A 54,230-nucleotide genomic window follows, 5' to 3' on the forward strand; every position below is an offset into this window, starting at 1 on the left:
GACATTCCGATCGTACCCGGTTGGCGTCGTCGAGACGCAGCTCGTCCACCTCCAGGTAGTGGTCGAGCGCCGGGTTCAAGGTGATGGTGTAGATCATAGGGAAGTGAGGGGCGCTGAGTGATGTGCCTTCAGCAGATCCGGGGCAACTGCTCGCCCGAAAGCATGTCCACGACCCGGGTGCCTCCGACACGCGTGGCCAGGACGACGGTGCCCGGATGCTCCGCCACGACTTCTCCGATGACCTCGGCGCGCGCGCCGAGCGGGTGCGCTCGCATCGCCGCCAACACCGCGTCGGCCGAGGCCCGCGGCACCACAGCAATGAGAAGTCCCTCGTTGGCCACGTACAAAGGATCGAGCCCGAGGATCTCGCACGCGCCTCTGACGTGGTCCTCGATCGGGATACGGGTCTCGGCGATCCGCATGCCCACCCCCGCGGCAGCGGCGATCTCGTTCAGCGCGCTGGCGAGCCCGCCTCGAGTCGGATCCCGCAGCACGTGGATTTCCGGGCAGGCGCCCAGCATCCGCCTCACCAGGTCGCCCAGGGGCGCCGTGTCGCTCTCCACGGGCGAGTCGAACTCCAGGCCCTCCCGGACCGACATAATGGCGATCCCGTGCCGGGCGATCGGCCCGCTCAGCAGAATGCGGTCGCCCGGCTGCGCCCGCTGCGGCGCGATCGCGACCCCCGACTCGATCACGCCCACGCCCGAGGTGTTGACGAAGATCCGGTCCGCCTTCCCCCGGTCCACCACCTTCGTGTCGCCGGTCACGAGCAGGACGCCCGCCGCCCGCGCCGCCTCGGTCATCGAGCGGAGCACCCGCTGCAGTTCTTCGATCGGGAACCCTTCCTCGATAATCAGCCCGGCCGACAGGTAGAGCGGCTGGGCCCCGCACATCGCCAGGTCGTTGACCGTCCCGTTGACGGCCAGACGCCCGATGTCTCCGCCGGGAAACACGATCGGGCTGACCACGTAAGAGTCCGTGGTGAAGGCCAGCCGGGTCCCGTTCACGGACAGGATCGCCCCGTCGTGCAGCGGCGCCAGCAGCTCGTTCCAGAACTCAGGCAGGATGAGCCGCTGGATCATCTGCTGGGTCAGCCGGCCCCCGCCCCCGTGCGCGAGCACGACGCGGTCGCCGCCCGAGAGGGGCACCGGACACTGCAGCGAATAGGGATCGCCGTCGGGCATCTCACCCCCCACCCCTCACCCTCCCATACTGATAGTAGGCGGCGCAGGCCCCTTCCGAGGACACCATCGGGGCCCCCAAGGGCCGCTCCGGCGTACAATCCTTGCCGAAGGCCGGACACTCGGGCGGCCGCTTCAGGCCCTGCAGGACCTGGCCGGCGATGCAGCGCGGCGACTCTGGCGCGCTGACCCCGGCTGTCTCGAAGAGCCGCTCCGCATCGAACGCCGCGAATTCCTCCCCCAGGCGGTACCCACTGCGCGGGATCAACCCGATCCCGCGCCAGGGCCGGTCAGCCGGCTCGAAGACCTCGGCAAGGAGCCGCCGCGCCGGGAGGTTCCCCTCCCGGCGGACGGAGCGGGCGTACTGGTTCTCCACGTCCGCGCGTCCCTCCTCGAGCTGGCCGACGGCCATCGCGATCCCCTGGAGGATGTCCACGGGCTCGAACCCAGTCACGACGATGGGCACGCGAAAGCGTTCGGCCAGGGGCACGTAGTCCTCATAGCCCATCACCGTGCAGACATGGCCGGCGGCCAGGAATCCCTCGATCCAGTTCGCCTCGGACGCGAGCAGCGCCTCGATCGCCGGCGGGACCAGCACGTGCGCGCACAGGAGCGAAAAATTCCGCAGCCCGAGCCGACGCGCCTGGAGAACCGCCATGGCGCTGGCCGGGGCCGTGGTCTCGAATCCGACCGCGAAGAACACCACGCGGCGGGCGGGGTGCCGTTGGGCGAGCTGCACGGCGTCCAGCGGCGAATACACGATCCGGACGTCGCCCCCCGCCGCCTTGACGGTCAGGAGATCCGTGGCCGAGCCGGGCACCCGGAGCATGTCCCCGAACGAGGTGAAGATCACCTCGGGCCGCGCCGCGATCGCCACGGCCTTGTCAATCATCTCCAGCGGCGTCACGCAGACCGGGCAGCCGGGGCCGTGCACCAGAGTGATCGCCTCCGGCAACAGCGCGTCGAGCCCGTACTTCACGATCGTATGGGTCTGCCCGCCGCAAATCTCCATGATCGTCCACGGGCGGGTGACTCGCCGCCGGATGATATCCGCCAGCACCGCCGCGGCCCGGCCGTCCCTGAATTCGTCAACATATTTCATGCAAGACGCCCTCAGCCGTCAGCCCTCAGCAAGGCCGTCACCCCGGACAGTTTCGGTCCGGGGTCCACCTGGATGCCGGCGTTCGCCGGAATGACGAAGCTGACGGCTGACGGTTGATAACTCTTCCAGCGTCCGCTCGGCCACGGCCTCGTCGAGCCGACTGATCGCGAAGCCCACGTGGACGATCACGTAGTCCCCGATCGCCGCCTCCGGGACCAGGGCCAGCGAGACCTGCTTCGTGACGCCGCCGAACGACACGGTCGCCGTCCGCAGCGCGTCGGACCCGATGTGCAGCACCTTTCCAGGAACCGCCAGACACATGACCTACCTCCGTGCGCGGGACAAATCAGGGCCGACGCCGCTCGTCCCCCGTCCCCCATCCTCCGTCACTCGTCACCATCCGGTGCGCCGCGACCACTGCCTGTCCCAGCGCTAGGCCGCTGTCGTTCGGGGGCACCCGCTGGTGCCAGTAGGGCTGGCAGCCAGCCGCCTCCAGGCAGGCGACGGCGCGCACGAGCAGGCAGCGGTTCTGAAAGCACCCCCCGGTCAGGACCACCCGCTCCCGGCCCAGCCGTGCGGCCACGCCGGCGATCGCCGCGGCGAGCGTGTTATGAATCCGCGCCGCCATCAGCGGGACAGGCACGCCGCTGCGAACATCGTCCAGCAGGCCCCTAACGGTCGGCTCCCAGTCCACGAGGCAGTCGGGCGTCCAGGGGCTCCCATCCGGCTCGCAACCGATGATCCGGACGGGATACCGTTCGTCGGTCGGGCAGCCCTCCGCCGCAAATTCCAGCTCCATCGCCGCCTGCCCCTCGAAGCCGGCCCGTTGCCGAAGGCCCACGAGCGAGGCGACCGCGTCGAACAGACGTCCCGCACTGGAGGTGACCGGCGCGTTCAGGCCCCGGGCGAGCATCCGCCGGAGGAGCCGACGCTCGGAGCGGTCGAAGGCGCGGACGGGCGCCAAGTCGTCCCGCTCGAACAGGGGGTCGCCGAGCAGCTCGTAGAGGAGCCCCAGCGCCGCGCGACGCGGCTCCCGGACCGCCGCGTCGGCGCCGGGAAGCCGGAAGCGCCGGAGCGAGGCCGCGCGCCGGAACGTCGTCGCGTCCGCCACGAGGAACTCGCCTCCCCAGATCGTCCCGTCCGGGCCGTAGCCCGTGCCGTCCCACGCCACCCCGAGCACCGGCCCCTCCACCTCGTTCTCCGCCATGCAGGCGACCACATGCGCGTGGTGGTGCTGGACCCGGTGGAGGGGCAGCGCCGAGTCTTCCGCGTAGCGCGTCGAGCGATAGCCCGGATGCAGATCGCACGCGACGCGCTCCGGCTTCGTCCTGTGGAGCGCCTGGAGCTGCCCGACGGCGGCGCGGAAGGCGTCCACCGTCTCCGGCCGGTCGAGGTCGCCGATAGGCTGGCTGATGACGACGTTTTCCCCTATGGACACCGCCACCGTGTTCTTCAGGTGCCCTCCCACGGCCAGGATCGGCGGCAGCGGGCGGCTCAGGCGGACCGGCAGCGGCGCGTAGCCGCGCGCCCGGCGCAGAACCAATTCTCGTCCCAGCACCACCCGGACCACCGAATCATCGGCGTGGCGCAGGATCGGGCGATCGTGCACGAGGAACAGGTCGGCCAGGCCGCCTAGCCGTCGCAGCGCTTCCCGCTCGTCCGTGCAGATCGGCTCGTCCGAGAGGTTCCCGCTCGTCGCCACCACAGGCGCCCCCAGGTCGGCGAGCAGCAGGTGGTGCAGGGGCGTGTACGGCAGCATGACGCCCAGGTACGGGTTGCCGGGCGCGACCGCGGCGGCCACGGCCGCGCCCGGAGCGTCCCCCCTCTGCCGGAGCAGGACGATGGGGGCCTCGGGCGAGCACAGGAGCCGGCGCTCCAGCGGGGAGACCTCGCACCAGGCCTCGACCCAGTCGAGCGACGGGGCCATCACGGCGAACGGCTTCTCTTGCCGTCGCTTCCGCGCCCGCAACCGCCTCACCACGCGGTCGCTGCCGGCGTCGGCCATCAGGTGGAACCCGCCGAGGCCCTTGACGGCGACCACCAGGCCGCCCCAGATAGCCTCGGCGCAGCGCCGCAGCGCCTCGTCGCGCGCGGCCAGGACCCTGCCGGCGCTGTCCCACAAAGCCAGGTGCGGGCCGCAGGCCGGACAGGCGTTCGGCTGCGCGTGGAAGCGCCGGTCCCGCGGGTCCTCGTACTCGGCGCGGCAGGCGGGGCACAGGCGGAACCCGCGCATCGTGGTGGCGGCCCGGTCGTAGGGCACCGTCTCGATAATCGTGAACCGGGGGCCGCAGTTCGTGCAGTTCGTGAAAGGATACCGGTAGCGCCGGTCGTGGGGATCGAAAATCTCGCGCCGGCACTCCGCGCACGTGGCGATGTCCGGGAGGACTGCCGTGTCCGCGGGGCCGGCATCCAGGCTGGCGCGGATCTCGAATCCCGCGTATCCGGCCGGATCGAGGAACGACCACTCCAGGCCGTGGATGCAGGCGCGAGGCGGGCGCTCGTCCTGGATTCGGAGCAGCAGCCCCTCGAGGGCGTCCTGCGCCCCCTCCGCCTCGATGCAGACGCCCTGCGGCCCGTTGGCGACCCAGCCCGCCAGCCCCAACTTCGTCGCCAGCCGAAAGACGAACGGCCGGAACCCGACGCCCTGCACCGCGCCGCGCACGACGAGGCGGATCCGCTTCGGCGACTCGCGCGTCATTCGTCTACCACGATCTCCTGCACCACCACCTCGAGCGCGGGCTCGACCGCCAGCGCCGCCGCGCCGCAAGCCGGACAGGGCCGCGCTGCGCCGTCCCACTCCGCGCGCAGCCCGCAGGCCCGACAGACCGCCGCCGTCGGCGCGGGCGTGATCTCCAGCCGCGCATCCGCCAGCGGGGTTCCCTGCGCCGCGAGCGCGAACGCGAGGCGGGCCGCCCCCTCCCCGCCCCCAGCCAGGTGCGAGTGCGCAGCGACCCGGAGGCGGACGATCCGCGCCTGGCTCCCCGACGCGTCGAGCCGCCCTTTCACCAAACGGACGATCTCCCGCATCAAGGCGAGCTCGTGCATGCGAGCCTCTCGACCTCCCGGCGGACCAGCCGGACCAGGCGGTCCAGCGCCCGCGCCACAGCCGGCCCGAGGGAGCACCCGGGCGTGGTCTCGCCGATCTCCACGCCGTACACGATCAGCCGCGGCGGGAGCTTCCCGAGCGCGCCGGCGAGCGCCAGCGCGTCACCGACGCCCCAGCCATGGCTCGACGTCCGGTTCCGCAGGGCCTCCAGAGGGGGCGCCCCGCGGCCCGCCCCCCATGCCCAGCGATACAGCGTGCCAGCCGGGCCGCCGCCCGCAACGGCGTCAATCACGATTACGGCGTCGGCCCCCGCTAGCCGATCCACGAGGACGTGGCCGGCCAAACCGGCTGCGATCACCTCGGCCCGTCCCTTCAGGAGCGGCCTCAACCGCTCCGCGGCCCGCACGCCCACGGCGTCGTCGCCCGCGAGGCCATTGCCGAAACCCAGGACCCGGATCATGTGCGCTCCACCTCCAGGCGCAGGAAATGCGTCGCGCAGGAGATGCAGGGATCGTAGCACCGGATCACCCGCTCGCACCCGAGGGCAGCCTCCCGGTCGGGCAGCGCGAGCACCCGCGGGACGAAGGCGCGCAGGTCCTCCTCGATCCGCCGCTGGTTCTGGGAGGTCGGCGGCACGATCTTCGCCGCGCGCACCGTCCCGTCCGTGCCGACCTCGTAGCGGTGGTATAGGAGGCCGCGCGGCGCCTCCGTGCAGGCGACGCCGACCCCGGCCCGCACCGTCACAGGAACCGACGGGGCCCCGGGCGGTTCGTAGACCGCGATCACGCGCAAGGCCTCCTCCACGGCGTACAGGATCTCGACCGCACGCGCCACGATCCCGTGGAAGGGATTGCGCAGCGGCAGCAAGAGCCCCGTCGCCGCCAGCGCTTCCCGGGCGAGGGGCGACAGCCGCTCGGCGTTGAGGTGCAGCCGGGCCGACGGCCCGGCCAGGTAGGCTCCGCCGTCCAGCGTGCAGTGCAGCGCCGTCGAGTGCGGCACCTGGTGCTCCGCGAAGCGGGCTTCGAACTCGTCCGCGGGGATCTCGAGCCCCCGGCTGGACGCGATCGGCCCCTCGTTGAACGGATACTCGTCCGGCGGCCGGAGGGCCACAAAGGTGTAGTCTTGGGTGAAGTCGGGAAAGTCGAAGCCCGCGACCCACCGGACGGTCTCGACGGCGGCGTCCCGGGCCCACAGCAACTCCTCGCGGAGCGCGGCTAGGTCCCGTCGCCCCGGCACGCGGGAAAACCCGCCCACCCGGACGGACACGGGGTGCACAGACCGCCCGCCCAGCACCTCCAGGATCCGGTTGCCGGCCTTCTTGAGCCGCAGCCCGCGTGCCACCGCCGGCCCGTGGTCCCGCGCCATCTCGACCGCGTTGTCGTAGCCGAGAAAGTCCGGCGCGTGCAGCAGGTACACGTGCAGGGCGTGGCTCTCGATCCACTCACCGCAGTAGAGGAGGCGACGCAGGTCCCGCAGCACGCCGTCCACGCGGACTCCGAAGAGCCGCTCAAGCGCGTGCACCGCACTCATCTGGTAGGCGACCGGGCAGATCCCGCAAATCCGTGCCACGAGGTCCGGCACCTCGTCGTAGTGCCGCCCGACGAGGAAGGCCTCGAAGAACCGTGGCGGCTCGAAGATCCGGAGCTGCACGTCCTCGACGCGATCGCCGCGGACGCGGACCCGGAGGGCCCCCTCGCCCTCGACCCGCGCGAGCAGCTCCACCGCGATCGTCCGGGTCTTCCCGCTCTTCCGGCCTTTCCCCTCTCCCCTCCCCATCATCCTTCACCCGTCACGCGTCCCCCGTCCGTTGCCAGGCGTCGCCTTCGCTCCGGAAGGCGGGGGCCTGGGCGTTGATTCCCCGGAATCGCCGCAGGACCTCGATCGGGATGAGCTGCAGCCCCCGCTGAAACTGCCCGGCCAGGGACGCCGTGTTCGGGGGCGAGCCCGGCCCCTTGGGTCCGCCCTCGGCGGGGCCGAAGCAGCCATAGCAATCCCGTCCCATCCCGGGGCAGATCGCGCCGCACCCGGTCCGCGTCACGGGCCCCAGGCACGGCAGGCCCTTGGCCACCATCACGCAGACGTAGCCCCGCCGTTTGCACTCGAGGCAGACGCTGTGGCTCGGGAGCCGGGGCTGCACTCCGGCGAGGAGATCCGCGAGGACGTGGAGCACCTGCTCTCGGCTGATCGGACAGCCCCACAGCTCGAAGTCCACCGGGACGTGCTCGGCGATCGGGGTCGAGGTGCCGAGGCTCGCGATGTACTCCGGGCTCGGATAGACGGCCCGCTTGAAGGCCTCCACGTGGCCCCAGTTTCGCAGGGCCTGGATGCCGCCGGCCGTCGCGCAGGCGCCGATCGTGACGAGTACCTTGGCCTGCTCGCGTACCTTCGCGATCCGCCGCGCGTCCTCCGGCGTCGTCACGGACCCTTCCACAAGCGCAAGATCGTAGGGTCCCCTTCCCATGCGGCTGGACGCCTCGGGAAAATAGGCGATGTCGAGCGCCTGCCCCAGCGCCAACAGCTCGTCCTCCAGGTTCAGGACGCTGAGCTGGCAACCGTCGCAGGAGGCGAACTTGAAGACCGCCAGCCTCGGCTTTCGCGCCCGGTTGGCGTCAGGTTTCCTTTGAGGTCCTCGAGTCATCATCAGTACATCGTGGCGCGGCCCGCCCTACACCCCCGGCCTGCCCAGGAACGTCGCCACCCGATCGAATCGCATGACCGGGCCGTCCAGGCAGACGAAGAACGGGCCGAGCTGGCAATGACCGCAGAGCCCGATCCCGCACTCCATGTGCCGCTCCAGCGACACATGGATCGCCGACGCAGGCAGCCCGCGCTGGATCAGGATGCCGCTCCCCACCCGCATCATGATTTCGGGCCCACACATCAGCACGATCGTCCGCGCCGGGTCCAGGGTCAGCCGCTCGAACAGCTCCGTGACGACCCCAACGTGGTAGCGCCACGTCCTGCCCGGCTGGTCGCTTGCGAGATAGACCTCGGTATCCGGCTGGCGGCGCCACGCGTCGAACCGCGCCCGGTAGAGCAGGTCGTGGGGCGACTTGACCCCGTGCAGGATCGTGACCGCCCCGTAGGCGGCGCGCCGCCGGAAGATGTACTCGATCGCCCCGACGACGGGGGCGCAACCGAGCCCGCCGGTCACGACGACCACGTCCTTCCCCCGCGCCGCCTCCAGCGGCCAGCCCCGGCCGAAGGGGCCGCGGACCCCGAGGGGATCGCCGCGCTCCAGCCGCCCGATGGCCCGCGTGACCCGGCCGACGATGCGGATCGTGTGCTCCAGCAGCTCAGGCTCGTCGGGATCCGAGACGATCGAGATCGCCACCTCGCCCACCCCGAAGGCGTAGAGCATGTTGAACTGCCCGCCGGCGAAGCGGTAGCGCCGGCGCGCCTCCGGATCGTCCAGCCGCAGACGGTAGGTGTAGATGTCCTGCGCCTCCTTGCGCTTGTCCACGATGGTCGCGGGCATGATCGCGTAGGGGTTCATCGCATTGGCCATCTTCCATCACCCATTCTTCCCGGAAAGCAGCGCGCGCAGCTCCTCGGTGAGATCAATCCCCACCGGGCACCAGGTCATGCAGCGCCCGCAACCGACGCAGCCCGACATGCCGAACTGGTCGATCCAGCTCGCGAGCTTGTGGGTGAGCCACATGCGGTAGCGGTCCTTCACGGTCGGCCGCAGGTTCTTGCCGTGGATGTAGCCGTGCTCCTCCGTGAAGCAGGAATCCCAGAGCCGCGCAGGCTCGGCCCGCCGTCCCTCCAGGTCCGGCACCGCTTCGACGCGGTGGCAAAAACAGGTCGGGCAGACCATCGTGCAGTTCGTACACGACAGGCAGCGCGTCGCGACGTCGTCCCAGCGGGGATGGTCGTGCGCGGCATACAGGGCCTGAGGCAAGCGAGCGCCGTCGAGCCGGCGCGTCTGGCTGCGGGCGCAGCGCTGGATCGCGGCCGCAGCCTCCGCCGCCCGTGCCGGTCCCGTCGCGGAGACGGGCAGCGCGCGGAGCACGTCCTCGCCAGCGGCGGTCCCGGCTTCGATCAGAAAGCCTTCCTCGTCCTCGGTCAGAACCAGGTCGAAGCCGGAGGTCGCGCGGGGGCCCGTGTCCATGGACGCGCAGAAGCAGGTCGGCAGCGCCCGCGTGCAGTTCACCGCGACCAGGAACAGCCCGGCCCGGCGTGCCTCGTAATAGGGATCCGCGAAGGCGCCCCGCAGGAAGATCCGGTCCTGGATCGCCAGTCCGGCCAGGTCGCAGGCCCGCACGCCCAGGAGCGCGGTGGGCGTCCTGGGCGGCGTGCTGGGACGGACGGTCACGCCGCGCCCGGCCCGCTCGATCGTCAGCAGCGGCTCGCGCGGGGCGAAGACGAAGCGCTTGAGCGACTCGGGGCCGTGGACGACGTCGAAATAGCGTGCCGAGCCGGTCCGCTCCAGCCGGTACCGGCCCGGCTCCTGGTGATCCCGCCAGCCGCGGGGGAGGTCGTCCGCCCGGCGCACGTCGTCCCACAGCACGGCCCCGTCGCGGACCACTGGTCCCAGGATGCGGTAGCCCGTGGCCCACAGGACGTCAATCAGGTGTTGCAGGGAGGCGGCGGGCAGGAACCCGGGCGAGGCAGAGGTGGGTCGAGCCGGATCCATGGCCGCATTCTACCCGTTTTCCTTGAGCGGCGCGCAACAGCTTTCTGCGGCCCGGTCAGAGCCCCACGTGGGCGCGCAGCCGGCCGTAGTCGTAGCCAGGCTGGCCGGTTCGGCGACGGCCCGGATCGTCCTGTTCCATCCGGTCAATCAACGCGGCCACGCGAGGGCGCAGGCGCGGGTCGGCCGCGGCATGTCGCGGGGTCAGGCCGTTCAACGCGGGGGAGGCCCGGTCGGCCCACTGGAGATAACAGGTCTCAAGGAAAGCCGCGATCAACCGGCGCGCCGCCTCCGCTGGCACGGTCACCGTGAGCACCGGATCCTCATCGGTGGAGAGGGTCACCTCCGGCAGGGGATGCAGGGGGGGAGTGGCAGCCTCGCCCTGGAAACGCAGCCGATAGCCGAAGGTCGCGGCCAGCTCGTGCTTGATCGCGTCGAGCCGCTCCTGCCCGTCGGCCTCCACCCACAGTTGGGTCGGCGTCACCGTGAGCCGCCCCACCGGCTCCAGCGAAGCGGCCCCGGTCGCACGGCTGAGGAGCACCCAGCTCCCCTCCGGCTCGGCCGTCCAGCCGTCCTGCGCGGACAGCTCCCGAGCCACCCTCTCCGGATCGGCATGCTCGTAGAGAGCCATCGCGTAGAGAATCGGCTCGCCCGCCTCGGTTCGGTACCGGATGCGCGCGGAGGCCTCGGCCAGCAGCTTCAGCCGAGCCTGCGCCACTTGCCAGAGCAGGACGTAGCCGAAGCGCTTGGCGAATTCTCTCCACTCGCCGAGCGCAAAGGTGCCGGTTTCCGTCTCGAGTTCGCGGCGCCACTCGTCGGCACCCTCCTTGATCGCCCTTGCCCGGCCGCTCGCCAGGACGACGGCCGGTCCGGGCAAGACCGCCCGCTGGCTCCCCCGGATGAGCCGCGTGAGGAGCACCTGGCCCGGACGCACCCGGTGGACGGGCGCGCCAGCGGCCGCGCATGCCGTGCGGCCATCACCCAGGGACCGCAGCGTCAGCGTCCCGGCCCCGTCCTCCCGGCTCGCCTCCACGACCTCCAGCAGGTCCATGTAAGAGTGCCGGAGCGGATCGAGCCAGGCTCGCTCCTTGGGCGACACATGGACTTCGACGAGGTCCCGGAGCTGCTCGATCAGGGACAGTTGCCCGTCCTCGGGAAAGAAGTCGACGTAGAGATACAGGAGGGCCAGCCCAACCTCCTCCGGCGTCGGCTCCAGGGGCGCCGCGTCCCCGTACTCCAGGTAGAGTCGCAACGCCCGGCTGAGCGCGATCCGACGCTGCGTGGCAAAGGTGGGGGCTTGGGCCAGGGCCTCCAGCCTGGCCAGGACAGCTCCCAGCTCCGGCTCGGGCACAGCCCACGCCTCCAGCAGGGTGTCACTCACGGGGTGCATGCAACTCCTGCATGACGAGGGCCTCGGCCTCCAGCCAGTCCTCGAGCGCCCGGCCGTCCCCCCGCCCGCGCCGCTCGTACAGCTCGTAGGCCTTCTTCGCGATCCGTGCCCACAGCTCGTCGGGGGTCAGGGCTCGCGCGGCGGCGCCGGCTGTGGCTGGCGCTCCCGCCCCCGTTGCCAGAGCGCCACCGCCCTTCCCACTCGATCGCGCGCCGCGGCCTGTGCCCGCCGGATTCCGCCGTGCCGCTTTCGCCATGGTTCAGTCCCTCCTAAGATCGCGCCCGCTCGCGCTCGAACTTTGGGCTCTTGACCGTCATCACCGGGCAGTCGGCCGCACGCAACACGGCCTCCGCGACGCTGCCGGCCACCAGATGCCGGAGGCCGCGCCGCCCGTGCGTGCCCATGACGATCAGGTCGCAGGCCCGGTCTCGAGCACGCGCCAAGATCGTATCGCCCGGAACCCCGCTGGCCAGCGCCCAGTCCGCGGCCAGGCCCTGCGCCGTGACGACCGCCGCAAGCTCCGCGAGCTTCGCTTCCCACCGCAGACGCAGCGCCTGGCCTTCGGCCGCGCCGCCGAGCGTGAAGTCCAGCCCATAGGCGACCGGCTCCACCACGTGCAGGATCGTCAGAGCGGCGTCGAACTGCTTGGCGGCCAGGATGGCCTGCTCCAGGGCTTCAAGCGAGCAATCGGAGAAGTCCACTGGCGTGAGGATCCGCCGGATCGCCAGGCGATCGGGCGCCGCCTCAGCGGCGGTCCGTCCGGGCTCCTGCCGCCCGCCGTGAGCCTGCGGCCTGCCGTGAGCTAGTCGAACGGTCAGAACCGGGCAGGGCGCCTGCGCGACGAGTCGCGCCGCGGTGCTTCCCACCAGGACTCGCCCCAGTCCTGTGCGGCCGTGGGTGCCCAGCACGATCAGGTCCGTCCCGGCTTCGCGCGCCCGCGCGAGGATCCGCTCGCTTGGATCGCCCACCAGCTCGTGCCCGACAGCCGACACGCCGGCCGCCTTCGCTTGCGCGATCAGCTCGCCGAGTCGCGGCGCCGCGCGGCTCCGCAGCTCTTCCAGATACAGGCGGTTGACCGGATACTCCGGGTCCAGCCCCGGCAAAAGCTCCAGCACATGGACCACCTCCAGCGCCGCCCCGCAGGCGATCGCCAGCCCTAGCGCGTAGAGCTCCGCCGAGGCCGAGGCCTCCGAGCAGTCCGTCGCCAGCAACACGCGCTGCGCCAGGGCCTTCATACCGCGTTCACGCTCAGCAGCAGGATCTCGCCCTTCATCTCCGGATGGATCGAGCACCGGAACTCGTATTTCCCCGGACGTTCGATCGTGAGCCGGATCACCACCTGGCGGTCGGGGTCCACGTATGCGCCGCCGATCCCCGTGCCGTAGGCGGTCACTCCGTCGGCCTCGACCCGGGTCATGGTCCCCTGGAAGATCGCCGAGCCGAAGTCGTGCCGCACTGCATCCTCGTTGCGGATCACGATGATGGTCGGCGTGCTGAGCTGCAGCGGCGTCTGCTTCGTGATGAAGGTGTAGTCCTTGATCGTCACCTGGACGATCTGCTCCTGCTGGGCGGCCACCGGCGCGAGCAACGCCAGGGCCAGCCCCGCAGCCAGGACCAGCCGGCCGCTCCCCTTTCCCCGCCAGTTCCGATGCTTGCGATTCATGTGGGCTCCTTCCTGGGCTCAACGCTTCCCGCCCGGCGGGCCGGCTGGAGCCTCCCGCGCAGCGGCACGCACAACACCGGGCACCCGGCCGTCCGGACCACCTTCTCGGCGGTGCTCCCGAAGAAGATCTTCTCGACGTTGCCCGTCTGGCCTCCGTAGCTGCCCATGACCACGAGGTCCACGGCTTCGCTCCGCGCCGTGCGCACGATCTCGACGAAGGGCGAGCCCTCGGCCAGCAGCCGCCGCACCTTCACCCCGCGGGCCTCCGCGTCGTGGAGCAGGCGTCGGGCGTTCAGGCGCGCCCGATGCCGCAGGCGCTTCCGCTGCCCAGCCTCCTCCGACGGCCGGGCCAGCCCCAGCGCGTTCAGCGCGTCGAGCGTCTTGGTGTCCACGACATGGAGCAGGAGGGCCTCGGAGCCGAACTGGCGCGCCAGCAGCAGCGCCACCTGGAACGCCTCCTCCGAGCAGGGCGAGAAGTCAGTCGGCACCAGGATCTTCGAAAAGCTCACCCGCTCCATCGTCCATCCGCCCGCCGCGCTCATGTCGACGCCCGCGCCCCGGTCAGCAGGAACGCCACCTGCGCCACGAGCCTGTCCCGGTTGTCGTACGTCAGGTGCAGGACCGTCACGTCCGCCCGGGCCTGCAGCGCGGAGACGAACTCCTCATCCTCCCCCGCAGGAATCGTGGCCAGCACGCTCTTGGGTGACGTGATGCAGTCCACGACCTGCTGGCGGAACGAGGCCGAGACGCACTGCAGCCGGCCGATCTCGTCCAGGACGATGAGCTCGATCCGGTCGGAGGCGACCATTTCCTTCAGGTGGGGCACCACCTGCCCCTCCAGCCCACTCAGGTTCAGGGACAGCCTCCCGAGCGTCGTCCAGCCCGGTTTCGCCTTGGTCGAGACGAGCTCCACCACGACCTCGGAACCGCCCCCCACAAGCACCAGTTCTTGGCTGGTCCCGAACAATCCCGCCCGCGCCTCCCGCTGGAGGTACCCGCCCGCGCGGAGGCCGGTCCGCTCCAGCACCCGTCGGACGAACGTCGTCTTGCCGATGCTCCCCGCACCCACGACAAGCACGTTGCGCTTGCGGATCTCCTCTTCCGGCTCCTTGAGGGTGATATCCCGCGTATATTCCACGCAATGCAGGGCCACCCCGCCGGGCATGCTGTACTTCAACTGACACGTCCCGCGCCAGGCGCACATGACGCAGAGCTTCCGCGCGTCGGTCGTCATCCTTCCCTCCTCCTCCCGCCCTCGCTCGCGATCGCCGCGGCCGCCCCTGCAAAGATCGTTCGGCCTCATGCACCGATCGGATTCCGCTGAACAGGGGAGCAAGAGAGGTGCCACCGAACGCCGGCGAGCAGCGACTCGCGAGCAGCCAAAAACTTCAGGATTTCTCAGCCGTTTGCCGGTCGCGACGCTCCGCTCGCTTGCCGCCCGGGGAGTCCTGCTACAGTGCGGGTCCGGCCCACTGTAGCGTTAGACCACAGCCGGTCAAGGCGATGCGAGGCAGGGTCGGCCCTTGCTCGCTCGAGCACGCCGAGGGAGCGGGCGGCCTGAGGACGAGGAGGGCCCTCCGTCCGCCGTAGGCAGGGGACTGGTCGCCTGCACGGAGCAATGGGGGGCCCAGCGGAAGCGCTCAAGAAGAACGCGGGCTAGAACCGATACTCGCCGCCGACGTAGAGATTGACGTCGATGAACGCGGTCGGCTCGAAACTCGCCTTGCGCTCGGACCGCTGAAAGCCCGCCGTGAGGACGAAGCCTTCCGTGATCCGTTGCCGGAGGTCCACCTCCACCTGGTACACATTCTCGTGGCTGCCCCGCCGCTCGTCCTCTGCAAGCTCGCTCGTGAAGTCGTTCCGTTCGTAGTGGAGGCCCAGGCCCACCGAGGTCCGCTCCAGCACCCGCGCGACGACTTCCATGGAGACGTAATGATTGATGTAGGAGATATCGTCGTTGAGCTGGGGCCGGTTGCGGCCGGCGGCCAGTCCCCGTTCATAGTGGTAGCCTAGCAGCAGGTCCACACGGGGGGTGATCCGCCACTCGAGGTGCGGGCCCAGCGTCCAGAAGGTCGTGTCGCGTTGGGCGAAGGCCTCGTTGTAATTGCGCACCCCGTACCGGCCGAGCAGCCGGAGGTTCACCGTCTGGCCGACCTGCTGCTCGAGGTGCACGCTCCCGAACTGAGTGGTGAGCCGCTCGGCCGCGAGCGGCCGGCTCCCGCCGCGCCGGTCGGTGTTCCGCCCCAGGAAGAGGTCCGGCACGAGGAAATAGAAGAGCCGGATCGTCGTGCCGCTCGCGACGCTCTGCGCCACTCCCAGGCGGCCGCTCCCGTGGTTGAAAGCCGAATGGCGGGCGAAGAGGAAGCCCTGAGCCTCCAGCGACAGCTCCGTCTTGCCCCAGGACGACTGGGACACCCGCCGAAGCTCCAGGGACGGCTCATAGACCATGTCGTCGCCCTGCCCCTTGCGCTCGATCACCGGTTGGGTCGGATCCTCCCGCAGCGCCAAGCGCCGGGCGGCCGAGAACAGCGACACGTCGTCGGTGTAGTAGAAGGCGCTCGCGGCCTCGACGGTCACCTGGGCGGCGGCCTCGGCCGGCATGCCCCATGTCCCCCAGGCGCCCGCAAGGCCCACCCAGACCAGCACGCGCAGAGGGCGGGCGGCCGCACCGTCATCGGGCAGAATGGCCGGCGGGCTCACGAGGCCGGCCGCTTGAGACTCAACATATAGCTGGTCAGGTCATGAAGCTGCTGGTCGGAGAGCGGGAACTTCGGCATGATCGAGCCGGGCGAGACCGACTGCGGGTCGCGGAAATGCCGATAGTGCCACTCACGATCCGGACGGACATCGCCCACGTACGACAGGTCCGGCCCGACCGCGCCACCGGTGCCGTGGATCCGGTGGCAGCCCAGGCAGCCGAACTGGGCGACGAGCGCCTTGCCCCGCGAGACCGAGGGGTCCTCGCGCGGCACCGCGTACAGGTCCCTGAGCGAGACGCCGAGGAGCGCGAAGACCACCGCGAGGAACAGCCCTCCGGCACCGAGCGCGACAGGGCGTGCGGTCGGGTGGCGGGCCGGGTTCCGGTCAATGAAGGGCCAGGCCAGCAGGACGAGGAAGAACAGCACCGGCAGCACCCAGGTCGCCAGCGGCTCCAGCGGCCCGTGCACGTACTTGAGGAGCTGGTAGTAGAAGAGGAAGTACCATTCGGGCACCGGCACGAAGCTCGTGTCCGATGGATTGGCCTTGTCGGCGAGGGGGAACGGCACCGTCATCGCGAGCCCCGCGACGACGGCGAAGATCGCCGCCATCACGACCGCGTCCATGTACACCTGGCGCGGATAGAACGTCTCGCTTCCCAGCGAGGCCTGGTCCTCCCGCCAGGGGCCAGCGGGGCCCACCCGGCGCAGAATGAACAGATGGACCAGGATGCCGAGCGCCAAGCTTGCCGGCAAGAACAGGACGTGGACGGCGAAGAAACGGGAGAGGGTCAGGGCGCCCAGCGTCTCCCCGCCGCGCAGCACGCGGACGAGGAGGTCCCCGACGACAGGGACGGTCCCCACCATGTTGATGCCGACCTGGGTCGCCCAGTAGGCGTTCTGGTCCCACGGCAGGAGATAGCCGGTGAAGGCGAAGGCCAACGTGAGCAGAAACAGCACGACCCCGACCATCCACATCAGCTCGCGGGGCGGCTTGTAGGCCCCGTAGAGAAACACCTGGAGCATGTGCAGTCCGATCGCCATGACCATCGCGGAGGCGCCCCAATGGTGCAGCCCGCGCACGAAGGCGCCGAAGGTCACCTCGGTCTCGATGAACTGGATGCTGTCGTAGGCGTGATCGGGCGTCGGCGCGTAGTAGACAGCGAGGCACATCCCGGTGATCGCCTGGAGCCCGAACAGAAACAATGTGGCGGAGCCGAAAACGTAGATCCAGCTCGCGCCGCCCGGGATCGGCTCATCCAGCAGCGTCTTCGACAGCCGCCGCAGCTTGATCCGACTGTCGAGCCAGTCGTAGAGTCGTGAAGCCATCAAATACCGTGACGCGGGACGAGGGATGCGGGACGGGGCACTCGTCCCCAGTCACGCGTCACCCGTCACAGTTCGACTTGCGTCGGGAGGCCCGACTTGAACTCCTTGTAGACCACCAGGAGGCGGCCGTTCTCGACCTTCACGGGGAGCCGATCCAGCGGCCGCGGGGCCGGTCCAGCCAGGACCTTGCCGGTCACGTCGTACACGCTCCCGTGACAGGGACATTTGAATTTGCGGTCGCCCTCGTCCCAGCGGTAGCCGCAGCCGAGGTGAGTGCAGATCGGGGAGAAGACGGTCACCTGGCCGTCCGGTTGCTTGACCGCCCAGACGGCCTTGTGCACGGTGGTCTTCAACCAGCCGTCCTCCACGGTCTGCACGTGCTCAAGCTGGGCGGGCTCCCCGGGCACTAGTGCGTCCACGGTCCCGACCTCGACCCAGGGCCGCTCCCGCCGCTTCAGCGCCGGCGAGATCACATACCCAACCAACGGAACGGCCAGCCCCAACCCGATGCATGCCGCGGCGGCTGCGGTCACCCACTGGAAGAAGGTCCGCCGCGTGCCCACTGGCGTGTGGAATCCCGGCGACTGGCTGTCCGGCGGCTGCAACAGAGTCATGGCTTCCTCGGGAACCAACCGGTCCTGACCGCAACGAGCCGGAGCGCGGATCCGGCGCCGCCGGAGACCCCGCGCCGTCGCCTTCTGTATAGCATCATCGTGTCCGTGATTCCAGCCAACCCGATCTCGATCACCCTTCCGGCGGGCCGCAGCAGACGTGGTCCCGCTCCTCGGGGAGGTCCTGCATCCGCTGGAAGAGGGTCGCCCGCTCGGCATCCCCGATGGCCTGGTCAATCGCGGGATAGAGCACGCGCTCCTCCTTCAGGTTGTGCGCCTCCAGCAGCGCGAGCAGCGCCCGCTCTTCCGCATCGCAGTCCGGGTCGCCGATCTTGACTTTGTGGTGCAGCGCTTCCAGCGCGGCCCCAATCCGCCGATGCTCCATTCGCATGACGGCGGTCGGCCCGTCCGTGATCCCGCTGCGCTCCTCCCAGAGCGGGAAGAGCAGGGCCTCCTCCCAGACGATGTGCCGCTGCAGCCCGAGCTTGAATTCCCGGAACCGCTCCGTGGCCCGCGCGAAATCCGTGCGCTTCAGCTTATGGAACGTCGTCAGCAGCGCATCCAGCCGATCATGGTCCTGCTCGAAATAGGAGGCCACGGTGAACGCTTCGTGCTTCATCGCCAATCCTCCTTGCTCTCCCATTCCATCGCGCGCCCGTGCGCAACAGGCGAAGCGCGAACGATCAGGCCCGTGGCCGCCGCCGGCGATCGAGGAAGGCCTTCAGCGCGACCGCATTGTTGTGCACGGCGTCCTTCGCCCCGAACAGAAGCGTGACGGGCCCGCAGCGCGCGGCTTCGAGGATGGGGCGCCAGGCCTCGGGGTTCGCGGCCAGCTCGGCGGCATACCGGCGCTGGAACTCGTCCCATTTGGCCGGATCGTGCGCGAACCAGCGGCGGAGCGCGTCCGACGGCGCCACGTCCTTCAGCCAGGCCTCGAGTTTCAGTGCTTCCTTGGAGATCCCGCGCGGCCAGAGGCGGTCCACCAGGATGCGGATGCCGTCGCCCCGCGCCGGCGGCTCATAGACGCGCTTGACGCGAATCACCGCGTGCCTGCCCCGTGGTGCCAGAGCTTCGTCGCCTTCCTTCCCCACGCGGCCTCCTTCTCCAAACCCATCAGGTCCGTCGAGGCGACGGCGTGCCTCGCGCCCTGGCTGCCGGCATGCCGGGGGCGGGTGCGATGAGCCGGATCTCCACCTCCGGCGGCACGGCGAGCGACTGGTGCACGGTGCAGCCGCGGGCGACCTTGAGCAACCGGACCTGGTCCTCCGGCGCGAGCGCGCCCGGGAGCCGCACCGTGAGCCGCACCGCACCGACCCGGTGCGGCCCCTCCGCCAGCTCCCACTCCGCTTCGACCGTGAAGCCGTCGGCGGCGAGCCCGCGTCGCGCGCAGAAGCGCGCGACAAAATACCCGACGCAGCTCGCCAGCGAGCCAACGAACAGCTCGAGCGGGCTCAACCCGGTATCCGTCCCGCCGTCCTCGACTGGCTGGTCGGCCACGACGGCGTGCCGCCCGTTGCTTACAGTGAAGCGCGTGCCGCCCTGATACGTCACGGTGAGCGTCATGACTCTCTCGGCCGCCCAGGGATTGGACGGAACGAAGTGAAAGAAATCCACATTCGAGATCACCGTCACCTTGTGCCGCTGGCCCAACAGGGCCCGCATTCGTAGGCCGCCGGCAGCCCGCCGATGGACGCCCCGACGATCTCCACACGCGCCATGTTCTCTCTTTCCTGCAGAACCGTCAGCTTTCAGCAACCGGCGGCGATGGACACGCCCCGACACGGCGACGCGGAGAAGAGGCGACACGGCGCTTGCCGAATCTCCCTGTCTCCCTGCCCCCGCGTCACCTCACCGCTTTCCCGACGGCTTCGTCGCGCAGGTATTGATCCCCAACAGCGTCCAGAGCGGGCACAATCCCACCGCCCCCGTCACCAGGGCAATCGCGCCCACGATGTAGGCCCCCAACGCCGCTCCGGCGGGCAGCCCACCGAAGGCACCCAGGCTCACCAGGAGAATCCCAAAGACGATCCGGATCGGCCGCTCGACTCCCCCCACGTTGCACGTCATGGCTGCACCTCTTGGTTGGTTGTGACTCGAGGGTCGTCAGAATTGGTGTCACCATCTGAGAGCCCCACTCGCCTGCAAAGGATTCAGAACCCGCCGTAGGCGGCGAAGAGCTTTTTCGTCATCAGGTGATCCAGGAGGTCCGATCGCGAGATGATCCCGACGAGCTTCCCATTCCGCACCACCGGCACGCGCAGCACCTTGGTCCTGGTCATGCGCCGGATCACGTCCTTGACGGGCGTCTGCTCCTCCACCGTGATCGGGGGCTTGCTCATGACGTCCTCGGCCGTGAGCGCCGCCAGATCCCGGTCCTGCTCGATCGCCTTGAGCAGGTCGAACTCGCTCACGACGCCGACCAGCTTGAGATCGGGCTCTACCACCGGCAGACCGCTGAAGACCCCCGTGATGAAGTGCACGGCCAGGTCGCGCGCACAGGCCTTCCGGCTGGCCACCATGACCCGGGACTTCATCACATCCTTCGCTGTCAGGTTCGAGTGGTCCACCGTCGTCATGGGCCGTCTCCTTCTTCAGGACCGCGGCTCCCGCCGGCCTTCGTCCTTGTGTTCCCGCTTGCGCTCCTTCATCCTCTCTCTTTTCCGCTCGGCCTTCTTCTCCTCCACGTCAATGACGGCGCCGGTTGCGGCGTCCACGTGGACCTCCATGACCTTGCTGTCAGCGGTGACGACCTCGACCTCCCAGACCGTCTTGTCGTGCTTGGACTCGAGCTCCGCCTCGATCACCTTGCCCGCCACCTTCTCCGAGGCGGCCTTGATCGCCTGGTCAATGGCGACGGCGGCCGACGCGGCCCTCTCGACCTTCGCCTGGAGCTTGTCCTTCTTGCCGTGGCCCTCATCCGCGAGCGCCACGCCCGCCGCCACCACCGTCCCGGTCAGCAGCGCCACGCCGATTCCCAATGCCTTCATCGAAGACACCTCCTGGTTAGAGAGTCCGGGGCTTCGTGCCACGGTCCGCACGAGTCGTGCTGAACTTCTGCGATTGGCGTGCCAGAGCCGGACTGGCGGCAAGCCTAACACACAACGCCTGTGTTGTCGGCGAGTTCGACCGCATCGGCGGGAAGGGACCGTGTGGGATGGCGGGAGCGCTGACGCCAAAGGCTACAGACCCGATGGTGGGCAGTGGCGCGAGACGCCACATCAACCTGGCGCGAGGCGAGGGGTGTCGTTCTTATTTCGGCAGCTTCGGCATCTCGAACTTCAGCGGCTCGCCGGTCAATGCGTTTAGGAAGGCCACGAGGTCCGCCTTCTCCTGATCCGTCAGGCCCAGCGGCTTGACGAGCAGGCTCAGGTTGGGATTTGGCCCGCCGCCCTGGTTGAGGAAGTCCACGACCTCCTCGAGCGTCTTGAAGGCCCCGTCGTGCATGTAGGGCGCGGTGAGGGCCACGCTGCGCAGCGTCGGCGTCTTAAACGCTCCCCGGTCCGCCGCCTGCCGGGTCACATTGTAGCGGCCCAGATCCTCCTTCAAGGGCCCGACCTGCGGCACGCCCAGGTTGTGGAACTGGTTGTCGGTGAAGTTCGGCCCGTTGTGGCAGAGGATGCAGCGGGCCTTGCCCTTGAACAGCGCGAGGCCGCGCACCGCCGCCTCGCTCATCGCCTGCTGGTCCCCGAGCATGTACTTATCGAAGGCGGAGTTGGTCGAGATGACCGTTCGCTCGTAGGCAGCGATCGCCTCGGCGATGCCCTGCAGGCTCACGTCGGTCCCGAAGACCGCATGGAACTGCTCCCGGTAGCCTTTGATCTTCTGGAGCTTCTTGACGACGTTCTCATGGGTCTCGGCCATCTCGACGGGGTTCTGGATGGGCCCGATCGCCTGCTCCTCCAGCGAGCTCACGCGCCCGTCCCAGAACTGGACGTGGTTGAACGCCGTGTTGAAGACGGTCGGTGCCTGCCGGCCGCCGACTTTGCCGTCCACGCCGATGGAGGTCTGGCGCGGGTCGGCGAAGCCGGCGCCGGGGATATGGCAGAAAGCGCAGGAGACCTGGTTATTCTTGGACAAGCGCCCGTCGAAGTACAGTTGCTTGCCCAGCTCGACCTTCGCCTTGTAGTTCAGGTTCGTCGGCGGGATCGGCACTACGCTCGGCAGCGGCCCGATGTCCGGCACCGCGATCCCGTCCAGGATCACCAGGTGCGCCGCTTCCGGCATCGCGCCGGTCTTCCCCTCCTGGGGCACGAGGCTTCCTGCCTCCAGCGCCAACCCCGCCGCTCCCATCGCCACAAGCACGCCCGCCGCTGCCATCGTTCGTCCGCGCATGACCTACTCCTTATGCTAGTGATACCTGACCACAGACCCTGCCACTTTTTCAGGCTAGCCTACCATATCGGCGCGGCCAGCCCTAGCGTGCCGCCCGTCACTCGCTGAACCGCGCCCCGATCCACCCGCCCACCAGATGGGTCAGCGCCACCACCAGCACGGCGATGGCCACGTGCTCCCCGATCACCGGCCAGGGCCGGACGCCCCGTGCCCGCGCGATCGCCAGGCTCAAAACCGCCAGCAGCAGCACCCCCCAGACGATGCTCACGCCGACGGCGGCGCCGAGCGGAAGCGCCAGCACCGGCACCAGGAACGAGAGGGCGAACAGGAACTTGGACGCCAGCGTCGCGGCCGTGGCCTCCCACACCTCGCGGCCCGTGTGGCGATTCTGGGCCTCCTGCGCGACGTGGATGCCGAGCGCGTCGGAGAAGGCGTCGGCCAGCGCGATCGTCAGGATACCCCCGACGACCACCCCGCGCGAGTGCGTACCCGAATAAAGCCCGACGATCAGCCCCAACGTCGTGATGATGCCAGAGGTCAGCCCGAAGCTGAACCCCGTGCGCCACGAGTCTCGCATGTCGCTAACACCCCAGCGCGGCGCCGTTCTTCATGCACCCGCTGAGCCACTCGGCCGCCTGGTCGAGGAGCTTGGGTAGAGCGCGGTTCGCCGCGATCGCAGCCCCATAGGCGTCGTCGCCCGGCGCCTCCTCCTCCACCTCGAAGCCGCGGGTTCCGAGCACTTTCCGCTCGCGCGTCTCGACGAGCTGCAGGCGCAGGGTGAGCCGGACCCGGCTGGGCCGCTCGATGACCTCGTGCGCGACGGCGAGGTTGTCCGCATCAAGACGATAGTCCGCGCGCACGGAGCTCGGCCCCTGCACGACGGCACGCCAGACTCCTGTACGCTCGAACGCTTGCGCCAGCAGGGGCGCCACCATCCGGGCCGGGGCGTCGACCCACTGGCTGGTCGCGTAATAGCTCACCTCGTGGGGGCGCGCCACGTAAGCCATGCGCGGCGTGTCGAACCCCGCGAGCGCCTGCGGCGGGCTGACGAGCAGGATCGCGGTCGCCTTGGGATCGGCCGGCGCGGGCGCGGTGCGCTCCATCCGGTCGCTCCCCAGCCGATAGGTGTGGAGCACCCGCTCCCCGCCGCCCCCGATCGTGCAGGCCGCGAGCGCCGCGCCCAGCCCCCAGACGAGCCACCAGGCCGCCGTGGCCCGGCTGCGCCGCCTCGTCGCCCTGCCGCGGATGCTCATCTCCATCTCACGTCACTCACCCGGCCCTCGGGGCCCGCCGCGCCGGCCGAAGAGCAGCGAATCGGGCTCGCGCTCGATCTGCCGCGCCACCCGTTGCAGCGTTCCGGTCAGATCGCGCAACTCGGCAACCAGCGCGTCCGCCTCGGCGAGCGTGTGCCCCGTGAACTGCTCGATGTCGGGCCGGGTGTCCTTGACGACCGATCCCACGGCCCGCCCCGTCCTGGCCAGCTCCTCGGTCATGGCCTGCAACGCCGCGGCCGACTTGTCCACGCGGGCCAGGATCAACGGGATCTGCTCGGTCATCGTCGCGGACAGACGCGCCAGGTTGTCGGCGACCCGGGCCGCACCGGCAACGCTCTGGTCCAGGTGCCCGCTTCGCGCGGCCAGCGTGTGCGACACGGTCGAGAGGTCGGCGAGGATCTGCCGGACCGCGGCGCGGTTGTCCGCGTCCATCAGGGCCCGCGCGTCCAGGAGGGCACCCTCCGCGTCAGTGAGCAGGCGGGTGATCCCCTGGTCGGCGAGGAGGCGGGACAGTGCGGCGTCCAGCCGGTAGATGAAGGACGGGCCGGTCTGGATCACGGGATAGTCTTCGCCCGGCTTGGGCGCGAGCGGCGGCGACTCCTTGCTACCGCCCGTCAGGTTCACGATCGCCAGCCCCGTCAGCCCCTGGGTTTCGAGGACCGCGACCGTATCCTCCTTGATCGGGGTGCCGCGCCGGATGTCCATCGTCAGCCGCACCTCTTCCGGATTGTCGGGATTCAGGATGATCTCCTTCACCCGTCCGACTTCGACGCCACGATACTTCACGGGCGCATTGACGCTGAGGCCGGCGACCGACTCCCGCATGAAGGCGAGGTAGCGGTCGTAGGCGCCGCGGTAGTCCCCCTTGCTCAGCCAGAGGACCCCGCCGACGAGCAGGACCCCGAGCAGCACCACGAACAGCCCGACCAGAACGTAGTTGACTTTGGTTTCCATACGCCACCCCGCCGCCTGCCCCGGCACCGCCAGCGCGCTAGGACCGGCCTCCGTGCGCCGCGACGGTCGCCGCTCGCCCGCGCGGCCCGTGGAAATACTCGTGGACGATCGGGTCCGTCGAGCGCGCCAGCTCCGCCATCGTGCCCTGCGCCCGCACCCGCCCGGCTCCCAGGACCGCGACCCGATCCGCCACGCGCCACAGCGTATCCAGATCGTGCGTGACCATCACCACCGTGAGCCCCAGGAGCGTCTTCAGATCCCGGACGAGCTGATCGAAGGCGCCCGCGCTCACCGGATCCAGACCGGCCGTCGGCTCGTCGAGAAAGAGCAACTCCGGATCGAGCGCGAGCGAGCGGGCCAGGGCGGCGCGCTTGCGCATCCCGCCGCTCAGCTCGCTCGGATACAGGGCGCCGGCCTCCGGCGGCAGCCGCGCGAGCGCGATCTTGATCGCCGCCAGCTCCCGAATCAGGGCCGGGCTCAGCCGCGTGTGCTCGCGCAGCGGCACGGCCACGTTCTGTGCGACCGTGAGCGCGCTGAACAGGGCACCCTGTTGGAAGAGGACCCCGGAGCGGCGGCGCAGCGCGAGTCGCTCCGCATCGCTCATCGTCGCGAGATCCTGGCCGAACACGCGGATCTCGCCCGCGGTGGGTTGCTGAAGCAGCAGCATCTCCCGCAGCAACACCGTCTTCCCGCACCCGCTGCCGCCGGCAATCGCGAAGACCTCGCCCTGGCGGACCTCGAGGCTCACGTCTTCGTGGACCACGGCGGCCCCGAAGCGGGTGGCGACGTGGCGAACCTCGATCAGGACTGGCCCGGAGACGGTGGCCATCAAGGTCACAGGCTCTTCCAGCTCAGGAGCACCGAGAACACCGCGTCAATCACGATCACGAGGAAGATGCCCTGGACGACGCTGATGGTCGTGTGCCGGCCCACGCTGTCCACGTTGCCGCGGATCCGAAACCCCTGGTAGCAGCCGACCAAGGCGATTACGGCCGCAAAGACCGGCGCCTTGCCGATCCCGATCAGGAAGTGCCGCAACGCGACCGCCTCCTCGAACCGCGCGATGAACTCGGCGAAGCTCACGTTCAGCTCGACGGAGGCGATCAGCATGCCGCCGAAGACCCCGACCGCGTCCGCGTAGACGGTGAGCAGCGGCATGACGATCACGAGCGCGAGCAGCCGCGGAATCACGAGCAGCTCCATCGGCGACAGCCCGAGGGCGCGGAGCGCGTCCACCTCCTCGGTCACCGACATGGTGCCGATCTGGGCGGTATAGGCCGAGCCGGACCGGCCCGCCACCAGGATCGCCGTGACCATCGGGGCGATCTCCCGCAGCAGCGAGATGCCGACGAGGTCCACGACGAAGATGTTGGCGCCGAAGGTCTTGAGCTGCTCGGCGCCCTGATACGCGATCACCACCCCCATCAGGAAGACGAGCAGGCCGATGATCGGGAGCGCCTTGACCCCGTCCCGCTCCAGGCTGCCGAAGAGAGCGGCCCAGCGGATGCGCCGGGGATGCAGGAGCTGCCGGATCAGCACCGCGGTGCTTTCGCCCAGGAAGGCGAGGGCTTGCGGCCCTTGGAGCACCCGGCTCCAGGCGGCGCGGCCGAGCCGCTCCAGCGGCGGCGCGACGGGCGCGCTCTCCGGCTCATCGGCCGGTGCGTGCCGGCCCACAATCTCCAGCAGCTCCACGAACCGCGGTTCCAGCCCTCGCAACGCGACCTCGCGCCCCTGCGCCCGCAACCCCTCGAGGGTCCGCCGGAGGAGCCAGGCCCCGCCCGTGTCCATGGCGGTGATCCCGCTCGCCTCGCAGGTCACCACGCACCCGCGCGAGTCGCCGCCGCCCCGGAGGAGGGCCGCCAACCGCGCCTCCACGCCGGCGAGGTGCGGAATCGTCCAGGAGCCCGTGCATCGCAGGGTCCCCGCCCCGTCGAGCGAGACGTCGGGCTCGATGTCCTCTGTCGGCTGCGCGTCCGTCTTCGTCTCGGTCACACCCCCCTCCTGTAGGCGCTATTTAACCGAATTGCCTACGGAAACGCCACAGACCGAACGACAAGAGCGTCCCGCCGAGCAGGAGCATGGTCCCCACCGGCCTCCAGAGATCCGCCAGGCCCGCTCCCTTCAAGAAGAGGCCATAGGTCACGTCGATGTAGTACCGGAGCGGCGACAAGGCCATGAGCGACTGCACCCACGTCGGCATCGCCTCGAACGGCGTCGAGATGCCCGAGAGCATGAGCATCGGCGCGACCACGAGGAGCGAGATCATTCCGACCTGCGCCTGGTTCCGCGCGACGGTCGCGGCCAGGAGCCCGAGGCCGGCCGTCGTGAAGCCGTAGAGGGCAGTCAGCAGGAAGAACAGGACGCCGCTGCCCTTCATCGGCACGCCGAAGGCTGGCTGGAGCACCCCGTAGACCGCTCCGGCCGTCGCGGCGAGGATCACGGCCATCATCGCCAGGACCTTGGAGAACATGATCTGGAACGGCGTGACCGGCGCCACCAGGAGCTGCTCCACCGTGCCACGCTCCTTCTCGCGGACCAGGGCGGCGGCGGGCAGCAGGAGGCCGAAGAGGGTGATCATGCGCAGCACGTGCGAGATGGACTGGAACCAGGTCTCGTCCTGGTTGGGGTTGAACCAGACGCGGTACTCGCTCCTCACAAGCGGCAGATGGGCCTCAGCGTCCGCCGCTAGGCCAAGGCTCAAGCTCCTGGTGTCCTGCCCGAACTGGCCGACGATTCGCGCCGCGTAGCCGGCCGCCGAGAGGCCCTGGGGCGCGTTGGTCGTATCCACCTGGAGCTGGAGCGTCCCCGGCACCCCGCCCCGGATCGCCTCCTGAAAGCGGGGTGGAATATCCAGCACGAGCATGGCCGAGCCCTCGTCCAGCCGGCGCTGTCCCTCAGCCGGGTGGACGATCTCCCCGAGCAGGCGGAAATAGGGCTGGCGGAATCGGTGGATCAGGTCCCGGGACAGGGCGCTGTGGTCCCCGTCGTGCACAAGCAGGGCGGCGTTCGTGAGCTGCATCGTGATCCCCACCCCGCTGACGTACACGGAGAGCGAGAAAGAATACACGAGGAACAGGAGCAGCGGTAGGTCCCGCCCCAGTTGCAGGAGCTCCTTTCTGGTCAGCACGGCCAGCCGCAGCCACCAGGTCCTGACGCTCGCTCGGACCGTCATCGCTCGGAGCGCTCCTCTCAGGTTTTGGGCCGCTTCGTGAAGAGGCCGTACGCGAGCAGCCACAGGACCAGGGCGAACGCGGCCAGCGCAAGCAGGTCCCGCCACAGCCCGCCAGGGCCGAGTCCCTTCAGAAAACTGCCGCGCACGATGGCCGTGTAGTACATGGCCGGGAACAGGTGGGCCTGGACCTTGGCCCCGGCACTCAGCGACGCCACCGGGACGAGGAGCCCTGAAAAGAGGATCGTCGGCAGCATCGCCAGGACGATCGTGATGATCAGCGCAGCCATCTGCGTCCGGACCAGGAGCGAGACGACCAGCCCGATCCCAGTGCCGACGAGCGAGAACAGGAGCGAGGCCGCCACGAAGAACAGGGGATCGCCCTTGAAGGGCACGGCGAAGCCCACGACGGCGATCACCCACAGAACGACCGCGTTCGCGGCGGAGATCCCGACGTAGGGCGCCAGCTTGCCGATCAGGAATTCCAGGCGGCCGACCGTCGAGCCGTAGATGTTGAAGATCGAGCCGCGCTCCTTCTCGCGGACAACCCCGAGCGCCGTCAGCAGCGGGGAGACGAGCATCAGCGTGAACATTATCATGGCCGGCACCATGGACCAGGTGCTGCGGGCTTCCTGGTTGTAGAGGTACCGAACCTGCAGGGTCACCGGCCGGACCAGCCGTCGCGCCGCCGCCCGCTCCAGCCCCCTCGTGCGGCTGAGGTGGTCCACCTGCAGCTCCTCGGAGAAGGCCTGGTTGATGGCAATCGTGTAGCCCTTGGCGCTGTCGGCGTGGAGCGGGAAGGTCCCGTCGAGGAGGGTCTGGACCGCGGCGGGCCGGCCCGCCAGGAGCCGCTCGGCGAAGTCCTCGGGGATGATGATGGCCGCCCGGATCGTCGCGCGCCGGAGCAGGGCGTCGGCCTCGCGCTCGCTCGCGAGGGTCCCGCGGAAGTCGAAGTAGCGCGACGCTGAGAAGCGGGACAGGTAGTCTCGGCTCAACGGCGTCCGGTCCCGGTCCAGGACTGCGTAGGGAATGTGCTCGACGTCGAACACGAGGCCGTTGCCGAAGACCGTCATCCAGAGGACGGGCAGGAGAAAGGCGAGAGACAGGAACAGCCGGTCGCGGACCGTCTCGCGCCATTCCTTGGCGATGAGCGCGGCGATCCGGCGGAGGCTCATGCCACGGCCTCCGGACGCCTGGTCCGTTCCTGCCCTTCGAGCGCCGTCACCCGATAGACGAAGACATCCTCCAGGCTCAGCGGCCGCCGCGCCACAGACCGGACCGCCACGCCGGTCGCTTCCAGCGCCCGGCAGGCGCAGTCCCGGTCGAGGACCGGGTCGCGGCAGAAGAGGTGGATGCGGGTCCCGAACAGCGTGGCACCAGCAAAACCGGCCCGCTGGAGGGCCAGCACCCCCTCGCCCGGCCGATCGGCGACGATTTCGAGGAGCGGGCCGGTCTCTGCCTCCACCTGGCGCTTGAGCTCCGCTGGCGAGCCTTCCGCCACCACGCGGCCGGCATACATCAGCGCGAGGCGATCGCAGTGCTCGGCCTCCCCCATGTCGTGGGTCGTGACGAGCAGGGCGACGCCGTCCTCGCGGGCGAGGCGCAGCAGGATCTCCCAGAACCGGCGGCGCCCGAGCGGGTCCACGCCGGAGGTGGGCTCGTCCAGGAAGAGGACGCGCGGCCGGTGCACGAGCGCGCAGGCGAGGGCCAGGCGCTGGCGGACGCCCACAGGGAGACGTCCAGCCAAGTCATGCTCGACGCCCTGCAAGCCGACCAGGTCGAGGAGCACCGCCACGCGCGGGCCCGCCGCGCGGCCGTCCAACCCGTAGAGGCCGGCGAACAGCCGCAGGTTCTCGCAGACGGTCAGGTCGAGGTACAGAGAGAAGGCCTGCGACAGGTAGCCGATGCGCTCCTTGATGGCGAGCCCGGCGCGGCGCACGTCGCCCCCGGCAACCCAGCCCTCTCCGGCGGTCGGTGGCAGGAGCCCGGTCAGCATCTTGATGACTGTCGTCTTGCCCGCGCCGTTGGCGCCAAGGAGGCCGAAGATCTCGCCGGGCCGGACCTGGAAGCTGACCCGGTCCACGGCGCGGAAGGCGCCGAAGTCCCGCACGAGACCCCGGGCCTCGATCGCCGCGCCATCCGCAGGAGCGGGAGCGGGACGGAGGAGAGGCGGCGGCGGGCTGAGGGGCGCGGCAACCGATTGGCGGCGGACGAGCGCGACGAAGACCTCCTCCGGATCGTGTTCCTCCGTGCCGGCGTCGGGCCCCTGCAGCGCGGCCGGCTCGCCGACGGCCAGGACCTTGCCCTGGAACAGGAACGAAAGCCGGTGAAAGCGCGGCGTCTCGTCCATGTAGGCTGTGGACACGAGTGCGGTCAGCCCCCGTCCCTTGACCAGCTCGGCGAGGATGGCCCAGAAGTCGCGCCGCGAGACCGGGTCCACGCCGGTCGTCGGCTCATCCAAGATGAGCAGGGCCGGCTCGTGGATCAGCGTGCACACCAGCCCCAGCTTCTGCTTCATCCCGCCCGAGAGGTGCTTCACCGGCCGGTCGCGGAACTCGGCGAGCCTCGTGAGCCCGAGCAGCCGCTCCTTGCGCGCGACCAGGTCCGCCTCTGGCACGAGCCGGAGGCGCGCGAAGAAGTCGACGTTCTCCTCGACCGAGAGGTCCGGATAGAGGTGCTGCCCCAATCCCTGCGGGAGAAACCCCAGCCGGCCCTTGACCCGCTCCGCCGCGCGCTCGGAGTCCACCGTCACGCCGAAGACCTCAACCGTCCCCGCCTCGTAGGCCAGGACGCCAGCGATCGCCTTCAGCAGGCTGCTCTTGCCCGCTCCGTCCGGGCCGATCAAGCCGTAGATCTCCCCGCGGCGGACCGTGAGGTCTACACCTTCGATCGCGACGTGTCGCTTATAGCGTTTGACGAAGCCGGAGACGCGGACCACGGGACCCTCGGCGACGACGGCATCCTGGGTTGCGGTGTGCGTCATGGTTCTCGTTCACCTGGGCCGATGGCCGAAAGTTGACGGCGGAGGGCTCACAGCTTCGTCTCACCATCTCGGCTTCACCCAGGGCGCCTCCTCCCTCCACCGGATCACGGCGTCGGCCGGGAGCCCCGGCGTCAGACGGTGTTCCGGGTTCTCGGTCAGGTAGATCCGCAGCGCGTAGATGAGCTTCACCCGCTCGTCCGGCGTCTGGACCTCCTTCGGCGTGAACTCGGCGCGTGAGGCGATGTATCGCACCCGGCCCTCGAAGGGCCGGTCGGGAAAGGCGTCCGTGTAGATGCGGGCGGGGAGGTCGAGCCGCAGCTTCCCGATCTGCGCCTCGGGCACGTACACCTGGAGGTAGAGCCGGTCCAGGTCCACAATCTCCAGCAGGGGTGCGCCCGCCGAGACAACCTCCCCGACATCCGCCAGCCTGGTAGTGATCGTCCCGTCGGTGGGCGCGCGGATCGTGAGGTCGGCCAGCACGCTCTCCGCCTCCGCGAGCGCCGCCTCGGCCTGGTCGCGCTGGCGCTCCAGCGCGGCCACCTCGCCTTCCTTCGTGCGGATGCGCTTCCAGCCCAGCTCCGCCTGCGCAAGCTGCTTCCGGGCCTGCGTGAGCGTGGCACGGGCGGCGCTCACCTCGTTGTGTGCGACCTCCCACTTCAGCTCCGCTTGGTCGAGCTGTTGGCGCGAGGCGTTGTCGTTGGCCGCCAGCCGGCGATAGCGCTCCAGGTCGCTCCGGGCTTCCTTCTCCACGGAGAGGGCCCGGGCCACTAGGGTCTTGGCTTGATCCACCCGCGCCTGGGCCGCCTCAATCGCGAGGGGCACCTCCAGGTTCAGCACGGCATACTCCTGGTGCGCGGCCTCGGTCTGGTGCTCCAGGGCCGCGAAGGCCTGCCTCGCCTGTTCCACCCGGGCGCGGGTCTGGCTGTCGTCGAGCTGCACCAGCACCTGACCGGCAGTCACCTGGTCGCCCTCGCGAACCAGGAGCGCCACGATCCGTCCGGGGAACTTGCTCGCGATCGTGATGCGGTCCCCCTCGATCCGACCGTTGGCCTGGATCAGGCCCTCTGGCAGCGGCGGCCGCCAGACCCAGCGGTCGTAAGCGTAGTAGGCTGCGCCGACCGTCAGCAAGGCGCCGAGGGCGACGATCAGCCGCTGCGTTCCGGTGGAGCCACCGGCTAAAACGTGTGGCAGGGACGCCCGGTTCGGCAAGGCATGCTCCACGGCTCAATCAAAGCCTGTCAACCGGCAAACTCCGTGCCTGTCGCTGGGCCCCCGGACAAGCCGATACGATGAGACCATCGCAAGCTTTCGGCAGCGCCTGAGGCAGAGTCCCGGCAGGCCGGCGCCAAAACGCCACAGGCCCGCCGGCCCCGCTGGCGCGAGACGCCACAGTGCAGCTCACGCCGGCGGCGCCCCGCATCGGCGAGCGCGGGCTCGGGAGCCGGCTCTTCGGGCCGGCCGGGCGCCGCGCCGTCCGCCGGCGGCGCGGCGGGCCGGCGCGGCGCGCGCCTCACGCTGACGTAGAGCACCGGGATCACGACGAGCGTCAGGAGCGTGGCGGCGCCGACCCCGAACAGCAGCGACACGGCCAGGCCCTGGAAGATCGGGTCCAGGACGATCACGAAGGCGCCTACCATCAGCGCGGCGGCGGTCAGCAGGATGGGCCGCGTGCGGATCGCGCCGGCGCGGACGACCGCCTCCTCCAGCGGAACGCCCGCGCGCCGCTCCGACTCGATGAAGTCCACGAGCAGGATCGAGTTCCGCACGATGATCCCGGCGAGCGCGATGAACCCGATCATCGAGGTCGCCGTAAAGTAGGACCCGGTCAGCCAGTGGCCGGGGACGATCCCGATCAGCGTGAGCGGAATCGGCACCATGATCACGACCGGCGTGAGGAACGACTGGAACTCGCCGACGATCAGGAGGTAGATCAACAGCATGGCCACGGCGAAGGCGAACCCCATGTCGCGGAAGGTCTCGTAGGTAATGTGCCATTCCCCGTCCCACTTCACGCCGAGCCGCTCCTCGGACCAGGGCTGGGTCGCATAGAACTGCTCGATCGCGTAGCCCTCCGGCGGCCGGTAGGCCTCGAGCCGCCTCCCGACATCGAGCACGCCGTAGACCGGGCTCTCGGTCCCGCCGCCCACGTCGCCGACCACGTAGACGACCGGCTTCTGGTTCTTGTGGTGGATCGCCTTATCCTGCACCGTCTGCTCGATGCGCAGCAGCTCCGACAGCGGCACCAGCCTCCCGGAGCCGGGTTCGGCGCCGCCCGGCCGAGACCGCGCGGCTACGGACGCCGCAGACGCCCCGCGGAGCGCGATCTCGCCGAAATGCTCCAGGCCCGCCCGCTCCGCCCGCGGCAACCGGAGGACAATCTGCACGGGGCTCTTCTCCTTCGGGATGTGCACGAGGCCGATCCGCTCCCCCTCGAGGGCCATCCGGATGGTCCGGACCACCTCCTCGGAGGGCACCCCGGCGAGGGCGGCCTTGGCCCGATCCACGGTGAAGACATACTTGACCTGGTCGGCCTCGACGAAGTCGTCCACATCCACGACGCCGGGCGTGGCCTCGAAGAGGCGCCGGACGTCCTTCGCCACCGCAATCTGGCGGTCGTAGTCCGGCCCATAGACCTCGGCCACGAGGACGGAGAGCACGGGGGGCCCCGGTGGCACCTCTACGACCTTCACGTTGGCGCCGTGTGCGCGCGCGATCTCCTGGACCCGGGGTCGGAGGCGCAGGGCGATCTCGTGGCTCTGCGCCCGCCGCTCGCCCTTGGGGACGAGGGCGATCTGGATGTCCGCCTCGTGCGGCCCCTCGCGCAGGAAATAATGGCGGACCAACCCGTTGAAGTTGAAAGGCGAGGCCGTCCCCACGTAGGCCTGGTAGTCCCGGACCTCGGGCACGGTCGCGACGTAGCGGGTGAGCGCCTGCGTCACCCGGGCGGTCTCCTCCAGGGTCGTCCCTTCCGGCATGTCCACGACAAGCTGCAGCTCGCTCTTGTTGTCGAAGGGGAGCATCTTCACGACGACCGCTCTCGTGTAGAACAACGAGACCGAGGCGACCAGCAGCAGGGCCACGCCCGCGAGAAACGCCACGGCGAGCGCCGGATGGGCGAGCAGCGGCGCCAGCAGTCGCCGATAGAAGCGGTACATCCGGGAAGCACGGAGCGCTGAACGCGGACCGCTGCGCGAGGTTGCCTCTTCCGCTCGGCCCGCGCCGCTCGCCCCGCGCCCCGTGTCTTCCCGATAACACTTCTGGCAGAACCACGGGATCACGACGAACGCGACGAGCAGCGAGAAGAACATCGCGATCGAGGCGTTGATCGGGATCGGCCGCATGTACGGGCCCATCAAGCCGGAGACGAAGGCCATGGGCAGCAGCGCGGCGATCACCGTGAAGGTCGCCAGGATGGTCGGGTTGCCCACCTCGTCCACCGCGTAGAGCGCGGCCTCGCGGTGCGGCCGGAGCCGGAGCAGCAGGTGCCGGTACATGTTCTCGACGACCACGATCGCGTCGTCCACCAAGATGCCGATCGAGAAGATCAGCGCGAACAGCGTGACTCGGTTGATCGTGTAGCCGAGCAGCATCGAGACGAACAGTGTGAGCGCGAGGGTCAGCGGGATCGCGATCGAGACGACCATCGCGGGCCGCGGGCCGAGCGCGAGCCCCAGGAAGAGCACCACCGAGACCACCGCGATGCCGAGGTGCCGGAGTAGCTCGTCGGCCTTCTCGTCCGCCGTCTCGCCGTAGTTCCGCGTGACGGTCAGGCGCACATCGGCGGGGAGCAGCGTGCCCTTCAGGTTCTCGGCCTTCCGGATCACCGCCTGCGCCACGGTCACCGCGTTGGTTCGCGCCTGCTTGGCGATCGCGACGGTCACAGCCGGCGACTCCCGAGGCGCGGGGGGCGCCGTGTCGCCCACTCGCCGCGTCGCCGCGTCGCCGGCCAGGCCTGCCGAGGCGTGACCAGCCCCGGAGGGGCCCAGCCCGAACCACACGTAGCTGGTCGCCTCGCCGGGACCGTCGGTCACGTCCGCAATCTGCCGCAGGTAGATCGGCCGTTGCTCGGACACGCCGACGACGAGCGCCTCCAGGTCCTCGCGCGACCGGATGAACCGGCCCGTCTCGACGAGGAACTCCCGGTTCAGGCTCTCGAAGCGGCCCGCCGAGCGGGCCACGTTCTCGCCCTGGATCGCCGCCGCGACCTGCAACGGCGTCAGGCCGTAGGCCTTCAGGCGGGCCGGATCAATCCGCACCTCAAGCTCGCGCTGGCGCCCGCCGACGATGAACCCGCCGGCCGTGCCCGGCACCTTCTTGGTCTCCTCCAGCACGTACTCGGCCAGCTGTCGGAGCTGGTAGTCGGGGTACCGCTCGCTGGACAGGGTGAGGGTGACGATCGGGACATCGTTCACGTCGCGGGGTTTGACCATGAACGGCCCCGCGCCGGGCGGGAACAGGTCCTGGTTCGACATGAGCTTGTCGTAGAGATCCACCAGGCTCTGCTCCATGGGCTCGCCGACGTAGAAGCGCACGATGATCAGCGCGCCCCCGCTGCGCGAAATGGAGTAGACGTACTCGATGGAGCGGATCTCGGACAGCTTGCGCTCGAGCGGCTTGGTGAGCTGCTCCTCGACGACCTTGGCGGCAGCGCCGGGAAAGGGGATGAAGACGTCCGCCATCGGGACGACGATCTGCGGCTCCTCCTCCCGCGGGGTCGCGACGACGGCGAAGGTGCCGAGCAACAGGGAGCCGAGGATGATCAGTGGGGTGAGCTTGCTCTCGATGAAAAGGGCGGCGAGGCGGCCCGCCAGCCCGGATGGCGCAGGAGAAGCCATGGTCAATGGTTAAGGGGCAATGGGCGACGAAGAAACGATGCGGAATAGCCTCCCCGTTGAGGGAGGCTCCCGAGTCCGGTCATCTTCACTTCTCTCGAATTCCTCATCAACCATCAACCATGAACCATTTCTCAATTCTGTTGCACGGGCTCGACCCGGACGCCATCCGCACCCTGCGCGGCGTCGGCGAGGATGCGCTCGCCGACGTTCAGTCCGGAGAGGACCTCGACGTCCTGGCCCAGCACCCGCCCGATCTTCACCCAACGGAGCCGCCCGACGTTGTCCGGGCCCACGACGTAGACGCCGGTGAGCTGCCCGCGCTCTACCGCGGCTTTGCTCGGGACGACCAGGCTCTCGGTCACCCCCTTCTCGAGCTGGAGCCGCCCGAACATCCCGGTCTTCAGGCCGGGGGTCGGGGGCAGATCCACTTTGACCAGGAAGGTGTGCGTGTTGGGATCGCCCGTGGGCAGGATCTGGGCCACGGTGCCCGCCAGTACCTTCGCGCCGAGCGCGTCCACGATGACTTGGACCTTGTCGCCGCGCGCCACGGCCTTGAGGTCACCTTCGGCCACGGTGGCCTCCAAGCGGAGGTGCGTCGGGTCCTCCATCCGGAGCAGCGGCTGGCCGGGCGAGGCCAGCTCGCCGACCTCAACCTTCTTCTCGGTGATCACGCCGTCGAAGGGGGCTTTGACGACCGTGTAGCTGAGCTGGGCGAGCGCGGTCGCCCGGCCGGCCTCCGCGACCTTAAAGGCGCGCGTGGCGTTATCGAGTTCCTGCCTGGACACCCCCTCCAGCTCGAAGAGGTGCTGCATCCGCTGGAGGTGCGCCCGGGCGTTCTCCAGCTCGGCCTCGGCGCGCGCGAGGTTGGCCCGGAGATCCCGGCTGTCGAGCACGACGAGCGTGTCGCCCTTGGCGACTGCGGACCCCTCGCGGACGCGGATCTCGTGGATGATCCCCTGGACTTTGCTCGCGAGCGTCGCCTGCGTGACCGCCGCCACCTGGCCGGTCACCTCGACCCAGATTGGCACCGGGACCGGACGCACCTCCAGGACTGCGGCCCGGACGACCGCGGGCGTCGGCGCGGACGCGGCGGGCGGGGCCGGCGCCTCCTCGGGCCCGCAGGCTGCCAGCAGCGCCAACAGGGACACGCTCCACCGCGTCATTCCGCCGGCCTCCGCCGCGTCCCGATCAACAGTTCACACCCGCATCCATTATAGGAGCGTTCTCCTACGCGCGCCACCGACGCCTCCGCAGTCGCCAACTCACTCCCGGACGCCGAGCCGCCGCAGGAGCGCCATCATCGGGCACCAGCCCGTGAAGGCGGACTGGATCAGGTTCACCGCGACGAAGGCGGCAAAATAGTTCCAGTACGGATGCACCGTCGCGCCAAGGACTACGGCCAGCAAGACGAACACGCCGGCGATCAAGCGGAGCCACGCGTTGAGCTTCATGGGCATTCCTCCATCCCTGCTTGCCTGGACTACCGCACCTCACTCACGCGGACGTCCGTCCGTATAGAGCCGACGGATCGAGAAAGGATTCGGGGAGCACATTCAATGCCCGCCTTCACGGGCCGCCCTCCACCATCCCCACCCACCTCCCAGTCGAGGGAGATCCTGCTACAGTCGCCCTGACGCTGCTGTAGCGGAAGGCCACAGCAAGGAAACCAGCCAGCCGCTCCTAGCGAGCAGCTCACAGCAAGGCGCACAGGGCCCTCTGCCAGCAGCACTCTGTTTGTTTTGCTCTCCGCTCTCCGCTCCCCGCTCTCTGCTGTTGGCTCTCCCCGGTGGCACCGCTCTTGCTGGACTACCGGGCAGGACTCGAGCAGGAAGGAGACGCCGTGGATCGTACAACCTGGCTGTGGCTCGGCGCGGTGGTCCTGGGTGCCGCGATCGTCCTCTATTTGGTCTTCTTCTGCCCGACGGAGTGCCATTGAAGAGGCAGTCAGCCGTCAGCCCTCAGCAGGGCTATCACCCCGGCGGAAGCTGGGGTCTAGACTTGTCCTGGATGCCGGCGTTCGCCGAAATGACAGAGTGGGACCTTTCGCCGGAATGACGAAGCTGATTGCTAGAGGACTGAAGGCTCTTCTCCCAAGAGGTGCGATCATGCGGTGCGAACGCTGTCGCGGGCTGATGGTGGTGGACCATTTCGTGGATCTGGCGGACGTGGACGGGAACCTGTGGCTGCGCGCCTGGCGCTGCGTGAACTGCGGCGCCGTCGTGGAGCCGGGTATCCTCCGGAACCGGACGGCCACGCCGTCCCGCATCGCCCGGCTGCTGGATCGCCTGACCGCCAAGGCACGTCGGCTCGATGCGGCGGCCCGCGCCGACGTGGTCCCGATCGGCGTCTGACCGGGGGGCACCGCGGTCATAGCCTCACCGCGCCGGCGCAACGGGCAGGACCGTCCGGTGCTCGTCCCGGCCGCCGGGACGACGCTCCAGGGAGTCCTGGCGCTGCCGGACGCCGCCCGGGGCGGCGTGCTCTTCGCTCACGGGAGTGGGAGCGGGCGCCACAGTCCCCGCAACCGGGCGGTGGCCGCGGTTCTGCAGGACGCCGGCTTTGCCACCCTCCTCCTCGATCTCCTGGACGAGCGGGAGGCCGCCGACCGCCACAAGGTGTTCGACATTGACCTCCTGACCGACCGTCTGCTCGCCGCCGGCCGCTGGCTCGCGCAGGAGCCGGCGACGCGCGACCTCCCGTTAGGCTATTTCGGCGCCAGCACGGGCGCGGCCGCAGCCCTGCGGGCTGCCGCCCGGATGCCCGACCTCGTCGCCGCTCTGGTGTCCCGCGGGGGGCGCCCCGACCTCGCGATGGACGATCTCCCGCGGGTGGCTGCGCCGACACTCCTCCTCGTCGGGGGACGTGACGAGCCGGTCATCGCCCTCAACGAGGCCGCCCTCGCCCGACTCACCTGCCCGAAGTCCCTCGTCATCATTCCCGATGCCACGCATCTGTTTGAGGAGCCGGGGGCCCTAGAGCAGGTCGCCGACCACGCCGCTCGTTGGTTCCGGCGGCACCTGCGATAAAGAATCACCGCGACCACGTCACACGGACGAACTGCTGGTCCTCGTTGTACCGCAGCTCGAGGGTCCCCTGGTAGGAACGGCGCAGCGCCTCGCCGAGGCGCCGGGCGAGATGCACGTCGGTCGTCGTGATCACCGCCCCGCCTTCGGTCTCCTCGATCCGCATGATCCGCGCGAGCGGGTGCTCGGCCTTCTCGCGCGCCTCCTCGTTGCGGACGAGCGCGAGGATCTCCGCCCGGTGGGCGGCGAAAAAGTCGCCGCCCAGCGTGACCTCGCCCGCCGGGTAATGATCGTTGATCCGCCGGCAGGCGGGGCAAAGGGCCTCGTGGACCTGCGGCGGCCGCGCGCTCCACGACCAGCGCCCCTTCTGGAACAGCGCGCCGCACTGCGGGCAGGCGGTGGGCAGCGGGGGTTTCCGCTTGGTGCTATACGTGTCGTGTCGCCATTCCTGGACCGCCCGGTCCCGGCGCGCGAGCCGATTGGCGGGCCGTCCTGGCTGATTCATCATACTCGGTCTCCTTCCCTGAGATTGGCGAGGGGGCCCTCGGCCTCCGGAGCGCGGTGGCGGTGGCCAGGTACCGGAGGGCTAGTTCGTCCTCCACCTGGCGAAAATCCCGATAGTGCTCTCCGACGGCCAGGAATGCGGCGGGGGTCTCGAGGACGACCAGCCGGTCGAGCGCTGGCTCGAGCAGCGCCAGCGTCTCGGGCGGGCCGACCGGGACGGCGCCCAGCAGCCGGGCCGGGCCAAGCCGCCGGAGGGTTTCGACCGCCCAAAGAAGGTCGCGCCGGTGGCGATGCCGTCGTCCACCAGGAGCACCGTCTTGCCAGCGAGCGAGGGCAGCGGCCGGCCTTGCCGGTACACAGCCTGCCGCCGGGCGATCTCCTGCCGCTGCGCGCGGATCGCCGCTTCGAGGTAGTCTGCCGGCGCCGAGAAAACCCGCAAGACCTTCGGTGCATCGGGATGCAAGTACACGGAGCCGGTCTCGGTCACGGCGCCGATGGCGCACTCCGGGTTGCCCGGGGCCCCGAGTTTTCGTACGATGAAGACATCGAGCGGGAGCCGGAGCGCGAGGCTGAGCGCGTAGCCCACCGCGACGCCCTCTCGCGGCAGGGCAGGATCACGCCTTGGGGATCCTCGTAACAGACGCCAAGCCGTTCCGCCAGCCGCACGCCCGCCTCGAACCGATCTTGCCACATAGCCCTGGGCCCCTTCACAGAGCTTCTGCAGGGAGGATGCCATACTAAGAGTCTGCGGGCGCTTCGGCGAAACCGCTGTGGCGCCAACGGATTCGATCCAGAACCTCCGGCGGCGCGCCGCGCCGCTGGGGAATTGGGGGACAGGGCGAGAGGCAGCCCTGTCGCCAAATGCCACGGGCGGGCCCCGGGTTGATCTTCGAGCGGCGCGCGCTCATGATCGGTCGCCTCAGAAAGCTTCCCATGCAGACGACCCGCAGCGCTCCGATCCGCTCACTCGCGGCCGCTGTGTTCCTAGCCGGCACGCTCGGCTGCGCCGGCCCGGTGCCCGGGCTCTGGCCGCCACCGGCCGATGTCCCGACCCGCACGGTCATCGTCTCGCTCGATACCTGGCACGCGATGCTCGCGCTGCCGCTCGAATCCTCTCTGGATTCCGGCACCCATCACGCGTCCCCCGTCACGCTTCACGGTTTCTATGAAGAGTGGGGCTACGCCGAGCAGGGCTGGTACCTCGAAGGCCGCCAGGGCGTCCCCGGCGTGCTGCGCGCGCTGTTCTGGCCTTCCGCTGGCGTGGTCGAGGTCGGCCGGCACGACCGGGTCTGGGCCGACCGGACCCCGCAGCCCCCCGCCGACCGCTTCGCCTTCCTGCTCACGGAGGAGGGCTACGACCGGTTGCGCCGGCACCTGGAAGGGACGATCGCCTCGCGGGAGCCGCTGCTGGTCTCCGGGGACAGCACGTTCTATCCAGCCGTCCGCGCCTACCACCTCTTCCACCAGTGCCACCAGTACGCCGCCGCGGCGCTCCGCGAGGCAGGCCTCCCCCTGTCCCCCGGTTGGGCGCTCACACCCAGCCTGCTCGCGGCGCAGCTCCGCCGCGCGGAACGGCTGGCCGCGGAAGCCGCCGCCAGACGTTGAAGGACAGAGGGGGAGCTGCGGGCGGCATGCCGGTCAGCCGTGGCCGGCCGGGTGAAATCCAACGCCCGTGACCGACAGCCAGCCATCTTGCACCGTCACCGCAGCGCCGAGGAAGATCTGGGCGAGCCAGGCGTTGGTGAGCACGTGGTCGGTGGGCTCGCCGATGCAAAACCGGCTCTCGCCCTCGGCCAGCGCAGCGAACGGAATGATCTGGTCCGCGGCGAACCGGTCCAGCGTCGCCCCGGAGCGGAGCGCCTCGATGATCTGCCGCGCGACGTGCCGGCCGATCGCTTCGGCTGGCCGGCCGATCGCGCCCGCCTGGTCCGCGCCCAGCCGGACGCCGCCTCCGCGGTCGGCGAAGAGCGCGAGTGCCGCGCCCGGTTGCGGCGCAGCGGTATCCTCGCGCCGCTCGACCTCGGCGCGATAGCCCACCCGCGCCAACTCAGCTTGCGCCGTCTCGGCCAACCGCCGGGCGACGCGCCGCTCCACGAGATGCGAGGCCAGCGCGATGCCCCAGACCCGCTCCACGGGTCCGGCCTCCTCCAGCCAGAGGGCCTGCAGAGGCGCACGGGTGGGCGTCACCGTGAGCGCCAGCACGCCGTCCCCCTTCGGCACATAGCCCGGCCGGACGATCTCCACCGACATCGCCAATCCCATGCGGGCGAGCAGCGGCAGGACCACGTGCTGGAGATGGAAGGCCGAGGGCGCGAAGTCCTGGAACAGGCCGCCGCGCAACTCGACCCGGACCACAGAGCCGCCGAACGCGAGCACTGGCGCGATCGCCAGCGCCAGCATGGTCGTCGAGCCGGCCGAGCCGATGTCCCACGTGTACTGGCGGCCGACCGCGAGCGCGCCGGGTCGAAAGACCAGCTCCATCGAGCCCGGCGCCAGCCCCTCGGTCGCGCCGCCCACGAGGCGCGCGATGGCCTCGACGACGCGGACGTGCTGGGGCCGCAGGCCTGGGTTGGGCCGGCCGGCCCGGGCGTTCACGATCCGGACCGCCCGGCCGGTCAATGCCGCATACGCCACCGACTGCCGGACGATCGTCCCGCTGCCGGAGAACCGGGCGCCGTCAATCTCGATCATCGGGCCCCCGCGGCACCGGCGATGCGCACGATCATTCCGCCGACAGGCCGCGCTTGCCCAGCCAGCGCAGGATGAGGGTCTTGATCCGCTGCCGGGTCTTCTCGCGCCGGAGCCGGGCGAACTTCTTGGCCTGCAGCTTGGGGAGGTTCTTGAAGGTGGGTTTCTGCTTCACGGCCGTCCCCCGGGGCCGGTGGCAGACAGCGGACACCGGACAGGCACGATCGTCGCCAGCGTACCGCACCCACCGGGCACGCGCAACGTCCCTCCGCCCGCTCAAGCTACCCGCGGACCATCGCCTTCCGCATGACGCCGGCCAGCGCCTCGCGCAGGGTCGGCGCGCCGATCTCCTCGAACTCGTAGGTGACCCGGCAGGTGGCCTGCGGGATCGTGATGAGCCGGCGCAGATCCACCGGAGTCGCGATGACCACCAGGTCGCAGTCCACGCGATGGATGGTCTGCTCCAGCTCCGCGAGCTGGGCCGGGCCGTAGCCCATCGCCGGCAGCACGGCGCCGAGATGCGGATGGTCGGCGAACACGCGGGCGATGCTGCCGACCGCCGAGGGCCGCGGGTCCACGAACTCCCGCGCGCCGTACCGCAGCGCGGCGAGCAGGCCCGCCCCGTAGCCCATCCCGCCCTGCGTGAGCGTCGGCCCGTCTTCGATGACGAGCACCCGCGCGCCCCGCAGGAGCCCCGGCGCGTCCACCGAGAGAGGCATGGCGGACTCGATGACTATCGCGCACGGGTTGGCGGCGCGCGCGGCGCGGCGTACGGCCTCGGCCCGCGCCGGATCGGCTGTGTCGAGCTTGGTGAGCACGAGCACGTCCGCGCGCAGCAGGTTCACCTCGCCCGGAAAGTAGGCGCGCTCGTGGCCGGCGCGGTGCGGATCGAGCAGGACGATCTCTAGAGCAGGCTCGAAGAAGGCGAACTCATTGTTGCCGCCGTCCCAGAGGATCACGTCGGCGTCGGCCTCCGCGAGGCGCAGCACCCGCGCGTAATCCACGCCGACGTAGACAACGTCGCCGCGGACGAGGTGCGGCTCGTACTCTTCCATCTCTTCGATCGTGCAGTCGGCTGCACGCAGGTCCTCCAGGGTCGCGAACCGCTGGACGGCCTGCCGCTCGAGGTTGCCGTAGGGCATCGGGTGCCGGACGATTGCGACGCGCAGCCCCGCCTCCCGCAGGAGCGCCGCCGCCTTGCGGGTCACCGGGCTCTTCCCGCAGCCGGTCCGCACCGCGCAGACCGAGATGACTGGCTTGGCGGCCGTCAGCATCGTCGCGTGCGGGCCCAGCACGCGGAAGTCGGCGCCCCTGGCGAGCGCCCGCGAGGCCACGTGCATGACCTCCTCGTGCGCCACGTCGCTGTAGGCGAAGACCACCTGCGCGATCCGCTCGCGCTCCAGGAGCGCGTCACACTCCGCCTGGGGCAGGATCGGGATCCCCTCTGGATAGAGGGGCCCGGCCAGCGAGGGCGGGTAGCGCCGCCCCGCGATGGCGGGAATCTGCGCGGCGGTGAAGGCGACGACCTCGTACCGGGGATCGTCCCGGAAGACCACGTTGAAGTTGTGGAAGGCGCGCCCCGCCGCGCCGAGAATCAGCACCTTGATGCGATCCATGTGCCTCTCCTGTGTCCAATTGCCACAGTGCCTCTCCGCCGACTGTGGCAGAAGCGGACCGCCCGGCCGAGTCGAGCTTACGGGAGGCGGCGGCGCTCGCACCGGAACGCGGCACGATTGCTGCAGGATTGGCCAGGCAGACGCCGGCTCATCCCGTGAGCATGCAAAAATCAGGGCAGGTCATGGCCGAGCATCTGAACGTCGAGATCGCGCAGCGGCTGCGGGAGGTCGCGCGTCTGCTTCAGGAGCAGGGGGCGAACCGCTACCGGGTGCAGGCGTACCGCCACGCCGCGGAGACGATCGAGCGGCTGGATCGGCCTGTGACCGCGGTGCTCGAGGCCGAAGGCCTGGACGGGCTGCAAGCGCTGCCGGGCATCGGCCCGAGCCTGGCCCGTGCCATCCACGACCTCGTCGCCACCGGCCGCCTCCCGATGCTGGACCGGCTGCGGGGTGGCGCGGACCCTGTGGCGCTGCTCGCCTCCGTGCCGGGAATCGGCCAAGCGCTGGCCAGAAAGTTGCACGATGACCTTGGGCTCGACTCGTTGGAGGCCTTGGAGGCAGCGGCCCACGACGGCCGCTTGGCTCTGCTGGCGGGCATCGGCGAGAAGCGCCTGGCCGGGATCGTGGATTCGCTGGCGACCCGGCTCGGCCGCCTCCGGCCCCTCGCCCGCCCGGGATCCTCGCCCGGAGCGCCTCCGGGAGAACCTCCAGTCGCCGAGCTGCTCGACGTGGATCGCGAGTACCGCGAGAAGGCGCGCGCCGGCTGGCTGCGGACGATCGCGCCGCGGCGGTTCAACCCCTCGCACGAGGCCTGGCTCCCGATCCTCCACACGCAGCGGGGCGACCGGCACTATACCGTGCTGTTCTCGAACACGGCCCGCGCGCACGAGCTGGGCAAGACGCGAGACTGGGTCATTCTCTACTGCGACACCGGCCACGGCGAGCGGCAATACACGGTGATCACGGCGCAACGGAACCCCTGGCGGGGGAAGCGGCTCGTGCGCGGGCGTGAAGCCGAGTGTGCGGCGTACTACCGCGCCCAGGTGCGCGACGACAGACGACCGGCCCAACCGCTGCCCCGGAAAGCCGAGAACCAATGACCGCACGAAAGGATGGGGCCATGCGCATACTCTTAGCCGTAGACGGATCGGACAATGCCTACGAGGCCGCGCGCGCGGTGGGCCACCTCGCCCCCCCGGAGCGGCTCCTCGTGCTGCACGTGATCGAGGTGCCCAAGCCGGCCTACCCGATGATGCTGCCGGAGGTCGCCGCGGAGCTCTACGCCACTGTGGAGGTCGGGATGCGGGAGGATGCCGAGCGGCTGCTCGACCGGATCGTCTCGGTGCTGCCCCTGCACGCCGGGCCGGTCGCCCGGTGCATCGAGCCGGGTCGGCCGGCCGAGGCGATCCTGGCGGCGGCCGCGCAAGAAGGGGTGGATCTGATCCTCGTCGGCGCGCGCGGGCTGGGACCGGTCAAGGAGCTGGTCTTTGGCAGTGTGTCCCACCGGGTCATCACCCACGCGCCTTGTCCGGTACTGGTGGTGAACCGGCCGCTGCGCGCGCTCGGCCACGCACTCCTCGCGGTGCAGGAGCCGGAGGACGCGGAGCGAGCCGTTGCCTTTCTGGCCAAGAAGCCGTTTCGGGAACCGCCCCGGATCGCCGTCCTCACGGTGATGCCGCTCGCCCAGCCCCTGTGGCCGGTCGGAGTCACGGGCGATGCCATGCTGATGGAGAAGGCGGTCGAGTGCGCACGCCACCTGGTGGACGACGTGGCGGACCGGCTCACACGGCTGGGGTATGCCGCGTCCGGCCTGCTCAACATGGGCGCGCCCGCGGCCGCGATCCTCCAGTCGGCCGGCACGCTGAAGCCGGACCTGATCCTGGTCGGTTCGCACGGCCGCGCCGGCGTCAGCCGGTTCCTGCTCGGGAGCGTGTCCCACACGGTGCTCCACCAGGCGCCCTGTCCTGTGCTGGTCGTGCGGTAAGGGCCGCCCCGCACGCCCGGCATCCGAAGGCGGTCGAGGAAGAAGTCTCCGGTGGCGCGCTCGCGGCGTCCCACTAATCCGTTCGTGATGAGCCTGTCGAACCACGAACCGGAACCCGTTGAACGCGCGGGCCCTCTGGGTGCGCCGGCACCCGCCGCGCTCAGCGCGACGCCGGCCGTCACGATTGAGCCCTTTCCCTGCCTGGCAGCCGGCGGAGCCTTGACTCAGGAGACTCTCGTAGGGTACAAGCTGCGATCGCAGCGCCGAGCTGAGGCTCCACGCTCTCATCCCGCGGGACCACACCATCGGCTGCGGAGGCACGGGTCCTGAACCTGCCTCTGCCACCTCACCGGGAGGGGCTCTTGGCTGCGAGAAGGAGGACCCGGACCCCCGCGACCCGCCGGCGCCCACCGGTCAAGCTGCAGGGGCAACTCTGCGACACCGCCTTCGTCGCGCAGATCGAATCGGCGCTTGTCGGAGAAGTGCCCCTCGCAGACGGGCTCCGCGGCTGCGCCGAGGCCATGGTGCGGCAGCTCGACGCGGCCTTGGCCGGCATCTGGACCCTCGATCCCGCCGAACAGGTGCTCGTCCTGCAGGCGAGTGCGGGGCTGGCCACGAACCTAGAGGCCCGCTATGCCCGGGTCTCTGTCGGCCAGTCCATGATCGGGCTCATCGCGCAGGAGCGGAAGCCCCACCTGACGAACCAGGTCGTCGGCGATCCTCTGATCCTCGACCAGGAGTGGGCGAGGCGGGAGGGGCTGGTCGCCTTCGCCGGCTATCCCTTGGAGACGGCCGGCCGCGTGGTCGGCGTCCTGGCGATGTTCGCCAGGCAGCCGCTGTCCGATGACCTGCCCCAGGCCCTGCAGACGGCGGCCCGCACCATCGCCATGTTCATCGCGCGCGAGCGGGTGCAAAGGGAGCTGGCCCTCGCCCGCGACATACTCCGCCTCGTCGTGGACAACATTCCCGCCTACGTCTTCTGGAAGGACCGCCAGTCGCGGTATCTCGGCTGCAACCGCCTGTTCGCTCAGGCAGCCGGCGTCGGGGAACCGGCAGCGATCGTCGGCAAGACCGACTTCGACCTAGCCTGGCGCGACACCGCGGAGCGCTACCACGCCGACGACCGCGAGGTCATGGAGCGCGGCAGGCCCAAGTTACATTACGAGGAGCCGCAAACGAGGCCCGACGGCAGCCTGCGGTGGCTGCGGACGAGCAAGGTTCCCCTGACCCACCAGGACGGGACAGTCTTCGGCGTTCTGGGCATCTACGAGGACATCACCGAGCAGAAGGAACTGGAAGCGAACGCGGCCCGGCTGGAACGCTTGGCGATGCTGGGGCAGCTCCTGAGCGGGGTCGCCCATGAGATCAAGAATCCCCTGTTCATCCTGACCGGCTACCTCCAGCTTCTGAAGGAGAAGCTGCACTCGCCGGCTGGCGCCGACCTGCTGGCCGACTTGCAGAAAATCGAGGATGCCGCCGGGCGCCTGGCGAAGATCACCGAGCGGTTCCTCCAGCTCGCCCGGGGCACCTCGCCCCAGCAGACCTGGGTCTCGGTGGAAGCCGTTCTGCGGGCGACCCTGGAGTTCTTGGCCAACGAACTGATGCGCAAGCAGATCTGTGTCGTGACGGAGATCGCGGCGGCGCTGCCGCCGGTCTGGGCCGATCCCGGACGGCTCCAGGAGGTCTTCCTCAACCTCATCCTGAACGCTGTCCAGGCCATGACGGCGGCGCACGGGAAAGGGACGCTGACGGTCTCGGCAAAGCTAGCGGCAAGCCACGAACAGCCGGCAGCTTCCGAAGAGAAGCTGTCCGTTGCTAGCGATTCGCGATCGGCTCCTGAGCCGAGCTGGATCGAGGTCCGGATCCAGGACGACGGGCCGGGAATCCCGCCCGACCATCAGGCCCGGCTCTTCGAGCCCTTCTTCAGCACCAAGCCCCCAGGGGAAGGCAGTGGGCTCGGACTCTGGATCGTCCGGTCCAACCTCGCAGCCATCGGCGGCCTGGCGCAGTGCGAGAGCGAAGTCGGCCGCGGCGCCACGTTCATTGTGCGGCTGCCGGTCGCAGGGGAGAGCCGTCAGCCATCAGCCGGCAGCGACCGGACTGGTCAATAACCAGTTGCAATTCTACAGAAGGAGGGCTACACTGCTGCCGCCTTTCTACTTATCTCGGCCTTCTGGCTGAACGCTGATCGTTGGAGGCCCCTAGCCTCTTCCCATGGCCACGATCCTGATTGCGAACGCCGACCACCGGTACGCGCGGATCCTCGGGGACCTGTTGAGCCGCTACGGGCACGAGGTGGTGACGGCCCGCACGGGCGAGGAGGCGCTGCAGCAGTTCGAGGCCCGGCCCCCAGCCGTGGTCCTGCTCGACCTGATGATCCTGGGCTTGCACGGGATCGAGGTCCTGGCGCGCCTCCGGGCGCAGGCACCGCACCTCCCGGTGATCGTGCTCGGCGCCGACGTGCCCCCCGACGTCGAAAGCCGCGCCCGCGAGATGGGCGTCTCGGATGTCCTCCGCAAACGGCTCAAGATGGACGTCATCGTGCAGACCGTGCATCGGGCGCTCCAGCATGCAGGCCGCCCCGTTACCCCGACGCCGGTCCCGGCCGCGCCACCGGCGGCGCAGCCGGCCCTGATCTTGGTCGTGGACGACGAGCCGGAGATCTGCGCGCTGGTCGGCGAGTTCCTCCGCCGGCGTGGCTACCGAACGGCCGCCGCCCACTCGGGCGAGGAAGCGCTGGCGGCGATCGCCAAGGATCTCCCGAACCTCGTGTTGCTGGATATCTACATGCCGGGCATGAACGGCGTCGAGCTGCTGCGGCGGATCCGGACGATGTACCCGTCCTTGGGCGTGATCATGCTCACGGCGAGCCAGGATGAGCCCCTGCTTAAGACGGCGCTGGATCTGGGCGCGTTCGACGTGCTCGCAAAGCCGGTGGATCTGTACCAGCTCGAGACCGCCGTGATGGCCAAGCTGCTGCTGAGCGCCCCCGACTGACCCCCCCTGGGGGCACCACGTAAGTCTTGCACTGGATCGGCAAATCGGCCACAATGCGCCCTCGGCATTCAGGCTCGCCTGCCCCGGCCCGGAGGACGCATGGCCCCACCGCTCCGCATCCTGCTCGTGGATGACGACCCCCAGATCCGCCCGCTCGCCATCAAGATCCTGACCCAGGAGTTTCCCGAGTTCCGGATCGAGCCGATCGAGGACCGGCGAAGCCTCGACGAGGCGCTGGACACGTCCGGCGTCGCCCTCGTGATCACGGATTATCAGCTCTCGTGGGCGACCGGCCTGGAGGTGCTCCGTTCGGTCAAGGCCCGCGACCCGGACTGTCCGGTGATCATGTTCACCGCCAGCGGGAGCGAGGAGATCGCGGTCGAAGCCATGAAGGCCGGGCTGGACGACTACGTGCTGAAGTCGTCCCGGCACCTGATCCGACTCCCGGCGGCGGTCCGCACCGCGCTGGACGCGGCGGCCCAGCGGGCGCGCCTTCGGGACGTGGAGGCCCACTACCGGGCCCTGTTCGAGCGGCTCCCGGTTGGCATCTTTCGCTGCGCCCCGTCGGGCGCGTTCTTGGACGCGAACCCGGCGCTCGTGGAGCTGCTCGGCTGCCCGGACCGGGCGTCCCTGCTCCGCGCCAACGTCAGCGACTTCCACGCCAGTCCGGACACCCACCCCGCCTGGGAGCGGCTGATCGAGTCCGGGGAGGGACTGAAGGGCTTCGAGCTGAGCCTCCGCCGGGCGGACAGCCGGATCATCTGGGTGAACGGGAAAGTGCAGGCCGTCCGCGACCGGGACGGCCGGGTGCTCTACCTCGAAGGCTTTTTCGAGGACATCTCTGATCGCAAGCGGATAGAGGCCCAGGCCGGACACACGGCGCGGCTCGCCGCGCTCGGCCAGCTCATCAGCGCGATTGCGCACCAGGTCAGGAATCCCCTGTTCATCCTGACCGGGTACCTGCAGCTCCTCCGCGAGAAGATCAGCGCGCAGGCGGTCGCGCGCGAGCTGCAGCCCGACGTCGAGGAGGCTCAGGAGGCGGCCCGGCGGATCACCCAGATCATCGAAGGCTTCTTGAAGCTCGCCGCCCCGGCGACCCACCGCAAGGAGCCCTGCTCCATCGCCGCCATCTTCCGGGAGGTCGTTGAGCTGCTCGCCTTCGAATGGGCGGCGAACCGGATCGAAGTGAAGATCGAAGCGGCCCCGGACCTCCCGGCGGTCGAAGCGGACCCGCAGGAGTTGCGCGAAGTCTTCCTGAACCTGATGCACAACGCCTCGCAGGCGATGGCGACGGCGCACGGCGGCGGGACCTTGCGGGTAGTGGCAGCGCAGCGGACCGGGAACGCGGGGACACCCGCACCCCCCCCTCACGGCGAGGGGGAGGGCTGGGGAGGAGGTGCCTGGGTCGAGGTCCGGATCCAGGACAACGGGCCCGGCATCCCGCCCGAGCACCGCGCCCGGCTCTTCGAGCCCTTCTTCACGACCAAGCCGGCCGGCCAGGGCACCGGCCTGGGGCTCTGGACGGTCCAGCGGATCGTGATGGGGCTGCGCGGGACGGTCGCCTGCGAGTCCGAGCCCGGCCGCGGGGCGACGTTCATCGTGCGATTGCCGGTGGCAGAGGAAGGCACGGAGACCCGGTGAAAGGGCGAGGGGGGGCGACACTCAGGTCGCCGCGTCCCCGCGTCGCCGGGCCGCGAGGTAGCCGGCTCTCGCTAGCGCGGCGAGGATCCGATCGGCCGCCTCCTCGGGACCGGTTTGGGTCGTATCAATGCGAACCTCAGGGTGTTCGGGCGGCTCGTAGGGGTCCTGCAGCCCGGGGACGGTGGCCGTCCGCCCGGCTTGGCCCGCTCGGTAGGTGCCCTTGACGTCCCGCGCCATGCACAGCTCCAGCGGACACTCGACCGCGACCTCGAGGAAGCGCGGAATCAGCCGGCGGCCTAGGTCCCGATAGGCCCGGCGGTTGGCGGTCGCGTCGAAGATCACCGTCGTCCCGTGCGCGACGAGCCGGCTGCCGAGGTAGGCCAGCGCCCGGTAGAACAGCTCCCGCTCCTCCAGCGAGTAGGTCGGCTGGGGCGTGAGGACCTTGCGGACCGCGTCGGACTCCAGCACCTCGACCGTCAGCCCCCGCGCCGCCAGCCGGGCCCGCAGCGCCGCCGCGATCGTGCTCTTCCCCGAGGCCGGCAAGCCGGTGAGCCAGACAGCAAAGCTCATGACAGTCTTGGCGCGAAGGGAGCGGCAAGGGGCAAGCGGACAGACAGCTTCTTCACCGTCCAGCCCCTCGCCGCTCGCCACGGGCCTCCAGCCCACAATATCGGTTCACCGCCGCCGGGTCGAAGGCATCGGCGTCGAGCACGGTCTGCACAAAGCGGAAGAGGGCCCGCCGGACATCGAGCGTCAGATTCGGATACCAGAGCGGGCTCGCGACGACGAGGCCGCGGAAGGCGAAGAACGGCGCGGCCGTTTCCAGCACGCCTGCGTCGCCGGTTCGCTCCAGGTAGCGATCCCAGAACAGGCGAAAGAGCGTCTCGAAGGGGCCGCGGAGCCGGCCCCAGCGTTGTAGCGACAGGAGCAGGTAATTGATCGTCATCGCGGTCAGGTCGTCGGCCGGCTCACCCCACTCGCCTCGCGACCGGTCGAGCACGCTGAAGTCCGTCCCCTCGCGGAACAGCACGTTGAAAGGATGGAAGTCCCCGTGAACCTGCGAGAGCCGGTTCGCCTTGTGCCGCAACCGCCACCGCCGGCGATTCGCCGCTTCCTCGATCGAGCGCAGCAGCTCCGGCGTGATGAAGCCGAAGCGGTCCGGATAGCTGTCCGTGAGCCCCATGATGCATTCGCCGTGGCCGATCAGTTCCCGGAGCCGCCGCCGGTAGAGCTGCCGGTCGCGCTTCTTGACCCCGTGGATGGCCGCGAGATAGTCGGCCAGCGCGCGGGCCCGCCGCTGGTCCAGCGCCCCCAGCCGACCCGTCCGCGCCAGGCGCTCGAGATCCAGGTTGTACCCCTTCCCCTCGACCCAGCCGGTCAGGACAAAGAACTCCTTCGCGCGCGCAACGGAAAACAGCGAGCCGTCCTCGGCGAACGCGCCGACGTCGAGCGCGGGGACATGGCGCGGTAGGCGCCCGAACGAATCGTAGTCCCACAGCATCGCCTGTGCGCGGTCGGCCGGATGTTCGTGCCCGAAGGGGCCGGGGCTCATCGTGCCCAGCACGGCGCGCCTGATCGTGCGCCCGACCTGGAAGGTGAGCCGAACCGGCTTGCCGTAGCCGTATTGCTTGTCCGCGCGACCCGACGACGCCTCGCCGATGGGGCCGAAGGACAGCAACCGCAGGGCGGGCCCGAACCGGGCCCGCAGGTACTGTTCGAGATGCTCGCGAGACAACGTCGGCATGGGGACACACGAAGAAGCTCACCGCCGTCAGCTTTCCGCTATCGGCCTTCAGCCTATAGAACAGAGACATAGGAACAAGCAAGAGCTATTCCTTGATCGTCGTCCCCGCGCCCTGCTCCGTCATCCCCGCGGAGGCGGGAGTCCAGAGATGTCCTGGTCTCCACCAGTGCGGGGACGACGGCCAGGGCACTGCTGCATTCGGCTCCACCCGCGGCAAGGCCACTGGGGAAAAACGCGCCAGTGGGGGCGGCCTCGAGCGGCCGTGCAAGCACCGCCGCTACAGCTTCTGTCAATCCAAGGGGTTGGCCGACGGGCCGATCGGGGACGTGGCACAGGCCTTGCGTTGCCTTGCCTCCAGCAAGGCCAGGCGCGCCTCGCCCTTGGCAGCAGACATCACGAGGAGCCCCCAATGGACTTACGCATCGAGAGCCGGAACGTCGAGATGACCCCGCGCTGGAAGACCGAGATCGAATCCCGGATGGCCGACCTGCAGGCCGGCCACGGGGACATCGTCCACGGCCGGGTGACCCTGATCAAGAATCCCCATCACAAGCGGCAGCGGCGCGTCGCCGAAGCCGTGGTCGTCGTCACGCTGCCCGGCCGGCATACGATCACGGCACGTAAGGAGGACAAGACCTTCGAGGAGGCGATCCGCGCGGCCTTCGCGGCCGTGGCCGTTGAGCTGCGGAAATACCGCGAGAAACGGGCCTCCAAGGAGATCCGGCTTCCGCCGATTCCGTTGCGCGGGGTGATCTGCAAGTTGTTTCCCCAGGAAGGGTACGGCTTCATCCTCCAGGAAGGGGGCGGCGAGGTGTACTTCCACAAGCACGCCCTGCACGGGCTGACCTTCGACGAGATGGAGGATGGGATGGAGGTCGCCTTCAACGTCGAGCCGGGCGAGAAGGGCCCACAGGCCACCACCGTAAGCCCGGTGCCAGTGGCGCCATGACCGAGAAGCTCAAGCTCCCGGCCTCCGCGCTCGCCCCCGCCGTGGACCCGGCGTCGCTCGGCTTCGCCGACACGAGCGAGCTGGCACCGATGGAGGAGCCGATCGGCCAGACGCGGGCGCTGGAGGCCCTAGCGTTCGGCCTGCGCATGTCCAGCCCAGGGTTCAACATCTACGTGGCCGGCCCGGTCGGCTCGGGCAAGTGGTCCATCGTCAAGGAAATGGTGCGGCGCCTCGCCCGCGAGGCCCCGGCGCCGCCGGACTGGTGCTACGTCAATAACTTTCAGGATCCCTCCCGGCCCACCTGCCTGTCCTTTCCGGCCGGCCAAGGCCGGGCCTTCAAGCAGGCGATGGCGGGGCTTATCGAGGGGCTGCGGCGCGACATCCCGAAGGTCTTCGAGAGCACACCGTACCTGGAAGCCAAGGCCCGGATCGCCGAGGAGACGGAGGCGAAAAAGCGCGCCCTCTTCACTGAGCTCGCGGACATGAGCCAGGCCCGGGGCTTCGAGTTCGAAGAGACCCCGATGGGCTTCCGCCTTGTGGCGACCAAAGCCGGCAAACCCCTCAAGGACGAGGACCTGGCGAAACTCCCGGAGGAGGCCCAGCGGGAGTTCGCCGAGCGGCGGCGGGCGATCGAGGCGGAGATCCGAGAATTCCACGTCCGGCTCCATGCCCTGGACCACGAGGTGGAACAGCGCATCTTGGAGATGGACCGGCTTGTCGTCGGCAACGTGCTCGACTCCCGGCTGGAGAACGTGCGCCGGTCGGTGCAGGGCCTGCCTAGGGTTCTCGCCTACCTGGACCAAGTCCGTGAGGATATCCTAGCCAACTACAAGGACTTCCTGCCGCGTGAGGCGCCGCCCTTCCCTTTCCCCGTGCCCGGCAGCGGGCGCGGGCCCGACCTGACGCGCTATCAGGTCAATCTGCTCGTGGAGCACGCGCCGGATGCGGGCGCCCCGGTCGTGGACGAGTCGCACCCGACGTATAGCAACCTGATCGGCAAGATCGAGCGCAAAGCCCATCTCGGGGTCGTGTTCTCGGACTTCACCGAGATCACCGCCGGCGCGATCATCCAGGCGAGCGGCGGCTTCCTGCTCCTGAACGCGCTGGACCTCCTGCGCCAACCCTTTGCCTGGGATGCGCTCAAGCGCGTGATCAAGACCCGCGAGGTCAAAATCGAGGATCCGAGCGAGTTCTTCGGCTTCTCGACCACGGGCCTGCGCCCGCAGCCCGTCCCGGTGGACGTGAAGATCGTCTTGGTCGGCCCGCCGGCGCTCTATCATCTGCTCCAGAGCTACGAAGAGGATTTCCAGAAGATCTTCAAGGTGAAGGCGGACTTCGAGGTGGACGTGCCGCGCGACCGGGACCAGGACCGCATGTATGGGCGGTTCGTGGCGCGCCTCTGCCGGGAGGAGCAGCTCCCGCCGTTCGGCGCGGACGCAGTCGCGGAGCTGATCCGCTACGGCCTCCGGCTCGCCGAGCGGCACGACCGGCTGTCGCTCCGCTTGAGCCTGCTGAGCGACCTGGTGCGGGAGGCGGCCTTCTGGGCCGGACAGGCCGGCCGGACTGTGGTCACCCGCGACGACGTCGAGACCGCCGTCGCCAAGCGACGGCGCCGCGCGGACCTCCCCGAGCAGTGGATTCAGGAAGAAATCCGCGAAGGGACGTTGATGGTGGACCTGGACGGCGAGGTCGTCGGACAGGTGAACGGACTGTCCGTGCACGTGCTCGGCGACTACGCCTTCGGACGCCCCGCCCGGATCACCGCACGCACCTTTCCGGGGACGAAAGGCGTCATTGACATCCAGCGGGAAGCCCAGCTCGCCGGCCACGTGCACAGCAAGGGCGTCATGACCCTGGCGGGGTACTTGGCGGGCAAGTTCGCC

General features: G+C 69.8%; 57 protein-coding genes (2 of these 57 only partly in view). 11 read left to right on the forward strand and 46 right to left on the reverse strand.

The genetic code is table 11. The features are described from left to right. The 39 genes from pfkB to ACWHYQ_RS05210 all read right to left on the reverse strand — a co-directional run. Positions 1-97 carry the 5' end (the start) of a 1-phosphofructokinase gene (pfkB, locus tag ACWHYQ_RS05020; RefSeq protein WP_447974640.1) on the reverse strand. 893 nt of this gene lie to the left of the window's left edge, so the window shows 97 of its 990 coding nt (coding positions 1-97); its start codon is at positions 95-97; its stop codon lies off the left edge, out of view. A 31-nt stretch (positions 98-128) separates the two neighbouring features. Then, entirely contained in the window at positions 129-1,184 is a 1,056-nt protein-coding gene (hypE, locus tag ACWHYQ_RS05025; RefSeq protein WP_447975523.1) for a hydrogenase expression/formation protein HypE, read from the reverse strand. 1 nt (position 1,185) lies between these two features. Further along, a complete protein-coding gene (hypD, locus tag ACWHYQ_RS05030; RefSeq protein ID WP_447974641.1) occupies positions 1,186-2,283 on the reverse strand; it encodes a hydrogenase formation protein HypD in 1,098 nt (365 codons plus the stop codon). 18 nt (positions 2,284-2,301) lie between these two features. Next, positions 2,302-2,604 (reverse strand): HypC/HybG/HupF family hydrogenase formation chaperone, encoded by a 303-nt coding sequence (locus ACWHYQ_RS05035; RefSeq protein WP_447974642.1) that lies wholly within the window; start codon positions 2,602-2,604, stop codon positions 2,302-2,304. Between the two features lie 25 nt (positions 2,605-2,629). Then, positions 2,630-4,981 carry a carbamoyltransferase HypF gene (gene hypF / locus ACWHYQ_RS05040; protein WP_447974643.1) on the reverse strand — a complete coding sequence of 784 codons (2,352 nt, stop codon included), beginning with the start codon at positions 4,979-4,981 and terminating at the stop codon, positions 2,630-2,632. Then, positions 4,978-5,328 (reverse strand): hydrogenase/urease maturation nickel metallochaperone HypA, encoded by a 351-nt coding sequence (locus tag ACWHYQ_RS05045; protein ID WP_447974644.1) that lies wholly within the window; start codon positions 5,326-5,328, stop codon positions 4,978-4,980. The genes hypF and ACWHYQ_RS05045 overlap by 4 nt, the downstream gene beginning before the upstream one ends. Beyond that, positions 5,310-5,789 (reverse strand): hydrogenase maturation protease, encoded by a 480-nt coding sequence (locus ACWHYQ_RS05050; RefSeq protein ID WP_447974645.1) that lies wholly within the window; start codon positions 5,787-5,789, stop codon positions 5,310-5,312. Before ACWHYQ_RS05050 ends, ACWHYQ_RS05045 begins: the two co-directional genes overlap by 19 nt. Further along, entirely contained in the window at positions 5,786-7,108 is a 1,323-nt protein-coding gene (locus tag ACWHYQ_RS05055) for a Ni/Fe hydrogenase subunit alpha (protein ID WP_447974646.1), read from the reverse strand. The genes ACWHYQ_RS05050 and ACWHYQ_RS05055 overlap by 4 nt, the downstream gene beginning before the upstream one ends. 10 nt (positions 7,109-7,118) lie before the next feature. Continuing rightward, a complete protein-coding gene (locus tag ACWHYQ_RS05060; RefSeq protein ID WP_447975524.1) occupies positions 7,119-7,967 on the reverse strand; it encodes an NADH-quinone oxidoreductase subunit B family protein in 849 nt (282 codons plus the stop codon). Positions 7,968-7,994: 27 nt separating this feature from the next. Continuing rightward, positions 7,995-8,837 (reverse strand): FAD/NAD(P)-binding protein, encoded by an 843-nt coding sequence (locus tag ACWHYQ_RS05065; RefSeq protein WP_447974647.1) that lies wholly within the window; start codon positions 8,835-8,837, stop codon positions 7,995-7,997. A 6-nt stretch (positions 8,838-8,843) separates the two neighbouring features. Next, positions 8,844-9,968, reverse strand: a complete 1,125-nt coding sequence (locus tag ACWHYQ_RS05070) for a 4Fe-4S dicluster domain-containing protein (protein WP_447974648.1) — start codon at positions 9,966-9,968, stop codon at positions 8,844-8,846. 55 nt (positions 9,969-10,023) lie between these two features. Continuing rightward, positions 10,024-11,355: a hypothetical protein gene (locus tag ACWHYQ_RS05075; RefSeq protein WP_447974649.1), complete on the reverse strand. Its 1,332-nt coding sequence runs from the start codon at positions 11,353-11,355 to the stop codon at positions 10,024-10,026. After that, positions 11,339-11,611 (reverse strand): DUF2934 domain-containing protein, encoded by a 273-nt coding sequence (locus ACWHYQ_RS05080; RefSeq protein ID WP_447974650.1) that lies wholly within the window; start codon positions 11,609-11,611, stop codon positions 11,339-11,341. Before ACWHYQ_RS05080 ends, ACWHYQ_RS05075 begins: the two co-directional genes overlap by 17 nt. A 13-nt stretch (positions 11,612-11,624) precedes the next feature. Next, positions 11,625-12,590: a universal stress protein gene (locus ACWHYQ_RS05085; protein WP_447974651.1), complete on the reverse strand. Its 966-nt coding sequence runs from the start codon at positions 12,588-12,590 to the stop codon at positions 11,625-11,627. After that, positions 12,587-13,018 (reverse strand): cupredoxin domain-containing protein, encoded by a 432-nt coding sequence (locus tag ACWHYQ_RS05090; RefSeq protein ID WP_447974652.1) that lies wholly within the window; start codon positions 13,016-13,018, stop codon positions 12,587-12,589. Before ACWHYQ_RS05090 ends, ACWHYQ_RS05085 begins: the two co-directional genes overlap by 4 nt. Further along, on the reverse strand, positions 13,015-13,536 hold the full coding sequence (locus tag ACWHYQ_RS05095; protein ID WP_447974653.1) for a universal stress protein: 522 nt from the start codon (positions 13,534-13,536) through the stop codon (positions 13,015-13,017). The genes ACWHYQ_RS05090 and ACWHYQ_RS05095 overlap by 4 nt, the downstream gene beginning before the upstream one ends. A 20-nt stretch (positions 13,537-13,556) precedes the next feature. Further along, entirely contained in the window at positions 13,557-14,252 is a 696-nt protein-coding gene (locus tag ACWHYQ_RS05100; protein ID WP_447974654.1) for a nucleoside-triphosphatase, read from the reverse strand. A gap of 422 nt (positions 14,253-14,674) precedes the next feature. Beyond that, on the reverse strand, positions 14,675-15,718 hold the full coding sequence (locus ACWHYQ_RS05105) for a hypothetical protein (protein ID WP_447974655.1): 1,044 nt from the start codon (positions 15,716-15,718) through the stop codon (positions 14,675-14,677). Next, positions 15,715-17,043: a cytochrome b N-terminal domain-containing protein gene (locus ACWHYQ_RS05110; RefSeq protein ID WP_447974656.1), complete on the reverse strand. Its 1,329-nt coding sequence runs from the start codon at positions 17,041-17,043 to the stop codon at positions 15,715-15,717. Before ACWHYQ_RS05110 ends, ACWHYQ_RS05105 begins: the two co-directional genes overlap by 4 nt. Before the next feature lie 65 nt (positions 17,044-17,108). Beyond that, positions 17,109-17,657 (reverse strand): QcrA and Rieske domain-containing protein, encoded by a 549-nt coding sequence (locus ACWHYQ_RS05115; RefSeq protein ID WP_447974657.1) that lies wholly within the window; start codon positions 17,655-17,657, stop codon positions 17,109-17,111. A gap of 130 nt (positions 17,658-17,787) precedes the next feature. Further along, positions 17,788-18,273 carry a hemerythrin domain-containing protein gene (locus ACWHYQ_RS05120; protein ID WP_447974658.1) on the reverse strand — a complete coding sequence of 162 codons (486 nt, stop codon included), beginning with the start codon at positions 18,271-18,273 and terminating at the stop codon, positions 17,788-17,790. A gap of 64 nt (positions 18,274-18,337) precedes the next feature. Continuing rightward, entirely contained in the window at positions 18,338-18,697 is a 360-nt protein-coding gene (locus ACWHYQ_RS05125; protein ID WP_447975525.1) for a DUF488 domain-containing protein, read from the reverse strand. 70 nt (positions 18,698-18,767) lie between these two features. Beyond that, entirely contained in the window at positions 18,768-19,316 is a 549-nt protein-coding gene (locus tag ACWHYQ_RS05130) for an OsmC family protein (RefSeq protein ID WP_447974659.1), read from the reverse strand. Positions 19,317-19,502: 186 nt separating this feature from the next. Continuing rightward, complete coding sequence (locus ACWHYQ_RS05135; RefSeq protein ID WP_447974660.1) at positions 19,503-19,721, reverse strand: YgaP family membrane protein; 219 nt, start codon at positions 19,719-19,721, stop codon at positions 19,503-19,505. 83 nt (positions 19,722-19,804) lie between these two features. Beyond that, positions 19,805-20,230 carry a CBS domain-containing protein gene (locus tag ACWHYQ_RS05140; protein WP_447974661.1) on the reverse strand — a complete coding sequence of 142 codons (426 nt, stop codon included), beginning with the start codon at positions 20,228-20,230 and terminating at the stop codon, positions 19,805-19,807. 15 nt (positions 20,231-20,245) lie between these two features. Next, entirely contained in the window at positions 20,246-20,641 is a 396-nt protein-coding gene (locus ACWHYQ_RS05145; RefSeq protein ID WP_447974662.1) for a PepSY domain-containing protein, read from the reverse strand. Between the two features lie 262 nt (positions 20,642-20,903). Beyond that, positions 20,904-21,986, reverse strand: coding sequence for a cytochrome-c peroxidase (locus ACWHYQ_RS05150; protein WP_447974663.1), 1,083 nt, complete (start codon positions 21,984-21,986; stop codon positions 20,904-20,906). Positions 21,987-22,083: 97 nt separating this feature from the next. Beyond that, positions 22,084-22,563: a hypothetical protein gene (locus ACWHYQ_RS05155; protein ID WP_447974664.1), complete on the reverse strand. Its 480-nt coding sequence runs from the start codon at positions 22,561-22,563 to the stop codon at positions 22,084-22,086. A gap of 4 nt (positions 22,564-22,567) precedes the next feature. Next, positions 22,568-23,239, reverse strand: a complete 672-nt coding sequence (locus ACWHYQ_RS05160) for an ABC-type transport auxiliary lipoprotein family protein (RefSeq protein WP_447974665.1) — start codon at positions 23,237-23,239, stop codon at positions 22,568-22,570. Between the two features lie 12 nt (positions 23,240-23,251). Beyond that, entirely contained in the window at positions 23,252-24,214 is a 963-nt protein-coding gene (locus tag ACWHYQ_RS05165) for an MlaD family protein (RefSeq protein WP_447974666.1), read from the reverse strand. 37 nt (positions 24,215-24,251) lie between these two features. Continuing rightward, the gene (locus ACWHYQ_RS05170) at positions 24,252-25,043 is read right to left on the reverse strand and encodes an ABC transporter ATP-binding protein (protein ID WP_447975526.1); all 792 of its coding nucleotides are present in this window, start codon (positions 25,041-25,043) and stop codon (positions 24,252-24,254) included. Between the two features lie 5 nt (positions 25,044-25,048). Continuing rightward, entirely contained in the window at positions 25,049-26,206 is a 1,158-nt protein-coding gene (locus ACWHYQ_RS05175) for an ABC transporter permease (protein ID WP_447974667.1), read from the reverse strand. Between the two features lie 22 nt (positions 26,207-26,228). Beyond that, the gene (locus tag ACWHYQ_RS05180; RefSeq protein ID WP_447974668.1) at positions 26,229-27,386 is read right to left on the reverse strand and encodes an ABC transporter permease; all 1,158 of its coding nucleotides are present in this window, start codon (positions 27,384-27,386) and stop codon (positions 26,229-26,231) included. Between the two features lie 17 nt (positions 27,387-27,403). Further along, positions 27,404-28,558, reverse strand: coding sequence for an ABC transporter permease (locus ACWHYQ_RS05185; protein ID WP_447974669.1), 1,155 nt, complete (start codon positions 28,556-28,558; stop codon positions 27,404-27,406). After that, positions 28,555-30,366: an ATP-binding cassette domain-containing protein gene (locus ACWHYQ_RS05190; protein WP_447974670.1), complete on the reverse strand. Its 1,812-nt coding sequence runs from the start codon at positions 30,364-30,366 to the stop codon at positions 28,555-28,557. The genes ACWHYQ_RS05185 and ACWHYQ_RS05190 overlap by 4 nt, the downstream gene beginning before the upstream one ends. 60 nt (positions 30,367-30,426) lie before the next feature. Beyond that, positions 30,427-31,575: an HlyD family secretion protein gene (locus tag ACWHYQ_RS05195; protein WP_447974671.1), complete on the reverse strand. Its 1,149-nt coding sequence runs from the start codon at positions 31,573-31,575 to the stop codon at positions 30,427-30,429. A 29-nt stretch (positions 31,576-31,604) separates the two neighbouring features. Then, positions 31,605-35,201, reverse strand: a complete 3,597-nt coding sequence (locus ACWHYQ_RS05200; RefSeq protein WP_447974672.1) for an efflux RND transporter permease subunit — start codon at positions 35,199-35,201, stop codon at positions 31,605-31,607. A 131-nt stretch (positions 35,202-35,332) separates the two neighbouring features. Continuing rightward, positions 35,333-36,364 (reverse strand): efflux RND transporter periplasmic adaptor subunit, encoded by a 1,032-nt coding sequence (locus ACWHYQ_RS05205; RefSeq protein WP_447974673.1) that lies wholly within the window; start codon positions 36,362-36,364, stop codon positions 35,333-35,335. A gap of 99 nt (positions 36,365-36,463) precedes the next feature. Beyond that, complete coding sequence (locus ACWHYQ_RS05210) at positions 36,464-36,652, reverse strand: YgaP family membrane protein (RefSeq protein WP_447974674.1); 189 nt, start codon at positions 36,650-36,652, stop codon at positions 36,464-36,466. A 335-nt stretch (positions 36,653-36,987) separates the two neighbouring features. Here ACWHYQ_RS05210 and ACWHYQ_RS05215 point away from each other — a divergent pair, with 335 nt between their 5' ends. From ACWHYQ_RS05215 to ACWHYQ_RS05225, 3 genes are all read left to right on the forward strand, one after another. Beyond that, positions 36,988-37,137 carry a hypothetical protein gene (locus ACWHYQ_RS05215; protein WP_447974675.1) on the forward strand — a complete coding sequence of 50 codons (150 nt, stop codon included), beginning with the start codon at positions 36,988-36,990 and terminating at the stop codon, positions 37,135-37,137. 169 nt (positions 37,138-37,306) lie between these two features. Then, positions 37,307-37,552: a hypothetical protein gene (locus ACWHYQ_RS05220; RefSeq protein ID WP_447974676.1), complete on the forward strand. Its 246-nt coding sequence runs from the start codon at positions 37,307-37,309 to the stop codon at positions 37,550-37,552. 57 nt (positions 37,553-37,609) lie between these two features. Then, complete coding sequence (locus tag ACWHYQ_RS05225; protein WP_447974677.1) at positions 37,610-38,227, forward strand: dienelactone hydrolase family protein; 618 nt, start codon at positions 37,610-37,612, stop codon at positions 38,225-38,227. A 4-nt stretch (positions 38,228-38,231) separates the two neighbouring features. On the opposite strand, the gene ACWHYQ_RS05230 is transcribed toward ACWHYQ_RS05225, so the two are convergent. After that, entirely contained in the window at positions 38,232-38,732 is a 501-nt protein-coding gene (locus ACWHYQ_RS05230) for a BCAM0308 family protein (protein WP_447974678.1), read from the reverse strand. Positions 38,733-38,810: 78 nt separating this feature from the next. After that, positions 38,811-39,314 carry a phosphoribosyltransferase gene (locus tag ACWHYQ_RS05235; protein ID WP_447974679.1) on the reverse strand — a complete coding sequence of 168 codons (504 nt, stop codon included), beginning with the start codon at positions 39,312-39,314 and terminating at the stop codon, positions 38,811-38,813. Between the two features lie 275 nt (positions 39,315-39,589). Between ACWHYQ_RS05235 and ACWHYQ_RS05240 the strand changes: the two genes are divergently transcribed. Further along, complete coding sequence (locus ACWHYQ_RS05240) at positions 39,590-40,333, forward strand: DUF2459 domain-containing protein (protein ID WP_447974680.1); 744 nt, start codon at positions 39,590-39,592, stop codon at positions 40,331-40,333. Positions 40,334-40,366: 33 nt separating this feature from the next. On the opposite strand, the gene rtcA is transcribed toward ACWHYQ_RS05240, so the two are convergent. The 3 genes from rtcA to ACWHYQ_RS05255 all read right to left on the reverse strand — a co-directional run bounded on the left by rtcA (position 40,367) and on the right by ACWHYQ_RS05255 (position 43,032). After that, positions 40,367-41,419 (reverse strand): RNA 3'-terminal phosphate cyclase, encoded by a 1,053-nt coding sequence (gene rtcA, locus ACWHYQ_RS05245; protein ID WP_447974681.1) that lies wholly within the window; start codon positions 41,417-41,419, stop codon positions 40,367-40,369. Between the two features lie 31 nt (positions 41,420-41,450). Further along, positions 41,451-41,591 carry a hypothetical protein gene (locus ACWHYQ_RS05250; protein WP_447974682.1) on the reverse strand — a complete coding sequence of 47 codons (141 nt, stop codon included), beginning with the start codon at positions 41,589-41,591 and terminating at the stop codon, positions 41,451-41,453. A 106-nt stretch (positions 41,592-41,697) separates the two neighbouring features. Continuing rightward, positions 41,698-43,032 carry a cyclic 2,3-diphosphoglycerate synthase gene (locus ACWHYQ_RS05255; RefSeq protein WP_447974683.1) on the reverse strand — a complete coding sequence of 445 codons (1,335 nt, stop codon included), beginning with the start codon at positions 43,030-43,032 and terminating at the stop codon, positions 41,698-41,700. Positions 43,033-43,214: 182 nt separating this feature from the next. Here ACWHYQ_RS05255 and ACWHYQ_RS05260 point away from each other — a divergent pair, with 182 nt between their 5' ends. From ACWHYQ_RS05260 to ACWHYQ_RS05280, 5 genes are all read left to right on the forward strand, one after another. Next, complete coding sequence (locus ACWHYQ_RS05260; RefSeq protein ID WP_447974684.1) at positions 43,215-44,132, forward strand: helix-hairpin-helix domain-containing protein; 918 nt, start codon at positions 43,215-43,217, stop codon at positions 44,130-44,132. Positions 44,133-44,152: 20 nt separating this feature from the next. Further along, positions 44,153-45,016 carry a universal stress protein gene (locus ACWHYQ_RS05265; RefSeq protein WP_447974685.1) on the forward strand — a complete coding sequence of 288 codons (864 nt, stop codon included), beginning with the start codon at positions 44,153-44,155 and terminating at the stop codon, positions 45,014-45,016. Positions 45,017-45,378: 362 nt separating this feature from the next. Next, on the forward strand, positions 45,379-47,127 hold the full coding sequence (locus tag ACWHYQ_RS05270; RefSeq protein WP_447974686.1) for an ATP-binding protein: 1,749 nt from the start codon (positions 45,379-45,381) through the stop codon (positions 47,125-47,127). A 103-nt stretch (positions 47,128-47,230) separates the two neighbouring features. Further along, entirely contained in the window at positions 47,231-48,013 is a 783-nt protein-coding gene (locus ACWHYQ_RS05275; RefSeq protein ID WP_447974687.1) for a response regulator, read from the forward strand. A gap of 99 nt (positions 48,014-48,112) precedes the next feature. Then, positions 48,113-49,654, forward strand: a complete 1,542-nt coding sequence (locus tag ACWHYQ_RS05280) for an ATP-binding protein (protein ID WP_447974688.1) — start codon at positions 48,113-48,115, stop codon at positions 49,652-49,654. A gap of 21 nt (positions 49,655-49,675) precedes the next feature. On the opposite strand, the gene ACWHYQ_RS05285 is transcribed toward ACWHYQ_RS05280, so the two are convergent. Next, positions 49,676-50,224: an adenylyl-sulfate kinase gene (locus ACWHYQ_RS05285; RefSeq protein ID WP_447974689.1), complete on the reverse strand. Its 549-nt coding sequence runs from the start codon at positions 50,222-50,224 to the stop codon at positions 49,676-49,678. Positions 50,225-50,276: 52 nt separating this feature from the next. Next, positions 50,277-51,398 (reverse strand): phosphotransferase family protein, encoded by a 1,122-nt coding sequence (locus tag ACWHYQ_RS05290; protein ID WP_447974690.1) that lies wholly within the window; start codon positions 51,396-51,398, stop codon positions 50,277-50,279. Between the two features lie 409 nt (positions 51,399-51,807). On the opposite strand from ACWHYQ_RS05290, the gene ACWHYQ_RS05295 reads away from it, so the two are divergent. Together ACWHYQ_RS05295 and ACWHYQ_RS05300 are read left to right on the forward strand one after the other, a co-directional pair. Then, the gene (locus ACWHYQ_RS05295) at positions 51,808-52,347 is read left to right on the forward strand and encodes a cold shock domain-containing protein (protein ID WP_447974691.1); all 540 of its coding nucleotides are present in this window, start codon (positions 51,808-51,810) and stop codon (positions 52,345-52,347) included. Then, positions 52,344-54,230 carry the 5' portion of a Lon protease family protein gene (locus ACWHYQ_RS05300; protein WP_447974692.1) on the forward strand. It continues 549 nt past the right edge of the window, so only the first 1,887 of its 2,436 coding nucleotides appear in the window; it begins with the start codon at positions 52,344-52,346; its stop codon lies off the right edge, out of view. Before ACWHYQ_RS05295 ends, ACWHYQ_RS05300 begins: the two co-directional genes overlap by 4 nt.

This window comes from Nitrospira sp. Kam-Ns4a, assembly GCF_965152595.1.

Excerpts from the sequence above, each read along its gene's own strand:
- hypE (WP_447975523.1), bottom strand. The coding sequence starts at position 1,184 with ATGCCCGACGGCGATCCCTATTCGCTGCAGTGTCCGGTGCCCCTCTCG.
- hypD (WP_447974641.1), bottom strand. The coding sequence starts at position 2,283 with ATGAAATATGTTGACGAATTCAGGGACGGCCGGGCCGCGGCGGTGCTG.
- ACWHYQ_RS05035 (WP_447974642.1), bottom strand. The coding sequence starts at position 2,604 with ATGTGTCTGGCGGTTCCTGGAAAGGTGCTGCACATCGGGTCCGACGCG.
- hypF (WP_447974643.1), bottom strand. The coding sequence starts at position 4,981 with ATGACGCGCGAGTCGCCGAAGCGGATCCGCCTCGTCGTGCGCGGCGCG.
- ACWHYQ_RS05045 (WP_447974644.1), bottom strand. The coding sequence starts at position 5,328 with ATGCACGAGCTCGCCTTGATGCGGGAGATCGTCCGTTTGGTGAAAGGG.
- ACWHYQ_RS05050 (WP_447974645.1), bottom strand. The coding sequence starts at position 5,789 with ATGATCCGGGTCCTGGGTTTCGGCAATGGCCTCGCGGGCGACGACGCC.
- ACWHYQ_RS05055 (WP_447974646.1), bottom strand. The coding sequence starts at position 7,108 with ATGATGGGGAGGGGAGAGGGGAAAGGCCGGAAGAGCGGGAAGACCCGG.
- ACWHYQ_RS05060 (WP_447975524.1), bottom strand. The coding sequence starts at position 7,967 with ATGACTCGAGGACCTCAAAGGAAACCTGACGCCAACCGGGCGCGAAAG.
- ACWHYQ_RS05065 (WP_447974647.1), bottom strand. The coding sequence starts at position 8,837 with ATGGCCAATGCGATGAACCCCTACGCGATCATGCCCGCGACCATCGTG.
- ACWHYQ_RS05070 (WP_447974648.1), bottom strand. The coding sequence starts at position 9,968 with ATGGATCCGGCTCGACCCACCTCTGCCTCGCCCGGGTTCCTGCCCGCC.
- ACWHYQ_RS05075 (WP_447974649.1), bottom strand. The coding sequence starts at position 11,355 with ATGCACCCCGTGAGTGACACCCTGCTGGAGGCGTGGGCTGTGCCCGAG.
- ACWHYQ_RS05080 (WP_447974650.1), bottom strand. The coding sequence starts at position 11,611 with ATGGCGAAAGCGGCACGGCGGAATCCGGCGGGCACAGGCCGCGGCGCG.
- ACWHYQ_RS05085 (WP_447974651.1), bottom strand. The coding sequence starts at position 12,590 with ATGAAGGCCCTGGCGCAGCGCGTGTTGCTGGCGACGGACTGCTCGGAG.
- ACWHYQ_RS05090 (WP_447974652.1), bottom strand. The coding sequence starts at position 13,018 with ATGAATCGCAAGCATCGGAACTGGCGGGGAAAGGGGAGCGGCCGGCTG.
- ACWHYQ_RS05095 (WP_447974653.1), bottom strand. The coding sequence starts at position 13,536 with ATGGAGCGGGTGAGCTTTTCGAAGATCCTGGTGCCGACTGACTTCTCG.
- ACWHYQ_RS05100 (WP_447974654.1), bottom strand. The coding sequence starts at position 14,252 with ATGACGACCGACGCGCGGAAGCTCTGCGTCATGTGCGCCTGGCGCGGG.
- ACWHYQ_RS05110 (WP_447974656.1), bottom strand. The coding sequence starts at position 17,043 with ATGGCTTCACGACTCTACGACTGGCTCGACAGTCGGATCAAGCTGCGG.
- ACWHYQ_RS05115 (WP_447974657.1), bottom strand. The coding sequence starts at position 17,657 with ATGACTCTGTTGCAGCCGCCGGACAGCCAGTCGCCGGGATTCCACACG.
- ACWHYQ_RS05120 (WP_447974658.1), bottom strand. The coding sequence starts at position 18,273 with ATGAAGCACGAAGCGTTCACCGTGGCCTCCTATTTCGAGCAGGACCAT.
- ACWHYQ_RS05130 (WP_447974659.1), bottom strand. The coding sequence starts at position 19,316 with ATGCGGGCCCTGTTGGGCCAGCGGCACAAGGTGACGGTGATCTCGAAT.
- ACWHYQ_RS05135 (WP_447974660.1), bottom strand. The coding sequence starts at position 19,721 with ATGACGTGCAACGTGGGGGGAGTCGAGCGGCCGATCCGGATCGTCTTT.
- ACWHYQ_RS05140 (WP_447974661.1), bottom strand. The coding sequence starts at position 20,230 with ATGACGACGGTGGACCACTCGAACCTGACAGCGAAGGATGTGATGAAG.
- ACWHYQ_RS05145 (WP_447974662.1), bottom strand. The coding sequence starts at position 20,641 with ATGAAGGCATTGGGAATCGGCGTGGCGCTGCTGACCGGGACGGTGGTG.
- ACWHYQ_RS05150 (WP_447974663.1), bottom strand. The coding sequence starts at position 21,986 with ATGCGCGGACGAACGATGGCAGCGGCGGGCGTGCTTGTGGCGATGGGA.
- ACWHYQ_RS05155 (WP_447974664.1), bottom strand. The coding sequence starts at position 22,563 with ATGCGAGACTCGTGGCGCACGGGGTTCAGCTTCGGGCTGACCTCTGGC.
- ACWHYQ_RS05160 (WP_447974665.1), bottom strand. The coding sequence starts at position 23,239 with ATGAGCATCCGCGGCAGGGCGACGAGGCGGCGCAGCCGGGCCACGGCG.
- ACWHYQ_RS05165 (WP_447974666.1), bottom strand. The coding sequence starts at position 24,214 with ATGGAAACCAAAGTCAACTACGTTCTGGTCGGGCTGTTCGTGGTGCTG.
- ACWHYQ_RS05170 (WP_447975526.1), bottom strand. The coding sequence starts at position 25,043 with ATGGCCACCGTCTCCGGGCCAGTCCTGATCGAGGTTCGCCACGTCGCC.
- ACWHYQ_RS05180 (WP_447974668.1), bottom strand. The coding sequence starts at position 27,386 with ATGACGGTCCGAGCGAGCGTCAGGACCTGGTGGCTGCGGCTGGCCGTG.
- ACWHYQ_RS05185 (WP_447974669.1), bottom strand. The coding sequence starts at position 28,558 with ATGAGCCTCCGCCGGATCGCCGCGCTCATCGCCAAGGAATGGCGCGAG.
- ACWHYQ_RS05190 (WP_447974670.1), bottom strand. The coding sequence starts at position 30,366 with ATGACGCACACCGCAACCCAGGATGCCGTCGTCGCCGAGGGTCCCGTG.
- ACWHYQ_RS05200 (WP_447974672.1), bottom strand. The coding sequence starts at position 35,201 with ATGGCTTCTCCTGCGCCATCCGGGCTGGCGGGCCGCCTCGCCGCCCTT.
- ACWHYQ_RS05205 (WP_447974673.1), bottom strand. The coding sequence starts at position 36,364 with ATGACGCGGTGGAGCGTGTCCCTGTTGGCGCTGCTGGCAGCCTGCGGG.
- ACWHYQ_RS05210 (WP_447974674.1), bottom strand. The coding sequence starts at position 36,652 with ATGAAGCTCAACGCGTGGCTCCGCTTGATCGCCGGCGTGTTCGTCTTG.
- ACWHYQ_RS05220 (WP_447974676.1), top strand. The coding sequence starts at position 37,307 with ATGCGGTGCGAACGCTGTCGCGGGCTGATGGTGGTGGACCATTTCGTG.
- ACWHYQ_RS05230 (WP_447974678.1), bottom strand. The coding sequence starts at position 38,732 with ATGATGAATCAGCCAGGACGGCCCGCCAATCGGCTCGCGCGCCGGGAC.
- ACWHYQ_RS05240 (WP_447974680.1), top strand. The coding sequence starts at position 39,590 with ATGCCACGGGCGGGCCCCGGGTTGATCTTCGAGCGGCGCGCGCTCATG.
- rtcA (WP_447974681.1), bottom strand. The coding sequence starts at position 41,419 with ATGATCGAGATTGACGGCGCCCGGTTCTCCGGCAGCGGGACGATCGTC.
- ACWHYQ_RS05255 (WP_447974683.1), bottom strand. The coding sequence starts at position 43,032 with ATGGATCGCATCAAGGTGCTGATTCTCGGCGCGGCGGGGCGCGCCTTC.
- ACWHYQ_RS05260 (WP_447974684.1), top strand. The coding sequence starts at position 43,215 with ATGGCCGAGCATCTGAACGTCGAGATCGCGCAGCGGCTGCGGGAGGTC.
- ACWHYQ_RS05265 (WP_447974685.1), top strand. The coding sequence starts at position 44,153 with ATGCGCATACTCTTAGCCGTAGACGGATCGGACAATGCCTACGAGGCC.
- ACWHYQ_RS05275 (WP_447974687.1), top strand. The coding sequence starts at position 47,231 with ATGGCCACGATCCTGATTGCGAACGCCGACCACCGGTACGCGCGGATC.
- ACWHYQ_RS05280 (WP_447974688.1), top strand. The coding sequence starts at position 48,113 with ATGGCCCCACCGCTCCGCATCCTGCTCGTGGATGACGACCCCCAGATC.
- ACWHYQ_RS05285 (WP_447974689.1), bottom strand. The coding sequence starts at position 50,224 with ATGAGCTTTGCTGTCTGGCTCACCGGCTTGCCGGCCTCGGGGAAGAGC.
- ACWHYQ_RS05290 (WP_447974690.1), bottom strand. The coding sequence starts at position 51,398 with ATGCCGACGTTGTCTCGCGAGCATCTCGAACAGTACCTGCGGGCCCGG.
- ACWHYQ_RS05295 (WP_447974691.1), top strand. The coding sequence starts at position 51,808 with ATGGACTTACGCATCGAGAGCCGGAACGTCGAGATGACCCCGCGCTGG.